Source organism: Microcoleus sp. FACHB-1515 (assembly GCF_014696105.1).
Taxonomy (GTDB): Bacteria; Cyanobacteriota; Cyanobacteriia; order Elainellales; family Elainellaceae; genus JAAUTJ01.
Genome location: NZ_JACJPO010000052.1, coordinates 113,917 through 170,636, shown reverse-complemented (window position 1 = coordinate 170,636; position 56,720 = coordinate 113,917). Strand labels below are relative to the sequence as shown.

Annotated in this window: 52 protein-coding genes; 21 read left to right on the top strand and 31 right to left on the bottom strand. The window is 53.7% G+C overall.

Going from position 1 to position 56,720, the window contains the following annotated elements; translation table 11 throughout:
- Window positions 1-495 precede the first annotated feature (495 nt).
- From H6F67_RS17960 to H6F67_RS27820, 10 genes are all read left to right on the top strand, one after another.
- The gene (locus H6F67_RS17960; RefSeq protein ID WP_190767983.1) at window positions 496-1,479 is read left to right on the top strand and encodes a glycosyltransferase family 9 protein; all 984 of its coding nucleotides are present in this window, start codon (window positions 496-498) and stop codon (window positions 1,477-1,479) included.
- A complete protein-coding gene (locus tag H6F67_RS17955; RefSeq protein ID WP_190767982.1) occupies window positions 1,472-1,834 on the top strand; it encodes a hypothetical protein in 363 nt (120 codons plus the stop codon). Before H6F67_RS17960 ends, H6F67_RS17955 begins: the two co-directional genes overlap by 8 nt.
- A 3-nt stretch (window positions 1,835-1,837) precedes the next feature.
- Complete coding sequence (locus H6F67_RS17950; protein ID WP_190767981.1) at window positions 1,838-2,800, top strand: glycosyltransferase family 4 protein; 963 nt, start codon at window positions 1,838-1,840, stop codon at window positions 2,798-2,800.
- A gap of 20 nt (window positions 2,801-2,820) precedes the next feature.
- Complete coding sequence (locus tag H6F67_RS17945; protein ID WP_190767980.1) at window positions 2,821-4,776, top strand: glycosyltransferase; 1,956 nt, start codon at window positions 2,821-2,823, stop codon at window positions 4,774-4,776.
- 16 nt (window positions 4,777-4,792) lie between these two features.
- Window positions 4,793-5,515: an SDR family oxidoreductase gene (locus H6F67_RS17940; protein ID WP_190767979.1), complete on the top strand. Its 723-nt coding sequence runs from the start codon at window positions 4,793-4,795 to the stop codon at window positions 5,513-5,515.
- A 7-nt stretch (window positions 5,516-5,522) separates the two neighbouring features.
- On the top strand, window positions 5,523-6,095 hold the full coding sequence (locus tag H6F67_RS17935) for an HAD-IIIA family hydrolase (RefSeq protein WP_190767978.1): 573 nt from the start codon (window positions 5,523-5,525) through the stop codon (window positions 6,093-6,095).
- Window positions 6,096-6,100: 5 nt separating this feature from the next.
- Entirely contained in the window at window positions 6,101-7,558 is a 1,458-nt protein-coding gene (locus H6F67_RS17930; RefSeq protein WP_190767977.1) for a PfkB family carbohydrate kinase, read from the top strand.
- Window positions 7,559-7,812: 254 nt separating this feature from the next.
- Window positions 7,813-8,904, top strand: coding sequence for a lipopolysaccharide heptosyltransferase II (gene waaF / locus H6F67_RS17925; protein ID WP_190767976.1), 1,092 nt, complete (start codon window positions 7,813-7,815; stop codon window positions 8,902-8,904).
- A gap of 3 nt (window positions 8,905-8,907) precedes the next feature.
- On the top strand, window positions 8,908-9,711 hold the full coding sequence (locus tag H6F67_RS17920) for a glycosyltransferase family 2 protein (RefSeq protein WP_190767975.1): 804 nt from the start codon (window positions 8,908-8,910) through the stop codon (window positions 9,709-9,711).
- A gap of 88 nt (window positions 9,712-9,799) precedes the next feature.
- Entirely contained in the window at window positions 9,800-11,854 is a 2,055-nt protein-coding gene (locus H6F67_RS27820; protein WP_190767974.1) for a glycosyltransferase family 9 protein, read from the top strand.
- A gap of 46 nt (window positions 11,855-11,900) precedes the next feature.
- Here H6F67_RS27820 and H6F67_RS17910 read toward each other — a convergent pair whose 3' ends face one another.
- The 8 genes from H6F67_RS17910 to purC all read right to left on the bottom strand — a co-directional run bounded on the left by H6F67_RS17910 (window position 11,901) and on the right by purC (window position 20,807).
- The gene (locus H6F67_RS17910) at window positions 11,901-13,121 is read right to left on the bottom strand and encodes a glycoside hydrolase family 10 protein (RefSeq protein WP_199304489.1); all 1,221 of its coding nucleotides are present in this window, start codon (window positions 13,119-13,121) and stop codon (window positions 11,901-11,903) included.
- A gap of 154 nt (window positions 13,122-13,275) precedes the next feature.
- The gene (locus tag H6F67_RS17905; RefSeq protein WP_190767973.1) at window positions 13,276-14,154 is read right to left on the bottom strand and encodes a DUF3445 domain-containing protein; all 879 of its coding nucleotides are present in this window, start codon (window positions 14,152-14,154) and stop codon (window positions 13,276-13,278) included.
- A 59-nt stretch (window positions 14,155-14,213) separates the two neighbouring features.
- Entirely contained in the window at window positions 14,214-15,386 is a 1,173-nt protein-coding gene (gene lpxB, locus H6F67_RS17900) for a lipid-A-disaccharide synthase (protein WP_190767972.1), read from the bottom strand.
- Window positions 15,376-16,185, bottom strand: coding sequence for an acyl-ACP--UDP-N-acetylglucosamine O-acyltransferase (lpxA, locus tag H6F67_RS17895; protein WP_190768002.1), 810 nt, complete (start codon window positions 16,183-16,185; stop codon window positions 15,376-15,378). The genes lpxB and lpxA overlap by 11 nt, the downstream gene beginning before the upstream one ends.
- A gap of 59 nt (window positions 16,186-16,244) precedes the next feature.
- Window positions 16,245-16,685 carry a 3-hydroxyacyl-ACP dehydratase FabZ gene (fabZ, locus tag H6F67_RS17890; RefSeq protein WP_396798336.1) on the bottom strand — a complete coding sequence of 147 codons (441 nt, stop codon included), beginning with the start codon at window positions 16,683-16,685 and terminating at the stop codon, window positions 16,245-16,247.
- Window positions 16,686-16,793: 108 nt separating this feature from the next.
- The gene (lpxC, locus tag H6F67_RS17885; RefSeq protein ID WP_190767970.1) at window positions 16,794-17,669 is read right to left on the bottom strand and encodes a UDP-3-O-acyl-N-acetylglucosamine deacetylase; all 876 of its coding nucleotides are present in this window, start codon (window positions 17,667-17,669) and stop codon (window positions 16,794-16,796) included.
- Window positions 17,669-19,930, bottom strand: a complete 2,262-nt coding sequence (locus H6F67_RS17880; protein ID WP_190767969.1) for a BamA/TamA family outer membrane protein — start codon at window positions 19,928-19,930, stop codon at window positions 17,669-17,671. The genes lpxC and H6F67_RS17880 overlap by 1 nt, the downstream gene beginning before the upstream one ends.
- A 142-nt stretch (window positions 19,931-20,072) precedes the next feature.
- Window positions 20,073-20,807 (bottom strand): phosphoribosylaminoimidazolesuccinocarboxamide synthase, encoded by a 735-nt coding sequence (purC, locus tag H6F67_RS17875; RefSeq protein ID WP_190768001.1) that lies wholly within the window; start codon window positions 20,805-20,807, stop codon window positions 20,073-20,075.
- A gap of 206 nt (window positions 20,808-21,013) precedes the next feature.
- Here purC and H6F67_RS17870 point away from each other — a divergent pair, with 206 nt between their 5' ends.
- Complete coding sequence (locus H6F67_RS17870) at window positions 21,014-21,238, top strand: hypothetical protein (RefSeq protein ID WP_190767968.1); 225 nt, start codon at window positions 21,014-21,016, stop codon at window positions 21,236-21,238.
- A 77-nt stretch (window positions 21,239-21,315) separates the two neighbouring features.
- Here the strand turns inward: H6F67_RS17870 and H6F67_RS17865 are convergent, their stop codons facing one another.
- Window positions 21,316-22,239 carry a glycosyltransferase gene (locus tag H6F67_RS17865; RefSeq protein WP_190767967.1) on the bottom strand — a complete coding sequence of 308 codons (924 nt, stop codon included), beginning with the start codon at window positions 22,237-22,239 and terminating at the stop codon, window positions 21,316-21,318.
- 183 nt (window positions 22,240-22,422) lie between these two features.
- Between H6F67_RS17865 and H6F67_RS17860 the strand changes: the two genes are divergently transcribed.
- A complete protein-coding gene (locus H6F67_RS17860; protein ID WP_190767966.1) occupies window positions 22,423-24,138 on the top strand; it encodes a DUF3352 domain-containing protein in 1,716 nt (571 codons plus the stop codon).
- Window positions 24,139-24,159: 21 nt separating this feature from the next.
- Complete coding sequence (gene pabB / locus H6F67_RS17855; protein WP_242020692.1) at window positions 24,160-25,935, top strand: aminodeoxychorismate synthase component I; 1,776 nt, start codon at window positions 24,160-24,162, stop codon at window positions 25,933-25,935.
- Window positions 25,936-25,938: 3 nt separating this feature from the next.
- Here the strand turns inward: pabB and H6F67_RS27380 are convergent, their stop codons facing one another.
- The 4 genes from H6F67_RS27380 to H6F67_RS17840 form a co-directional block, all read right to left on the bottom strand.
- Window positions 25,939-26,184, bottom strand: a complete 246-nt coding sequence (locus tag H6F67_RS27380; protein WP_199304487.1) for a helix-turn-helix transcriptional regulator — start codon at window positions 26,182-26,184, stop codon at window positions 25,939-25,941.
- 23 nt (window positions 26,185-26,207) lie between these two features.
- Window positions 26,208-26,780, bottom strand: a complete 573-nt coding sequence (locus H6F67_RS17850) for a hypothetical protein (protein ID WP_199304486.1) — start codon at window positions 26,778-26,780, stop codon at window positions 26,208-26,210.
- 456 nt (window positions 26,781-27,236) lie between these two features.
- A complete protein-coding gene (locus H6F67_RS17845) occupies window positions 27,237-27,935 on the bottom strand; it encodes a PHP domain-containing protein (RefSeq protein ID WP_190767965.1) in 699 nt (232 codons plus the stop codon).
- Between the two features lie 246 nt (window positions 27,936-28,181).
- On the bottom strand, window positions 28,182-29,426 hold the full coding sequence (locus H6F67_RS17840) for an aspartate aminotransferase family protein (protein ID WP_396798320.1): 1,245 nt from the start codon (window positions 29,424-29,426) through the stop codon (window positions 28,182-28,184).
- Window positions 29,427-29,760: 334 nt separating this feature from the next.
- Here H6F67_RS17840 and ebsA point away from each other — a divergent pair, with 334 nt between their 5' ends.
- The gene (ebsA, locus tag H6F67_RS17835) at window positions 29,761-30,135 is read left to right on the top strand and encodes a type IV pilus biogenesis protein EbsA (protein WP_190767964.1); all 375 of its coding nucleotides are present in this window, start codon (window positions 29,761-29,763) and stop codon (window positions 30,133-30,135) included.
- Here ebsA and H6F67_RS17830 read toward each other — a convergent pair.
- Window positions 30,132-30,656, bottom strand: a complete 525-nt coding sequence (locus tag H6F67_RS17830; RefSeq protein WP_190767963.1) for a phosphoribosyltransferase — start codon at window positions 30,654-30,656, stop codon at window positions 30,132-30,134. The genes ebsA and H6F67_RS17830 overlap by 4 nt on opposite strands.
- Before the next feature lie 65 nt (window positions 30,657-30,721).
- Between H6F67_RS17830 and H6F67_RS17825 the strand changes: the two genes are divergently transcribed.
- Complete coding sequence (locus H6F67_RS17825) at window positions 30,722-32,131, top strand: MFS transporter (protein ID WP_190767962.1); 1,410 nt, start codon at window positions 30,722-30,724, stop codon at window positions 32,129-32,131.
- A 92-nt stretch (window positions 32,132-32,223) separates the two neighbouring features.
- Window positions 32,224-32,628: a photosystem II protein Psb27 gene (gene psb27, locus H6F67_RS17820; protein WP_190767961.1), complete on the top strand. Its 405-nt coding sequence runs from the start codon at window positions 32,224-32,226 to the stop codon at window positions 32,626-32,628.
- 225 nt (window positions 32,629-32,853) lie between these two features.
- On the opposite strand, the gene H6F67_RS17815 is transcribed toward psb27, so the two are convergent.
- Window positions 32,854-33,882, bottom strand: coding sequence for an adenosine deaminase (locus H6F67_RS17815; RefSeq protein ID WP_190767960.1), 1,029 nt, complete (start codon window positions 33,880-33,882; stop codon window positions 32,854-32,856).
- 255 nt (window positions 33,883-34,137) lie between these two features.
- On the bottom strand, window positions 34,138-34,656 hold the full coding sequence (gene purE, locus H6F67_RS17810) for a 5-(carboxyamino)imidazole ribonucleotide mutase (protein WP_190767959.1): 519 nt from the start codon (window positions 34,654-34,656) through the stop codon (window positions 34,138-34,140).
- 326 nt (window positions 34,657-34,982) lie between these two features.
- Between purE and H6F67_RS17805 the strand changes: the two genes are divergently transcribed.
- Window positions 34,983-36,731 carry an ABC transporter ATP-binding protein gene (locus H6F67_RS17805; RefSeq protein WP_190767958.1) on the top strand — a complete coding sequence of 583 codons (1,749 nt, stop codon included), beginning with the start codon at window positions 34,983-34,985 and terminating at the stop codon, window positions 36,729-36,731.
- 158 nt (window positions 36,732-36,889) lie between these two features.
- On the opposite strand, the gene H6F67_RS17800 is transcribed toward H6F67_RS17805, so the two are convergent.
- The 6 genes from H6F67_RS17800 to H6F67_RS17775 form a co-directional block, all read right to left on the bottom strand.
- Window positions 36,890-37,654: a pentapeptide repeat-containing protein gene (locus H6F67_RS17800; RefSeq protein ID WP_190767957.1), complete on the bottom strand. Its 765-nt coding sequence runs from the start codon at window positions 37,652-37,654 to the stop codon at window positions 36,890-36,892.
- Window positions 37,655-37,755: 101 nt separating this feature from the next.
- The gene (locus H6F67_RS17795; RefSeq protein WP_190767956.1) at window positions 37,756-38,286 is read right to left on the bottom strand and encodes a pentapeptide repeat-containing protein; all 531 of its coding nucleotides are present in this window, start codon (window positions 38,284-38,286) and stop codon (window positions 37,756-37,758) included.
- Between the two features lie 70 nt (window positions 38,287-38,356).
- Window positions 38,357-38,842 carry a hypothetical protein gene (locus H6F67_RS17790; RefSeq protein ID WP_190767955.1) on the bottom strand — a complete coding sequence of 162 codons (486 nt, stop codon included), beginning with the start codon at window positions 38,840-38,842 and terminating at the stop codon, window positions 38,357-38,359.
- 191 nt (window positions 38,843-39,033) lie between these two features.
- Window positions 39,034-39,627 carry a DUF3611 family protein gene (locus tag H6F67_RS17785; protein ID WP_190767954.1) on the bottom strand — a complete coding sequence of 198 codons (594 nt, stop codon included), beginning with the start codon at window positions 39,625-39,627 and terminating at the stop codon, window positions 39,034-39,036.
- A 98-nt stretch (window positions 39,628-39,725) separates the two neighbouring features.
- Complete coding sequence (locus tag H6F67_RS17780; protein ID WP_190767953.1) at window positions 39,726-40,553, bottom strand: Npun_R2821/Npun_R2822 family protein; 828 nt, start codon at window positions 40,551-40,553, stop codon at window positions 39,726-39,728.
- A gap of 3 nt (window positions 40,554-40,556) precedes the next feature.
- A complete protein-coding gene (locus H6F67_RS17775) occupies window positions 40,557-41,555 on the bottom strand; it encodes an Npun_R2821/Npun_R2822 family protein (RefSeq protein WP_190767952.1) in 999 nt (332 codons plus the stop codon).
- A 98-nt stretch (window positions 41,556-41,653) separates the two neighbouring features.
- On the opposite strand from H6F67_RS17775, the gene ispE reads away from it, so the two are divergent.
- Entirely contained in the window at window positions 41,654-42,577 is a 924-nt protein-coding gene (ispE, locus tag H6F67_RS17770; RefSeq protein WP_190767951.1) for a 4-(cytidine 5'-diphospho)-2-C-methyl-D-erythritol kinase, read from the top strand.
- A gap of 92 nt (window positions 42,578-42,669) precedes the next feature.
- Window positions 42,670-42,993: a DUF3082 domain-containing protein gene (locus tag H6F67_RS17765; RefSeq protein ID WP_190767950.1), complete on the top strand. Its 324-nt coding sequence runs from the start codon at window positions 42,670-42,672 to the stop codon at window positions 42,991-42,993.
- On the opposite strand, the gene H6F67_RS17760 is transcribed toward H6F67_RS17765, so the two are convergent.
- From H6F67_RS17760 to H6F67_RS17750, 3 genes are all read right to left on the bottom strand, one after another.
- Window positions 42,990-43,193 carry a hypothetical protein gene (locus H6F67_RS17760; RefSeq protein WP_190767949.1) on the bottom strand — a complete coding sequence of 68 codons (204 nt, stop codon included), beginning with the start codon at window positions 43,191-43,193 and terminating at the stop codon, window positions 42,990-42,992. The two genes, H6F67_RS17765 and H6F67_RS17760, sit on opposite strands and share 4 nt — an antisense overlap.
- A gap of 101 nt (window positions 43,194-43,294) precedes the next feature.
- A complete protein-coding gene (locus H6F67_RS17755) occupies window positions 43,295-44,719 on the bottom strand; it encodes a HAMP domain-containing sensor histidine kinase (protein WP_242020691.1) in 1,425 nt (474 codons plus the stop codon).
- A 448-nt stretch (window positions 44,720-45,167) separates the two neighbouring features.
- On the bottom strand, window positions 45,168-46,415 hold the full coding sequence (locus tag H6F67_RS17750; protein WP_190767948.1) for a Zn-dependent hydrolase: 1,248 nt from the start codon (window positions 46,413-46,415) through the stop codon (window positions 45,168-45,170).
- A gap of 590 nt (window positions 46,416-47,005) precedes the next feature.
- On the opposite strand from H6F67_RS17750, the gene H6F67_RS17745 reads away from it, so the two are divergent.
- Entirely contained in the window at window positions 47,006-49,207 is a 2,202-nt protein-coding gene (locus H6F67_RS17745) for an ATP-binding protein (protein ID WP_190767947.1), read from the top strand.
- A gap of 8 nt (window positions 49,208-49,215) precedes the next feature.
- Here H6F67_RS17745 and H6F67_RS17740 read toward each other — a convergent pair whose 3' ends face one another.
- From H6F67_RS17740 to H6F67_RS17720, 5 genes are all read right to left on the bottom strand, one after another.
- Window positions 49,216-50,004, bottom strand: a complete 789-nt coding sequence (locus H6F67_RS17740; protein ID WP_190767946.1) for an ABC-2 family transporter protein — start codon at window positions 50,002-50,004, stop codon at window positions 49,216-49,218.
- Window positions 50,001-50,984, bottom strand: a complete 984-nt coding sequence (locus H6F67_RS17735; protein WP_190767945.1) for an ATP-binding cassette domain-containing protein — start codon at window positions 50,982-50,984, stop codon at window positions 50,001-50,003. Before H6F67_RS17735 ends, H6F67_RS17740 begins: the two co-directional genes overlap by 4 nt.
- Before the next feature lie 48 nt (window positions 50,985-51,032).
- Complete coding sequence (locus H6F67_RS17730; RefSeq protein WP_242020690.1) at window positions 51,033-51,719, bottom strand: AAA family ATPase; 687 nt, start codon at window positions 51,717-51,719, stop codon at window positions 51,033-51,035.
- Window positions 51,720-51,880: 161 nt separating this feature from the next.
- Window positions 51,881-52,723 carry a M56 family metallopeptidase gene (locus H6F67_RS17725; protein WP_190767944.1) on the bottom strand — a complete coding sequence of 281 codons (843 nt, stop codon included), beginning with the start codon at window positions 52,721-52,723 and terminating at the stop codon, window positions 51,881-51,883.
- A complete protein-coding gene (locus tag H6F67_RS17720; protein WP_190767943.1) occupies window positions 52,723-53,142 on the bottom strand; it encodes a BlaI/MecI/CopY family transcriptional regulator in 420 nt (139 codons plus the stop codon). Before H6F67_RS17720 ends, H6F67_RS17725 begins: the two co-directional genes overlap by 1 nt.
- Before the next feature lie 145 nt (window positions 53,143-53,287).
- Here H6F67_RS17720 and H6F67_RS17715 point away from each other — a divergent pair, with 145 nt between their 5' ends.
- Complete coding sequence (locus H6F67_RS17715; protein WP_190767942.1) at window positions 53,288-53,800, top strand: hypothetical protein; 513 nt, start codon at window positions 53,288-53,290, stop codon at window positions 53,798-53,800.
- On the opposite strand, the gene alaS is transcribed toward H6F67_RS17715, so the two are convergent.
- A complete protein-coding gene (alaS, locus tag H6F67_RS17710) occupies window positions 53,792-56,419 on the bottom strand; it encodes an alanine--tRNA ligase (RefSeq protein ID WP_190767941.1) in 2,628 nt (875 codons plus the stop codon). The two genes, H6F67_RS17715 and alaS, sit on opposite strands and share 9 nt — an antisense overlap.
- Between the last annotated feature and the right edge of the window lie 301 nt (window positions 56,420-56,720).

Below are 56,720 nucleotides of genomic sequence, written 5' to 3'. Positions count from 1 at the left end.
CGTATGTCATTGTCTAGGTTCAGGCTTGGCCTTCAAAGACTGCCGCACCGCTTCGCTTTCGCTCGGCTCGCTTGGCTCTCCTCTCGACCGCTTGACCAATATAACGAGAAAAGTCAAAAGGTGTCAACCCCTATCTCGAAAATATCTCCAAACACTTCCCCAAGTTGCACATCTCACCCCATCCACCCCCCCTCACCCCACTCCTAGTTCGTTCAGGCTGCTGAGTGAAATTTGATGCTCAGTCATTCACGAATTGGAAGCTTTACTCAGTTGTCGGGTTGCTCGATCAGCCGTTGCAGCGGTTAACTTGAGCAACCCGATCTTCAAACCGCTTTCTGTTGTTGTTTGTCTGCCACTTCCATTGCTTGGTATCCGATCGCCTTTTGTGCATTTGCCCAAATTGGCGTGAAGAGTTCATTTGTTCGTTAGGCATCTGCCCAATGAATTCATCAAATTACGTTTTGTAGGATCGCGCTCAAGCACCAACCTTCTCCTATGCGCGATCGATTGAATCCACAGTCAATTGTTGTTGTGCGGGCACTTCCTGGCCTGGGCGATTTGCTTTGCCTCGTTCCAGCTTTGCGGGCACTGCGGCGGGCATTTCCACACGCAAGAATTGCACTGTTAGGATTAGCAGCGGCGCGGGGAGTTGCCGATCGCTTCGCTGAATATGTGGATGAGTGGATTGAGTTTCCAGGTTTTCCAGGAATTCCAGAAGTGGCGATCGATCCTGTTCGTATCAGCCATTTCTTGAGTCAAATGGAATCGTTTGACTTGGCGTTGCAGCTTCACGGCAACGGCAGCCTCATGAATATTTTTGTGGCACTGCTGGCGGCGAAACAGTCGGCAGGATTTTATTTGCCCGATCGCTTCTGCCCCGATCCGCAATTCTATTTGCCCTATCCCGATGATTTACCGGAAGTGCGGCGATCGCTCCACCTCCTAAAATTCTTGGGAATTTCCCTACAGGGCGAACAGCTTGAATTTCCTCTAACGACTCAAGAGCAGACAATCAAGTGGCCGTTCGATCGCTACGCTTGCCTGCATCCCGGTGCAAGTGTGGCGTCTCGTCGCTGGCCGATCGATCAGTTTGCCGCGCTGGGCGATCGACTGGCGACAGCAGGATTTGAAGTAGTGCTGACGGGAACGGCGATCGAAGCAGATTTGACCGAGGCGATTGCTACTCGAATGCAACATCGAGCGATTAATTTGGCGGGAAAAACAGATTTGGGTTCGCTGGCGGTTTTGCTGCAATCGGCGCGACTGCTGGTTTGCAATGATACCGGAGTTTCACATCTGGCCGCAGCGATGCAAACGCCCAGCGTCGTGTTGTTTTCGGATTCGGACTTGGAGCGCTGGAGGCCGATCGATCATCAGTTGCATCGCGCCATTGATGCGCGGCTGTATGCTGATCTCGGATTGAGTCGGGCGATCGAGCAGGCGTTTGAGTTGCTGCAATCGGAGTATGCCCATGCTTAACGAAGTGAAGCGGCTTTTGGTAGTAGCGGATGAATTGCCCGACGGGATTCTTGAGACTTTGCAACAGGTGCTTCCTCATGCAGAAATTGTCTGCCTGTCGTTTGCTCAAGTGCAGCTTCCCGGTGGATTTGATGCAGCGATCGTCCTCACCGCTCCAAAGCAGTCGCCTTACCCAACTGCGTATCGCTGCTATCTGGCAGGCATTCCAATTCGCGTGGGACAGTCGATCGAGTTTGGCGGCGGCGTATTGTCGCACTGCATTCAGCCGATCGAAACCGACGATGTAACAGCGCATCACCTGCATTTGCTGCGATCGATCAAGCTGGTTGAAAACTTTCTCACCCTGACAAATTAAGCAATGTCGAAACTTCGGATTCTCACCTGGCACATTCACGGCAGCTACCTTTACTACCTGACGCAGGCTCCGCACGAATTTTATTTGCCTGTGAAGCCTGGAAAACCTGAAGGCTATGGCGGGCGGCTAGGACATTTCGCCTGGAGTGACAATGTGCACGACATTTCGGCTGAAGACGTGCGGAATCAGGAATTTGACTGCATCTTATTTCAGTCGCGCCGCAACTACGAGCACGACCAATTTGAGATTTTGTCGGAGAAGCAGCGATCGCTCCCTCGCCTTTACCTTGAACATGACCCACCCCGCGAACATCCGACTGATACTAAACATCCGGTCGATGATCCGGACGTGCTGCTGGTTCACGTCACGCACTTTAACGATTTGATGTGGGACAGTGGCCGGACGCCGACTTGCGTTGTGGAACATGGCGTCATGATCCCCGACGAAGTGCGCTACAGTGGCGAACTCGATCGCGGCATCGTTGTTGCCAACGGGCTACGCAAGCGCGGGCGCAGGTTGGGAGCGGATTTGTTCGATCGCGCCCGTCAAAAAGTGGCGATCGATCTGGTTGGCATGGATGCAGAATCGCTGGGCGGCTTGGGCGAAGTGCCGCACAGTCAACTTCCTGCCTTTCAAGCCCGCTATCGATTCTTTTTTCATCCGGTTCGCTACACGAGCTTGGGACTGGCCGTCTGCGAAGCAATGCTGACCGGATTGCCGATCGTCGGCCTTGCCACAACGGAACTTGCCACCGTTGTCGAAAACGATCGCACAGGTTTCATCAGCACAGATCTTGCAGAACTGATCGATCGGATGCAGCAGCTCATCGCCGATCCTCAACTGGCGCACCGTTTGAGCCGGGAAGCTCGTGATTACGCTCAGGCTCGCTTTGGCATCGATCGCTTTGTCCGCGATTGGAATCAAGCGTTCGATCGCGCTCTCAGTCAACGCTTCGTTCGCTCCTAAAAATTTCACCCCTCACTGCCATGAAACGCATTGCCTTAATTAGTGAACATGCTTCGCCGCTCGGCTGTTTTGGCGGCGTGGATAGCGGCGGTCAGAACGTTTATGTAGGACAGTTGGCGAAACATCTAGCGGCGATCGGCTACAGCGTGGATGTGTTCACCAGGCGCGATCGCGCCGATCTTCCCCCGATCGTCACTTGGCAGCATGGCGTGCGTGTCGTTCACGTTCCGGCTGGGGCAGCAGTTCCGTTACCCAAAGAAGCGCTGCTGCCGTACATGGCAGAGTTCACCAAATTTGTGATCGAGTGGTGTCAGCGCGATACCGTTTCGGAAGCGCCAAGCAATCACTACAATTTGATTCACGCGAATTTTTGGATGTCGGGCTTAGTGGCAGCGGAAGTGAAGCGATCGCTGCAAATTCCGTTTGGCATCACCTTTCATGCTTTAGGTCGAGTTCGCAGACTGCATCAGGGCACGGCAGATCAATTTCCTGACGAGCGGATGGCGATCGAAGACCGGATCGTGCGCGAAGCCGACTTCATCATCGCCGAGTGCACTCAAGATCGAGAGGATTTGCTCAATCTTTATGCTGCCGATCCCAGCCGGATTAAGATTGTGCCCTGCGGCTTTGACAGCAGTGAATTTTGGCCGATCCCGCAGTCGCTAGCGCGATCGACTCTCGGTTTGCCAACCAGCGATCGCCTGATTCTTCAGCTTGGCCGCATGGTTCCGCGCAAAGGCGTGGAAACGGTGATTCGCAGCTTGAGGACGCTGCGCGATCGACACGATCGAACGGCGCATCTGCTGATCGTGGGTGGGGAGTCCGAATCACCTGACCCAATTTTGACGCCGGAAATTGGGCGGCTTCAAACGGTGGCGAAAGCGATCGGCGTTTCCGAGCAGGTTACGTTCGTCGGGCAGCGGCAGCGCGAAGCCCTGAAGTATTACTACAGTGCTGCTGATGTATTTGTGACGACGCCCTGGTACGAGCCGTTTGGGATCACGCCGCTCGAAGCGATGGCTTGCGGCACTCCCGTCATCGGGTCGGCAGTGGGCGGCGTCAAATTTACCGTCAAAGATGGCGAAACTGGATTTCTGATTCCGCCACGCCAGCCGGATTTGCTGGCGGAAAAGCTGGCTTTGCTGTTTGACCAGCCGCACTTGCAGCAGGTAATGGGACAGCAGGCACGTCGGCGCGTTCAAACGCATTTCACCTGGGAGCAAGTGACAAGCGCGATCGCTCAAGTCTATGAAGCCACCTTGTCTCGCTCGGCTGTACGGCTGAGTCAGCTTGCCGCAACCGATCGGATCGATCGCCAGTTTGACGCCGCCATTCTTGCCATACAGCAGGCTCGCCGCAGTTTGCCTGGAGCGATCGCACAAGCCGCCGATCGCATTCACACCTGTTTCGCGCAGGGCGGCAAGCTGCTGATCTGCGGCAATGGCGGCAGTGCGGCGGATGCTCAACATTTCGCCGCTGAACTGGTCGGACGCTTCAGCCGCCTCAATCGTGCCGGACTGCCTGCGATCGCCCTGACTGCCGATTCCGCCTTTCTCACCGCTTGGTCGAACGACATCGGCTTTGAAGACGTATTTGCGCGGCAGGTCGAAACTTTTGCCCAGCCGCAGGATTTGCTGATCGGCATCAGTACGAGCGGGCGATCGCCTAATCTCATCCAGGCATTTGCCGCTGCTCAACGGCTGAATGTTGATTCGATCGCGCTGCTGGGCGGCGATGGCGGCGATGTGCTGCCCTTTGCGACCGAGGCGATCGTTGTTCCTGCTGCCGACACGCCGCGCATTCAGGAAGTGCAGATTTTGGTGATTCATCTGCTGTGTGACCTGATTGAAACCAAGCTGGCAAGTCCACCGCCTGCCTGGGAGGTGTATGAAGAACTGGCACAGCGCGAAGCAATTCACCCGCTGCCGATCGCCCATTGCCCGGAAACTGCGAGTTCCGTTCCGCTTTTACCTTGATTTAGGAGAAATTTCAATGGATTTACAAAGAAAAATTGCGATCGTCACTGGAGGCGGCCAAGGACTAGGAGCCGCGATCTGCCAGTCGATCGCGCAGGCCGGAGCAACCGTGATCGTCGGCGACATTCAGCTTGCAGCAGCGGAGAAAATTGCTCAGCAAATTCGCGACAGCGGTGGAGAAGCCATCGCCCTGCCGCTTGATGTGGCAAATGCCGAACAGGTCAGCGATGCGGTACAAAAAGTGCTAGATCAGTACGGCGCGATCGACATCTTAATCAACAATGCTGGAACCGATAAAACGGTTTCGATCGAAGAACTGGAAATCTCCGACTGGGATCGCGTTCTGTCCGTGAATCTGCGCGGTGCATTTCTTCTATCCAAAGCGGTCTTTCCAGTGATGAAGCAGCAGGGACGCGGCCATATCGTCAACGTCGCTTCGACTGCCGCCAAACGCGCTTGGCCGAACGCAACGGCTTATCACGCTAGCAAATGGGGCTTGCTCGGCTTCAGTCACGCTTTACACACCGAGGCGCGTCCGCATGGCGTCAAAGTGACGGCGATCGTAGCAGGTGGAATGCAAACGCCGTTCATTCTCGATCGCTTCCCTGACACGCCGCTGGACGTGCTGCAACCGCCGCAAAACGTCGCTGAGACGATTCGCTATGTGCTGATGCAGCCTGAAGAAACGGTGATCCCCGAAGTCACCGTCCTGCCAATGCGTGAAACTTCTTGGCCGTAGGCGCGGTATGAATCGAGCCATTTTTCTCGATAAAGATGGAACGCTGATCGAAGACGTGCCGTATAACGTTGATCCCGATCGCATTCGGCTTTGCCAAGGAGCGATCGAAGGATTGCGATCGCTCCACGCCGTCGGATACAAGCTAATCGTGATCAGCAATCAGTCGGGCATTGCACGTGGCTACTTTCCCGCAAGGGCATTGATGAACGTCGAGCAGCGATTGCAAAAACTTCTGGATGTGTCGCTCAGCGGGTTTTACTACTGTCCGCATCATCCAGGTGGAACGGTGGATGAATTTGCGATCGAGTGTGACTGCCGCAAACCAAAGCCTGGAATGCTGCTGCAAGCTGCCAAAGATCACGACATTGATTTGGCGCGATCGTGGTTCATCGGCGACATTCTCAACGATGTTGAGGCAGGGCGGACAGCGGGCTGTCGAACAATTTTGATTGACAACGGCAACGAGACCGAATGGATTTTGAAGCGATCGCGCCTGCCCAATCACATTGTTGCAAACTTGACCGAGGCGGCGCGAATTGTGACGGCGATCGATCAACCCACTCAAGCACAAATGGCCTGAACACGATGAAAGCAGATTTTGTCAGCGCGATCGACAACTGGAGCGGGCAAAACATTCTGGTGATTGGAGATGCGATGCTCGACTGCTATTTGCACGGCAGCGCCGAGCGACTGTGCCCCGAAGCACCCGTTCCCGTTGTGGCAGTGGGCGATCGCCACGACTTCCCCGGTGGTGCAGCAAATACGGCGGCCAACGTGCAGAGCTTGGGCGGACAGGCGTATCTGTTGGGCGTGACGGGCGAAGATGTGGAAGGCAATCGACTGCGGCAGGTATTGCGCGATCGCGGCGTCAACATCAATTCGCTGGTGAGCGATCCCCAGCGCGTGACGATCGCCAAACAGCGGGTTTTAGCAGCGGGTCATTTGCTCTTGCGCGTGGATCAGGGCGATACAGGTGTAGTGAGGCGATCGATCGAACAGCAACTGATCGATTCCCTCATCCAGCACTTCCCCTGCTGTGACGGCGTGATTGTTTCCGATTACGGCTACGGCGTTCTCACGCCCAGAATCATCGAAACCCTAACACTGCTGCAAGCGCAAACTCCCCGCCCGATCGTGGTGGACTCGAAGCGGCTGAGTTTGTATCGATCGATCGGCGTCACTGCCGTCAAGCCCAACTATGCCGAAACCGTACAGCTTTTGGGACTTAACAAGCTCACTAGTGGGCGCGTCGAGCAGATCATGGCCTGCGGCGATCGTCTCCTGACTTTGACAGGCGCAAAAATCGTTGCAGCAACGCTCGATCAAGACGGTGCGATCGTCTTTGAGGCAGGCAAATCCCCCTACCGCACTTATGCCCAGCCTGTTCCCTGTCCGCAAGCTAGCGGTGCAGGCGATACGTTTGTCAGCACCCTTGCCCTCGCCCTCGTCGCCAACGCCGCCACTGCCACTGCCGCCTCGCTCGCCGCCACTGCCACCGCGATCGTCGTCTCCCAACCGGAAACCACATCCTGCCAAAGCTGGGAACTGCGGCAGTTTTTGCTCAGCGATCGCAAGCGCGTCTCCACCCTCACCGAACTGGTTGCCCGCATTCAGCGCCAGCGGACACAAGGCAAACGCATCGTCCTCACCAACGGCTGCTTCGACCTCCTCCACCAAGGCCACATTGCCCACCTCCAGCAGGCCAAAGCCCTCGGCGACATTTTGATCGTTGGCGTCAACACCGACGAAACCGTGCGCCAACTCAAAGGCAGCGATCGCCCCGTCAACAGCTTGAGCGATCGCCTCACCATCCTTGCCGCCCTTGACTGCGTGGATTACGTCATCCCCTTTGCCGAATCCACGCCGTGCGACCTTATCCGCGCCATCCGCCCCGACCTCTTCACCAAAGGCAGCAACTACGCGATCGAACAATTACCCGAAGCCCCCTTGCTTGAAGAATTGGGCGGCGCGATCGTCATCCTCCCCTTCCAAGGCGGCTCAACCGCAAGCTTAATCGCAAGAATTCGGCAGGCAGCAGGGTGAGGGGGTGAGGCGATGTCGAGTGTCGGCGAAAGGCAGAAGGAAGCGGTTCGGAAACGAGGGACGCGGCGGGAAAGCCAATGCGTAGCGCTCATTGACGCTCACCGATCGCCCCTTGCGTAGGGTGCAGGGAAAGGCACTCTCCCTGCTGGGGTTGGAGGTTTGGAGGAGGGGCAACGCCCCTAGCCTCCAAGGGTTCGGATCAACAAGTTAGCCAACAGAAAAACAATCCCTTCGCTAAAAACAATCCCAAAACCATGCCCGACTGGAAAACCGCCCAAAACCTCCTTTGCATTCGCCTCGACACGATCGGCGACGTGATCATGACGACGCCCGCGATTCGATCGCTCAAACAATCCGTCCCCAATCGCCGTGTCACCCTCATGACCTCCTCAGCCGGAGCCGCGATCGCACCGCAAATCCCGGAACTCGACGACCTCATCATCTACGATTCCCCCTGGCTCAAAGCCACCGCACCCAGAGCAAACAGCCAGCCCGAATTCGAGATGATCGATCGCCTCCGCCAGTCCAACTTCGACGCCGCCATCATCTTCACCGTCTACAGCCAAAACCCGCTTCCCTCCGCCTTCTTATGCTATATGGCAAACATTCCCCTCCGGCTTGCCCACTGCCACGAAAACCCCTACCAGCTTCTCACCGACTGGATTAAAGACCCTGAACCCGAACAGTTTACTCGCCACGAAGTTCAGCGACAGCTTGATCTCGTCGCCTCGATTGGCGCAGAAGCGATCGATCCACAAATGCGCCTGACCGTTCCGCCACCTGCCAAACAGCAAGTCCTCGAACTGCTCGATCGCGAAATCCAGATCGATCGCCCTTGGCTTGTCATTCATCCGGGCGCAACGGCTCCTTCCCGCCGCTATCCGCCCGAATATTTTGCGACAGTGGCTCGGATGCTCGTTCAGCAAGGCATTCAGGTCATCTTTACGGGAACCGGAAGCGAAAAGGAACTGGTGGAATTCATTCAGGCAGAAATGAAAGTGAATTCGGTGTCGCTGGTCGATCGCCTCAACCTCGCGCAACTAAGCGCCCTACTTCAGCTTGCGCCCCTGCTGATTTCCAACAACACTGGTCCCGTCCACATCGCCGCCGCCGTTGAAACTCCAGTTGTAGACCTGTATGCGCTCACCAATCCGCAACACACGCCTTGGGGCGTTCCCAATCGCGTTTTGTTTCACGATGTTCCCTGCCGCATCTGCTACAAAAGCATTTGCCCCGAAGGACACCACCACTGCCTGCGGCTCGTCACGCCCGAATCCGTTGTGGAAGCGGCGATCGATCTGCTCAACGAAACCCAACCCGCAATTTCCCTAGTCGCTCACTCTTAAATCATGGCTTCGATCGATATCCTCATTCCCACCTACTCTCGTCCTGCCGCGCTTGCCGTCACGCTGATGGCGTTGTGCGCTCAAACTCGGCGCGATTTCAACGTGATTATCTCGGATCAAACAGAAGAGCATGACGCGATCGCAGTTGGAGAAGTCCAAGCAGTCTTGCGCGTTTTGCGGCTGCACGGGCATCAGGTGACGACACATCGCCATTTGCCTCGGCGCGGTTTGGCCGAACATCGCCAGTTTTTGCTCGATCAATCAACGGCTCCGTATGTGCTGTTTATGGATGACGATTGGATTTTGGAAGCAGATGTGGTCGATCGCCTGTGGAACGCAATGCAGCAAGAGCAGTGTGGGTTTGTCGGCTGTGCCAATATTGGACTGAGTTTTGCCAACGATGTGCGTCCGCATCAGCAGGCGATCGAGTTTTGGGAAACGCCTGTTCAGCCGGAAATAGTGCGATCGGGTACGCCCGCTTGGGAGCGCTATAAGCTGCACAATGCCGCAAATGTTTTGCATGTTCAGCAAAATCTTGGGTTGGCAGCAGGTGAAATTCGCAAGTATAAAGTCGCTTGGGTGGCGGGGGCAATTTTGTTTGATGCAGCAAAGCTGCGGGATGTAGGCGGATTTGGCTTTTGGGAGGCGCTGCCAATGAATCACTGTGGAGAAGATGTGCTGGCGCAGTTGCGGGTGATGGCGAAATATGGCGGGTGTGGAGTTTTGCCGTCTGGCGTGTATCACCAGGAGTTGCCGACGACGGTGATCGATCGCCGTTTGGATGCGCCGCAGTTGTTGCCGCTGTAGTTTGATTTGTGGCTGAGGTGCACCACATTGACTTTCCCGCCGAGTCCCTCGTGTGACTTGCTCCCCTTAACCCCCTTACTTTTCGCGGATGAAATCAATTCTGTTTGTTGAACTTCTGGGTGGTTTGGGTGATGTGCTGATTGCGCTTGGGGCGATCCAGGCACTGGCGCGATCGCGAAGCGCTGCCGGAACGGACTCGCGAAGCGCTGCCGGAACGGACTCGCACTCCGCCGCAAAATTGTGTGTTCTCACGTTTGCCCCTGGAGCAGAACTGCTGGAGCATGATCCGGCGATCGCAGAAGTCCTAGTTGCACCTCCAGGTCAAGCACGGCAGGCGGTTGAAACGCTGCTGCGCGATCGCCATTTCGATCTGATTGTGTCCGACACAAACTATGACGGCATTGAGGAAGTCATTCGGGCGAGCAGTGCGGCTCGAACGGTGACGAATTTGTGGCGATCGCCGCCAGACGATGAGTTTGTGGGCGATCGCTTCTGCCAAATTTTGCAAAAGGAAGGATTGATTACGAAGGAATCGATCCTTCCTGCGCGTCTGTATCTGACTGAGGCCGAACAACGCGCGGCGCAAATCGAATTTGCAGCGCTGCCACGTCCGATCGCGTTTCTGATTCCCGATGCGGGCATGGCAATTAAGCGCTGGCCGACCGATTCTTTCATCACCGTTGGGAACGCGCTGCGGCAAGATGGCGTGAGTGTCGTTGTGCCGATCGGGTCGGATGCGAATTTGTCGAAACAAATTGCTGCCGCGATCGATGGAACCGTTTTGCCCAAGCGATCGCTGCGGCAGCTAGCAGCTAGTTTGTCTCAAGGTGATTTGTGCATTGCGGCGGATACTGGCCCCGCCCGAATTGCCGCTGCCCTTGACGTTCCAACCATCACGCTGTTTGGTCCTTCCTGGCACGATCGCTATGGTCAGCCTGCGCCACACATCAATTTGCAGGGTGCGCCCGACTGCCCCGATCGCCAGCCGCAAAACTTTACTGCTCAAGCCTGCTGGTACAGCGCTCAGTGTTCAATTGCCGACTGGCAAACTTGTCTCGCCGATATTTCACCAGAAACCGTGTTGCAAGCCGCTCGATCGCTTCTAGCTCCCAAGCCTCAAACCCTAATTTCTCAATGGTCTTCTGTTCGCAATCTGCTCGTGCTGCGGATGGACAACATTGGCGATGTGATCATGACCAGTCCTGCTCTGCGATCGCTCAAAGAAAACTTACCGCAGGCGAAAATCACGCTGATGGCAAGTCCGGGTGGCGCACTGGCGGCGGAACTGCTGCCCTGGGTCGATCAGGTGCTGCCTGTGCGATCGCTCTGGCAAAATTTAGGCCGTCTCGACTTTGATCCGTCTCGCGAATGGCAGCTCATTGAAGAATTGCGATCGCACGCCTTCGATGCGGCCATCATCTTCACCAGCTTCAGCCAAAGCCCGCACCCGCCCGCTTTAGTTTGCCAGCTTGCTGGAATTCCTCTACGGTTAGGCGAATCGAAAGAAACGGGCGGAACCGTTCTCACAACTGAAGTTGCCGCCGCGCCCGACGAAATTCACCAGGTCGATCGCAACCTCCGTCTGCTCGAATCGGTCGGATTCACCATTCGCGATCGCTCCCTCTCCCTGCAAATTCCGAATTCCAAATTTCCAATTCCAAATTCTTACCTCGTCCTTAACCCTTGGACAAGCTGCCAGTCGCGCAACTACGACGGCGATCGATTCGCCCAAGCTGCCCGCCAGCTTGCCGACCGGACTGGATTCGACATAATCGTGACGGGCGTTGAGAAAGACCGCGATCGCAGCCGCAGCGTCCTCAAAATTTTGGGCGATCGCGCTGTTGATGCGATCGGCAAAACCAGCTTGGGCGAACTGACTGCCCTAATTGCTCAAGCTCGCCTGCTGCTGACCAACAACACCTCCACCATGCACATTGCCGACGCCACGCGCACGCCCACCGTTGTCATGTTTGCCGGAACCGAACTCGAATGCCAGTGGCAGCCGCGATCGACTCGTGCCAAGCTGCTGCGCCGTCCCACATCCTGTAGCCCCTGCTATGCGTTCACCTGTCCCTACAACCTGGAATGCCTCGACATTTCAGTTGAGGAAGTCGTCAAAGCAGGCTTGGAACTACTTCGCTGACGCGATACCGTTCCCTCTGCGCTATCGCGATACCGTACCGGGAGCGCTAACGCGGTCGACTTGCCTGTGGAAACAAGCGACTATAGACGCGATTGTTCTCCTCGGTCGGGCTGCGGAACCACCAAAACGTCGTTTCCCAGCAGAAAAACGAGACGCCCGCAAATTGCGTTTGCCGAATGCGATCGATCTGCTGCCGTATCTGTTCGATCGATTTGGGCGCGAAAAATGGCCCAGTATAAATTCCGATCGCGACTGGAACTTGCGATCGCAGTTGTCGTAATCGCGCATTCGACAGTTCAGCCGCAAAAGCAGACGGCTGCGATCGATACACCTGCACAACCACTTCATCAAGCAAACCCAAATCCACCCAGCGCGTCCAGTCCTGCAAATAATTTCGATAGGCAAAATCCGGCAGATTTGGCGAGAGCGACACGATCGCCTCTGGGCGTGCTGCTTGAACTCCCTGCACAATCTTCGTCATCAACTGAGTGATGTGGCTCGATCGCCATGCCATCCAGTCTGGATCGGTCGGGTCGGCAGGCGGCGCTTGGCCGGAATGCTCTGCCCGATAGCGCTTCACCGTGTAGGCATCATAGCCAAACGCGATCGGCAACCCAAAGTGATCGTCAAGCTGAACGCCATCGATCGGATAGCGCTTCGCTACATCCACAATCAAATCAGTGAGAAACTTCTGCACTTCTGGATGAGCCGGATTCAGCCAGGCCTGCTGGTTCGTTTCATCTTGCTGCTGTCCGTCGCGAGTCGCGCTGAGCCAGTCGGGATGCTGCAAGGCGATCGCTGACTGTGGCGGAATCATCAGCCCATACTCAAACCAGGGAATCAGCCGCAAATGCTGCCGATGCGCTTGCTTCAACAGTCCCGACAGGGGATCAGGCCGAGGCAGCCTGTACCAAAGCGGATGCAAACTGCCGATCGCGAAGCGCTCCCGGAACGGTATCGCCCGCTGAGCAATTGGACTTGGATACAGCGTTCGCCCTCCGTTCCAAACCGAAGCATAGAGCGTGTTGAGCCGCAGCTTGGCGAGATGGGCGATCGCTTCATCCAGTCGCGTCGTGTAGTACATCAACGCCGCACCAACATCGGTCATCCAAACGCCGCGCAGTTCAGTTGAGGTGACAGCTCCACGTGGCACAGTTGGCGCTTGCCACAGCACCCACACCAAGCCGAGCGAACAGATGCACAGAACCAGAGAAGATCCGAACCGCCGCCGCGATCGACGCACAGACTTTAGCAAATCAACAGGCATTGCGATCGTGAACGAAACTATCGATCGCTTCAACTCCAGCAATCGTCAATCCAGACATTCTAGGCCGTGTTTCCAAAGGCATTGATCCTCCCCAATCCTCCTTGCTAAGGAGGGAGCCGAACCACCACTCCTGCTAGCGCTTTGCAACCACGCCCTAGCCGCGCAAATACGCCAGCAACACAGACTGGATCGGCAGCAAACTTTTGTAGGCGCGGCCTTCGACAGGCATCTGTTCAAGCGCATCCGCTAACTGAAGAGCCATCGATCGATCGGCCTTCACCTGCCACAGCGGCGCGATCGAGGTGCGAATGCCAAACAAAATGCCGTTCGTTTGCGGGAGTCGCCGCAGCGTTTGCCGTTCCACGCGCAGCCAAAGCTTGTCACCTGCATTTTCAAGGGCAATCGTCGGATCAACTCCGGCCTCGCCGTGCGCTGTCATCAAACATAAATCCGGCGTATCCACAATGCTCCAGTTAAAGCGAATGCTTGGATGGTTGGCGCGGAGGCGATCGAAAACGGTATCAACCGGACGCGCCAGCTTTTCGGCATAGCCCGGAACAGGTGCATGAACGCCCAAGAGCGATCGCCCCAATTTATCTTGCAGCCGCCAGCGAGACGGAAAACATACTGACCCCGCCACCAACACATGCTCACCCGCTTGCGGCAGCAGCACGCACCAATCTTCCTGCACCAATCGCCCTGCCAAATCCAGCGGTTTTTCAGCGAAATCAGCCAGATGCCAAACTTCTCCGGTCGCGCAGTTGAGCAAATGGCCGGATTGTCGCTGGTAGTGCTGTGGATAGTAGTTCAGCAAATGATCGATCAGCAAATCGAGGACTTCTTGCTGAGCGGCGATCGATCCGGGCAAAGCAGCAAACATTTCGTCATGGCGATCGCGCAGCAGTTCCGCCTTCAACTGCAACTGAGAAGCAAAATTCTCGTCAATCTCGATCCACTCGCTCAGCGCTAACGGCTTGAGCCTCAGCGTCAGCCACCAGCCAGGTTTTCGGGAAAACGGAATCGATCGCAGCATAGAAAGACGGCCAAAAGAAGAATCAAACCTTCATCTCTTCTTTTACCGAACGATTCCGACTATTTCACCAGCTTCAAGATTTCTTGGGCGGCTCGATCGCACACGCCCACTTCCCCTGCTGCTTTTTGCATCCGGGCGTAATCCGCGAGCATTTGCTGACGGCGATCAAGATTTTGCAAAAGTTCGATCGCGCAATTTGTCAAATGTTCTGCGGTCGCGTCTTCTTGCAAAAATTCGGGGACGATCGCTTCCATCAGCAGCAAATTTGGCGGCGAAGCAAACGGAATCGAAAATTTGAGAATCTTCCGAGCGATCCAAGCTGTAACAGAATTGACGCGATAGAGAACAATCTGCGGCACATTCATCAGCGCAATTTCCAAATTGGCCGTTCCCGACTTGGCGATCGCAAAATCCGCTGCCGCAATGACCGATCGCGAATCGGCCACGATCGTCGCCTGCAAGCCAAATTCACGGATTGCTTGTTCAATGGGCGATCGCAACGCTTCTAGTGAAAGCGGAATCCAAAAATGAATCTGCGGAATTTTGGCCTGAAGCCGCTTGGCCGTTTCAAAAATCACGGGCAGCAGATACTTTAATTCTTGCCGTCGCGAAGCTGGAAGAAGAGCAATGGCCGTTTGCTCTGGCGGAATGTTCAGTTGCGATCGAGCTTGTTTCCGCGTCGGAGCCGTTTGCACCCAATCGACCAGCGGATGCCCAACCCAGGTGACGGATGCGCCGCACTTTTGGTAATAGCTCGCCTCACCGGGGAAAATCGCAAGCAGACGATCGCTCAACTCGATAATTCGCTGCGTGTTGCGCGGATTCACCGACCAAACCCATTCTTGCGGCGTGATGTAGTAAACCGTCGGCACAGTCGGCAACTGCTGGCGGACAAACTGCCCGATCCCCAAATTTGGTCCCAAATAATCAATAAACACAACTAAATCCGGCGGATGCTGCTGCAATTCTCGCCGTACACGCTGCTGCAACCGCAACGTCGGCACCAGAAACGGCAGCGACTCCACCAGCCCGATCGAACCAATTCCGCTTGTGTTGCCCAGCAGCGTCGCGCCCGCAGCGGCCATTCGCTCGCCGCCCAATGCCACAATTTCTAAGTCGAGATCGATCGAGTTTGCCTGTCGATGCAGCGCTTCCACCAGCATCGCGCCCTGCAAATCGCCGGACACTTCCCCGGTGCTGATAAAAATCCGCCGACGCCCTTCACTCTTCACTCTTCACCTTCGATCGCTTCCCTGGAATCACGCCGCGCCGTTCAGGTTGCTGCGTTTCAATCAAAAAATTTCGCAGATGGCGCAGCGGTTCGGTGTCGGGCAGCAAATCAAATTGGGCAATCGCTTCGTTCAAAGTTAAGCCCGATCGATACAGTAGCCGAAACGCCTTTTTTAGGGCGGTCAGATCCTCCACGCCAGCCCGCTTGAGGCCAACCAAATTCAGCGATCGCACCCTTGAAGGATTGCCTTCCACCAGCATGTAGGGCGGCACATCGCGCTCGATCCGGCTCATGCCGCCCACCATTGCCATTCGGCCAACCCGGACAAACTGATGCACGCCAATTAGTCCGCTAAATCTCGCGCCCGACTCAACATAGACATGTCCCGCCAGCGAAACGGAATTGGCGATGATCACACGGTCTTCGATCGTGCAGTTGTGGGCGACATGCACATAGGCCATCAGCATGTTGTCGTTGCCGACAGAGGTAATTTCGTTCGATCGCGTCGGGCGGTTGATGGTGACGTATTCGCGAATCAGGTTGCGATCGCCAATTTTGACCAGACTCAGCGACCCGTCATATTTGAGGTCTTGCGGTTCCAGGCCGATCGCCGCACCCGGAAAAATCTGGTTGCCAACGCCGATCTCCGTTCGCCCGTCAAGGACAACATGCGCCCCGACGATTGTGCCCGCCCCAACTTTCACTCTTTCACCAATTACGGCATACGCGCCAACCTGCACGGTGGGATGCAGTTCTGCTCCAGGATGAATAACGGCAGTGGGGTGAATGAGGGTAGTCAAGTTTGACACAGCGGGGGCAGGGAACTGGGTGGAGTTGCGATCGTCGATCGAGCAGAAGCTTAGTCAACCAGAGAAAACATCAGTTCGCCCTCGGCAGCAAGCTGACCGTCTACCTCGGCTCTGCCCTGCATCTTACCGAAACGACGCCGCTTAATGGTCAGCAGTTCCACTGTCATTACAAGCTGATCGCCGGGAACAACCGGACGACGAAATCGGACTTTATCAATCCCGGCAAACATAAACAGCCCAACAGGAATGTCGGGTAGCTGCGTCAGCACCACGCCGCCAACTTGCGCCATCGCCTCGACAATCAGCACACCAGGCATAATCGGGCGTCCGGGAAAATGCCCCTGAAAGTGCGGCTCGTTGAACGTGACGTTCTTGATGCCGACCGCTCTTGCGCCCGGAGTAAAGTCGATGATGCGATCGACCAGCGAAAACGGATAGCGATGCGGCAGCAGATTGTGAATTTCTTCGAGGCTAAAGGTCGTTTTGGGCATGGGCGATCGATCGAGCAATTCCTGCTCAGGCTCGGCAGCGGGAACAGCATGAACGTCAGTCAAAATGGACATGAGCAAGTACAGGTAGGGCTGTTGACAGTGAAGCTTTTAGACAGTATGGGAAAAATCTGCTAGCAAGCGCGTTAGCTGGGTATGAAGCTGATGGCTCGCTTTGTAGGCCAGCACATGAGCAACCGGAAACACGCCGAGCAAACTTAAATCCCCTACTAAGTCTAAAAGTTTATGACGGACTGGCTCATTTGAAAATCTCAACGGCGGATTCAACCATCCTTCCGTTCCGCAAACCAGCGCATTTTCAAGACTTCCGCCCTTAATTAATCCGGCTTGGCGCAACTGTTCAATTTGGTGCGCCAGCCCAAAAGTTCTTGCAGGCGCGATCGCCTCCAAAAACGATTCGCGATTTGGCGACCAGCTAAACCACTGATTGCCGATCGCACTCAACTCAAAATCAATCCCGTAGCTCCAGCGCAGTTCCGGTGCCGGAATCGCCGCCACAAACGCATCGCCATGATGCACCCAGAGCGGTTCTTCTAATCGAAAAATCGAACGGTTAGTGGATTGGGCAGCAATGCCAGCTTGAGCGATCGCTTCGGCCCACTCTCGTGCCGATCCATCAAGCAAAGGAACTTCTGCCCCGTCAATCTCGATGCGGGCGTTGTCAATTCCCAGTGCTGCCAGTGCCGCCAGCAAATGCTCGACCGTGCGGACATGAGCAGAACCGACAGCCAGTTCGGTTGAAAGCGTCGTTTGAGAAACCGAGCCGATCGCAGCGGGGATCACCGGAGCATCCGCTAAATCCACGCGGACGAAATAGCGACCGCTTTCGGGCGGCGCAGGCAGAACGCGCACCGAAGCAGTTTCGCCGGAGTGCAGGCCAACGCCCGATCGCACAAATTCACCTGCGAGGGTTTGCTGTTGCTGTCGATCGAGGGCGCGATCGACAGCAGCGGGTTTGGCTTGCATTAGAAGCGCTCCCCGATGCCGAAGTGAATGCGGTTGTCACCATCGTCATTGACGGCAAAATCAACGCGAATTTGGCCGAGCGGCGAATTCACGCGGATGCCTGCACCCACACCAAAGCCGCTTCCCGGCTTGTCTCGTGCGCCAGCCGGATCGCCCAGAACGGTATCGCCGCTGCCCAAGTCCGTTCCAGCATCGACAAACAGAGCGCCACCGACGATCGCAAAAATCGGAAAGCGATATTCAACCGTGCCCTGAACAAAGCTGCGACCGCTGCCCAAGTCGCCCGAACCATAGCCGCGAATTGAATCGGTTCCACCCAGTGAAAACGCTTCGTATGGAGGCAAATCGCCCAGAACGGTTCCTGCTTGGAGATTGAAGAACAGCGTTTCAGGACCATCGGTGAAGTTGGTGAAATTCACCGGAATATATTGGCTGTAGCTGCCACGCAAGCGGTTGAACAAGATGTTGCCTGACCCGATCGGAATTGACTGCTCGGTGCTGAGGCGAAACAGCGATCCGCTCGTCGCCTGATTGTCCGTGAAGCCGCGCTGATCGCTTACAGCCGAAAGCTGAAGCGTCGTAATGTCATCCACGCCTTCGCCGCTGAAGCTCAAGGGATTGCCTTCTTCGTCTTCAGTGACGCGATCGCCATCGCCATCAGTGATCGTGACGTGCTGATACTGCAAGCCCAGCGAGGCTCGCCAGCCTTCTAAGCCCAACCACTCTTCTAGCGGGCGGCTAAAGCTGATGCCGCCGCCCAATCGGTTGACGCGGGGGCGATCGCCATTTTCCAGCTCCACCTCGTCCGGGCCACCATCAAAAATTAGCGAAATCGACTGACGGCGGAAGGCGTTGATGCTGTAGGACGTGCGATACGGATCGCCTGCAATCCAAGGATCGGTGAAGCCCAAGTTAAACAGCAAATCGCCCTGGGTGCCTGCCTGCACTTCTGCACTGAGGCGCTGGTTGTTGCCCCCCAAGTTTTGCTCGGTGTAGCTCAGCGAACCAAACAGACCGCTGGCCGAACTAAAGCCTGCTGCCGCTGCAATGTTGCCTGTGTTGCGCTCGATTACGTTGACCGTCACATCCACCTGACGCGGATCTTGACCGGGATTGAGCGAGACGCGCACATCGTCAAAGATGCCCAGCCCGAAGACGCGCTGCAAATCGGCCTGGATCTGCTGCTGATTAAACACATCGCCCGACTGCGATTCAAATTCGCGGGTGATGATGAACTCGCGGGTGTTGCCCTCGATCGGATTGCCCTCTTCATCGGTCGCATTGCCCTCATCGTCCAAAAAGCGCACCTGAATATCTTCGATCACGCCTTCCGCCACTTGCAGCGTGACAACGCCTTCGGAAGAAACCTGCGGTGCACCGATCACCTGGGCGAGGACATAGCCATTGCTGCGATACCACTCGTTCAGGTCTTCAATGCCCGCTTGAAAATCGTTCAGGTTGAGAATGCGGCCATACTGCGGCTGAAAAATTTCATCAATCACCGCAGGTGGCAAAACTTGAGTGCCTTGAATTTGCACCTGCTGCAAGACGGGATTCGGCTGCACTTCAAACGTGACGCGCACGCCCAGCGGCGTATCGGTCGGCACGGCGCGGACATTCGAGAAGAACCCTGTTGCAAAAACGGCGTTGATGTCGGCTTGCAGTTGCGATCGCGTCGTCGTCCGTCCCGGTCGCGTTTCGATCACTTGATAAACTTCATCCTCTAGCTCGCCTGTCGCTCCGCTGACGACAACTTCCGCCACCAAAACACGCGGTTCTTGCTCGGCGCTGGGGGTCGGCGTCGGCGTCGGGGTGGGTGCAGGCGTCGGCGTGACGGGAGGAGCCGCTGGAGTCGGTGAAGCGTCGGGCGTCGGCGTAATCTCGATCGTGGGCGGATCGTCTAGCTCAATCTGGATGCGATCGGTATCCGACTGCGATGGCGTTTGCGTTCCCGGTGGCGGATTTCCCGGCAGATTTTCGCCAGAGTCGTCGGCATCTGGCGCGGCTTCTTGCGAGGCAGGAGACGGCGCGGATTCGGTTGGAGCCTGTGCCACTTCGGGAGCAGCGGGTAAAACGGCAGCGGGACGATCGCGTAGCGCAGAGGGAACGGTAGCGGTTGTGCCAGTCGCGATCGTCCCTGTGGCTGCAATCCCAACTTCAGGAGCGGATGCAGAAATCGCTTCAGCCGCACGGGTCGGACTGGACAAGCCAACAGTGGCCGAGGCAGATAGAACTGCCAGAAGAATCGGAGAAAAACGCATAATATTCAACGGTTTTTGCACTTCCACACACCACGACTCACGAAAAGCCAATTAAGTCACAAACAGCCAATCAAACGGCATCACTCAAGCTTGCCAGCCCTGCTTTAACGACAGGTAAACTCAGCAGATTTTACAGCATTGTTCACCTTGGCGCTTGGGTTGGCTGTGCCAGAACGCGATCGAGCACTTGCCGATAGGCATCTTCGACGTTGCCCAAATCGTGTCGAAAGCGGTCTTTGTCCAAAACGCGCCGCTGGGGATCAGATTCAGCCTGATTCCACAGGCGGCAGGTATCCGGGCTAATTTCATCGGCCAGCAGCAGAGTTTGCGATCGATCCAGCCCAAACTCCAACTTGAAATCCACCAGCGTAATGCCGCAGTTTTGAAAAAATTCGATCAGCACCTGATTGATTTGATTTGCCATTGTCTGAAGCTGATCAACTTGCTGGGGGGTCGCCAAGTTCAGCAGATGCAGCCGATCGATCGTGAGCAGCGGATCGCCCAAAGCATCATTCTTGTAATAGAACTCCACCAAGGGCGGATTGAGAATCGTTCCGACTGCCAATCCAGTCTGTTGACACAAACTACCCGCCGCAATGTTCCTGACAACGACTTCCAGGGGAATAATTTGCACGGCGCGGACGCGCATTTCATTGGCGGAGGGGCGATCGATGAAATGCGTCGGAATGCCTTTGGCCTCCAGCAGTGGAAACAAATGGCTGGAGATGGCGCAGTTAATTTCGCCTTTGCCGCGAATGCTGCCGCGCTTTTGAGCGTTAAATGCCGTCGCATCGTCCTTAAAAACCGTCAGCAAAATATCGGGATCGTCAGTAGGATAGAGAATCTTGGCTTTTCCTTCGTACAGCTTCTCAGGCATGGCAGTTGGCAGGGTAAGCGGCTCAATTATTCTACCGAGCAACTGTTCGAGGACGGCGATCGCCACGCGACTGTCAAGCTGAATACATTCCAAAGCGATGCATTAATCTTCCGTAACGTGGATGGGAGTTGAAAGGTGGCTAGGTTAAGATGAGGTTAACTAGCGATTAAGACTAGAGGTTTTTATGTAGGCTGGAGGCCGCAATCATGTCAGACCGCGATCGATTTTTGTTTCCCCAAGTTCGCTATCGGGGCGAAGTGAAGCCCGAAAATTTAGTGTTCGACGCCAACTTGCAGGAATTTTCTCAGCGTGTGAGTTTCATCAGCGGTCTAGAGAGCAACGGCAAACTGTCTCCAGCCGAAGCCTACGAGCAGATCGAATCGCTCTGGCATCAGTTGAAGCGATCGAAAAACCAGTTGAACATTCGCTAAAAGTTCGATCGATTCGCCTCCTGAATTTGAATTTGGGAGGCATCCAATTTTTTGAAGCAGGAGCGATCGACCCTCAGCTAGCTCATCTTGAATTCGCGCTGAGCCGCATACACGCCTTGGACGTTGTACCAGTTGAGGAAAATCCGAGCGATCTCCAGCGCTAGTTGCGGCCTGCCTGACTCGATTAGCCATTGCAGGAAGGGAGCCATTGTGCGCTCGTTCAGCCGTCCGCCCAGCGACAGCAAGCCCCACAACACGCGATGAATCCAGGTCATCTGAATCATCATGCGGACTTGCCACGTGGGATGCTTCTGGTAAAACAACACGCCCATACGTCCACGCTGAATTTCGCGATCGATCATCCGGGGAATCTGTTCCAATGCAAACGGCGGATGCCAGTGATAGCCCACCGCCGCCGGACACTTGATCAGCTTCAAATCAAGCTGCTTCAGCCGAACGCCCAGTTCCAAATCTTCCCAGCCATAAAGCTGAAAGCGCGTGTCAAATCGTCCGGCCTGATCGAGCCATTTGCGAGCGATCGCCACGTTTCCGGTTGCGAAATAGGCGGCGGAAAAATCCGTGATTTTGTAAGGCTCCGCAGTTGGATTGTCAAAATTCGCGGTATTGATCACCCAGCCATAGGTGAACAGGCGATCGCTTCCCAGTTTCCGCTCACCGTCGCGCAATGCCTCAAAGTGAGCTTGCAAAAAGCGATCGGTCACAACCAGATCGCTGTCAATGAAAATAATCGTGTCACCGATCGATCGCTCAATTCCAAGATTGCGAGCCGCCGCTGGCCCCTGATGATCTTGGCAAAACAGGCGCGTATGCGGAAACTCGGCCTGATGCGCTTTGAACCAATCGATCGTGCCGTCAGTGGAACCGTCATCCACCAGAACGACTTCATACGGCAAATCAAACTGCTGATGCTCGATCGCCCGCAGGCACTTTTCCAGAATCGGTTTGCGGTTGTAAGTCGGAATAATGACGCTAAAAAACACAGTTCGTCTTGCCTCACGCCGCTTCTAGCCTATCAAGTCGCGATCGATCGGCGCGATCGACTTGTGACAGCCGCCCCTCATCCCCCAACCCCTTCTCCCTAGGGGAGAAGGGGAACAGCCGGATCGAAGTTCCTCTCCGCCATCTGGCAGAATGTTGGTATTCCAACCGATCGCGCTGTACTTATGGTTTCCACTCCGGCTCCGTTGCGCTCCAACACGCCGCCTCGACTGCGGGCGTTTTTTTATTTGCTAATTGCGATCGTGGCGACGCTGCTGCTGGCGGGACTGGGCGGTTTGGTGTGGCTGGCGTCGGGGAATCCGTTCACCGTGTTGAACAGCGGCGATCGCGCTCCGGCAGCAATTGTGTTTGTGCCCCGTCAGGCTCCGGCGGTTGTGTCGCTTTTGGTAAATCCCGATCGGCTGGAAGCATTTCGGCTGGCTTCCGTGCGTCCGGCTGAGCGGCATCGCGCCCGCCAGCAGTTCGATCGCCTCAAGCAAAATTTGTTGCAGCGCACCGGGCTAAATTACGAGCAAGACATTCGGCCTTGGATTGGCAATGAAGTGACGTTTGCCGTAACTGCGCCGGATTTCGATCGCGACTCCACAAACGGCGCACAAGCCGGATATTTGCTGGCGATCGACAGTCGTGATTCGCGGCAGGCGCGAGAATTTTTGCAGCTATTTTGGCAGAAGCAGGCGATCGCAGGTGCAAACCTGACGTTTGAGCAGTTCGCCGGAGTCAAGATTATTTACAGCGAGGGCAATTCGACTGGAACGCAGCTGCCCGCAATGGCGCTGGTCGGCAGTCGCTTTGTCCTGTTTGCCAATCACCCGAAAGTGCTGCGCGAAGCGATCAACAACGTGCAGGCTCCGGAGTTGGGCTTGAGCAATACGGCGGCTTATCAGCGGGCGATCGAGCAGTTTCCCAAGCGGCAAATGGGCGTCGCTTTCGTGAATTTTGCCGCGCTTTCCGGCCTCTTGGACAAAACGCAGGTCGCAGATTTAAGCCAGCGCTACGAAAGTTTGGCGGCGGCACTGAAGTTCGATCGCCAAGGTCTGCTGGCTGATACGGTTTTGCTGGCGGCATCCGGTCAAACGCTGCCTACTGCCAAACCGCCGATCGATCGATCGGTTGGAGCGCTCAAGTTCATTCCCGCTAAAAGTCCGCTGGCGGCGGGTGGCGAAGATTTGCGGCAGTTCCGAACTGAAATCGCGCAGGGCATTTCTCCGTACAAGCCGCTGGCCGAGTTTGTCGATCGCCTCCAAACCGACCTCGAAGCTCGCTGGAGCTTGCAGCCCGAAGATTTGTTCGACTGGGTGACGGGCGAATTTGCGCTGGGCATGGTCGCACCGATCGAGCGCAAAGCTGCACCCGACTGGATTTTCGTCACCGAGCGCACATCCGAAACCAGCGAGCAGATTGCGCGATTTGACGAAATTGCGGGCGATCGCGGCCTCAGCATCGTTGCCCTGACGCTCGATGATCAGGCTGTGACCACCTGGACAAAACTTTCCACCGAGGCCAACAGCCGCAGCAGCGCAGGCGTTGACCTGAAAGCGGAAGTGCAAGGCGTCCGCGCCAGCGTCGGCAAGTACGAAATTCTCGCCACCTCAGTCGAAGCGATGCGACAAGCGCTGAACGCCCGCAGCGAACCGATTACCGAAAGCGAAAACTTTGAGCAGGCGATCGCTGCCCTCGATCGACCCAATGACGGCTATTTGTATCTCGACTGGCCGACGATCGAGCGCATTTCTGGCGATCGCATTCCACTCGCAAGACTCGCTAGAATTGCCGCCAAACCTGTGTTAGAAAATGTGCGATCGCTCACCGTTACGAGCTACGGCAGCGAGCCAACCTTGCAGCGCGGCGCAGTTTATTTTCGCCTCAAAGATACTTAAATTGCGTGAGGAAAATTGCGATTGTCAGCAGAATTCATTGCGACTTCAATTAATAGCGTCATTTTGCAAGATGCCGATCGAAAGCAGTGGCTTTATTTCCAAAATCCGATCGAGATTCTAACCGCAACTCAAGTTACAGAAGTTGTGCCGATTTTGGAGAAAGTTCAGGAATTTCTCGATCGCGGCTACTACGTCGCTGGATTCTTGAGCTATGAAGCTGCACCCGCATTTGATCATAGTTTCAGGGTGAATGCTTGCGAAGATTTTCCCTTAATCTGGTTTGGAGTCTATGCAGATTACAAAGCAATTTCTCTATCGAACGACAAGCGATCGTTCATTTCACTCAATTGGAAGCGCTCAATTTCTCAGGAAGAATATGGAGAAGCGATCGCCACAATCAAATCCTACATTGCCCAAGGTTTAACCTATCAAGTCAATTTCTCATTTCGCCTGCAAGCTGAATTTTCAGCCGATCCTTGGCACTATTTTCTTCAGCTTATCCAAGCGCAAAATTGTCAATATGGCGCTTTCGTCAACTTAGAAAACTGGGCAATTTGTAGCGCTTCACCAGAACTGTTTTTTCAGCAGACTCAATCGAACTCTCAAACAAAAATCACCTGCCGCCCGATGAAAGGAACGCTGGCGCGGGGCTTGGTGGAGAACGATCGCCATCTCGCCGCCACTTTGCGAAATTCAGAAAAAAATCAAGCTGAAAACTTGATGATTGTCGATATGATTCGCAACGATCTCGGACGAATTGCTGAAATCGGAAGCGTAAAAGTGCCGGAACTGTTCAATGTTGAGCAATATCCGACGCTGTGGCAAATGACTTCTTCTGTGCAGTGTTTGACAGATGCAAATGTTGTTGAAGTGCTGCGATCGCTCTTTCCCTGTGCTTCCATTACAGGCGCACCCAAATCCAGCACCATGCAAATTATCGCTGAATTAGAAGACAGTCCCCGACGAATTTACACAGGTGCGATCGGATATTTTACGCCCGAAAAAACCGCACAGTTTAATGTGGCAATTCGGACTGTGCTGATCGATCGCACTCACCAAACCGCAGAATATGGCGTCGGTGGCGGCATCGTTTGGGACTCGATCGAAGCTGACGAATACGAAGAATGCTGCACGAAAGCAAAAGTTTTGGCTCAGCCACAGTTTGAACTTTTGGAAACGCTGCTGTGGACATCGAGCGAGTATTTTCTGCTTGACTTTCATCTTCAGCGCTTACAAACTTCTGCTAATTATTTTGGGTTTGAAGTGGATGTCGATCGAGTCTGCGATCGTCTCTTGACCGCTGCTCAAACGCTACCACTGCTACCGCATAAAGTTCGACTTTGTGTTTCAAAATGCGGTGAGTTGCGGTTAGAAACAGCAGCAGTAGACGATGAGCGATTGGGGCGATCGCTTCAAGTTACCCTTGCGAAATCGCCTGTCAACTCTGCTGATATATTTCTCTATCACAAAACAACCAATCGCTTAATTTATGAACAGGCGAAACAGCAGTTTCCTGAATTAGATGAAGTGCTGTTGTGGAATGAAAAGGGAGAACTCACTGAGTTTTGCACCGGAAACTTAGTTGTCGAATTGAATAGTAAATGGTACACGCCACCGATCGCTTCTGGACTATTAGCTGGAACTTACCGACGCTATTTGTTGCAGCAGAAAAAAGTTCAAGAACGCATCATCTACCGAGAAGAATTGCAACACTGTTCGCGTATCTTTTTAATCAATTCAGTCCGGCAGATGTGTGAAGCGGTCGTTCAAGAACAGTCGATCGCGAACCATTTCTAATCTTCAAATTCGTTCGCGATATTGTTTCGGCGTTGCCCCCACCAGCTTGCGAAACTGGGCGGTGAAATGGCTTTGATTGGAAAAGCCGACTTGAAAAGTAACTTCTGTGATCGAAAGCTGGGTTGCTGATAGTAAAAGCTTGGCGCGATCGATCCGCTGCTGCGTAATATATTGATGTGGCGGCATTCCGATCGCGCTCTTAAATGCTCGCGCAAAGTGAAACGAACTGATCGGAATTAAAGCAGCCAAATCTGCGATCGCGATCGGTTCTGTTAAATTTTCGTCAATGTAATCTTTGATTTGTTTGAGCTTAAATGTATCGAACGATCGCAATTCGATCGCGGGTGCAGCCGCAACGCTGCTGTAGTTTCGCAACAAATGCACGGCCAGCAGATTTCGCAGCGATTAACGTACAAATCTCCAGCAATGCCGCTCATGACAACTTCAGATCTAAGAAGCTGAGCGACGTGTAAAATCGTGGGATCGGAAAAGATAATGCGATGTTCCAGCGCGATCGGTGCAGGCAAATTGTTTTCTGCCGCAACGCGATCGAGCAACTGCGGCTCCAGCGTCAAATGCACATATTCGCTCAGCTTTTCGCGATGATGCCAAACAAACTGTCGATTGGCATACAAAAATACGCTGCCTGCGGGAAGTGCAGTCGTTTGAACGCGATCGCCATCCACTGACCAACTAACGCGATCGTGCGGCACAAAAGCCACGCTGATTCCCTGTTTGGGCATTGCCAAATCAAACTCACCAACTGCTTCTAGGCGACCATACTCAACCGTAGATTCGTGCCATTCACTTTTCAGCAAAATTGGCGATCGAGAAGACTGCTGCATCGCAAGCTAGATTTGTTTAATACTTGTGATTGTAACGAAGAATTGCGAAATTTTGGCGACTCGATTTTCTAAAATTCTTGATAGCAACAAGGGCGATCGCTGGATTGGTGGCTTAGGGCTTTCAGCGGTTTGACCTGAGCGATCGCTGCTTAGATAATAAAGTAAAGTAAAGTTTCTTATAAAAACTGTTATTTTTGGTTTCGCTCTGCAAAGGGCTGATATTGTCTAAGAACTTCAGATTTTCATTCAGGAAATTATCATGCAAGCTAAAAAGCACCTCGGACAGTCGATTTCGCTCGCCGTTCTGCTAACTGCTGTCAGCGCAGGCGTGATCAGCCTAATCAATGCTTTGCCCTAATCGCCAACTCATTTTCTCAAAAACTTAATAAACCTTGATCAAAAAGCCTCTGCTGAAGTTCAGCAGAGGCTTCATTTTTAGGATCTTGAAGAAGCGATCTAGAGCCGCTGAAGCAGGCTGCGGCCATGCGTGTCAGTTCCACAGGTGTTGAGCAGGTGATAGTTAGCGCTGAGCGATCGCACTTCATGGGTTTGTTGAGGGCTGGGCTTCCAAGGGGTGGGATTGCTGTAGGCATAAAAGGCTTCAACGCCGTCAATGCCTGCTTTTGCAGCGGCAGGAATCAGATCGTGATGCGATTTGCGGTAGCGAGCCGGATGCGCCAAAACCGCCAAGCCGCCCGCCTGATGAATCGCCGCAATGACGCGATCGGCCTGATAGTCGTTGCCGCTCAGGGTGCGTCTGCCCAAATAGCGCTGAATGGCGCCGTGATGCGGGTCAAAGGCATAGGCGAGAATGTGAACTTCCGTATTCAGCAAGCTCGCATTGATTTCGGTTCCCGTCCACAGATGCGGCACAGGCTGACCCGGATGGTTCCACTGCCAATCTTCCAGCCAGCGCTGTGCAGCGCGATAGCCTTCGATCGTGTGGTGATCGGTGATCGCCATGCCTTTCAGCCCGATCGCGATCGCCTGCGTCATCAGTTCGGCAGGCTGAAGTTTGCCGTCTGAGCAGACGGTGTGCATGTGAAAGTTGTAGGTGTGCGGACAGCTTTCCACAGAAAGATTCTCAAAAACCCGTCTCAGCGTGGAAGCGTCCAGCGTTCCTGCTTGAGCAGTTCGCAGACGATCGACGGTCATAGTTGTTGCAAGATCCTAAAGAATTAATTTCATTTTCTAGTCTATCGAAGTCAACCCTAAACTTTCCGTAATCTTAATATCCAAGTCTTGATGCGATCGACTTGCAATTTGGGGGTTGAGACGCGAGATCTCGCGTCTGTACTTGGGGGTTCGAGATCTTGCGTCTGTGCGATCGGGAGAATAAAAAGAGGCTCATCGGGTGGACGAGCCTCGATCGATTCACTTCAACAATCGATCGCCGCGCCGCTACAGTTCAGCCAGGACGCGATCGATCACGGCAAGGGCACGATCGATTTCTGCCTCGGTCACAATCAGCGGCGGCACAAACCGCACCACTTTCAAACCAGCCGGAACGAGAAGTAGACCTTCGGCCATTGCTGCTTTGACGATCGCCGCCGAATTGACTTCATTTTCCGCATTCAAGACCAGACCGTTGATTAAGCCCCAGCCGCGCACCTGACTGATTAGATTCGGGTACTTGGGGGCGATCGCTTCCAGTCCTTGCCGTAGCTGTTCGCCTCTGGCCTGCACATTTTGCAGCAGGCGGTTTTGCTCCAGCGTTTGGCAGACCGCAAGCGCGACGGCACAGGCGAACGGGTTACCGCCGAACGTGCTGGCGTGATCTCCGGGTGCGAAGACATCACAGGAGGATTTGCACAGCATCGCGCCGATCGGAATGCCGCCGCCCAAGCCTTTTGCCGATGTGAAGATGTCCGGCTCGATCCCCAAGGCTTCATAGCCCCACAGGTGGCCTGTCCGACCCATGCCGACCTGCACTTCATCCATGATTAGCAAAATACCTTTGGCGTCGCAAATCTCGCGGATGCGCTGGAAGTAGGCGCGATCGCCCGGAGACACGCCGCCTTCACCCTGCAAGGCTTCCATCATGATCGCCGCGACCTGCGGTTTCTCGTAGTCGAGATAGGAAATTGCCAGTTCGATCGCGGCGATGTCGTTGTAAGGAACGTAGTAGAATCCCGGCATCAGCGGGCTGAAGTTCTTTTGGTACTTCGGCTGTCCGGTTGCGGTAATTGTGGCGAGTGTCCGACCGTGAAAACTGGCTTTGGCCGTGATGACGATCGGATTGTCAATCCCGCGAACCGTGTGCGCGTATTTGCGGGCGAGCTTGATTGCGCCTTCGTTTGCTTCTGCGCCGGAATTGCAGAAGAAAGCGCGATCGCCTGTCGAATGCTGCACGAGCCACTGTGCCAGTTTGCCCTGCGCTTCGTTGTAGTAGAGGTTGGAGATGTGGTGCAGCTTTTGAATTTGTTCGGTGACGGCATCGATCAGCACCGGATGCGCGTGGCCCAATGTGCAGGTGGCAATTCCGGCGACAAAATCGAGATACTCGCGTCCGTCTGTGTCCCAAACGCGGCAGCCTTCACCTCGATCGAGCGTCAGCGGAAAGCGAGCGTATGTGTGCATCACATACTCGTCAAACTCTGCCGGACTGAAGGCAGCAGGCATTTTCAGCAGCGTTTCTGGACTCACGGCGTTTCTAGGTTGGAAAAAAGGACAAGGGAAGCGGTTTGCTTCATAAGTTTCGATCTTAGGTCACAATCTATCAATCCGAAGCCGAGAAACAAGTGAAAATCGCGGCAAACTGGCACATAAATATCATCATCTGCTGACATGAAGTGCTAAGCTCCACAAACCGCAGAAAAAGCTGAATTTTCCTGGAGATTTCGGCTTTGCCTGCAATCAACTCTTGGTAGAGTGGGAACACTCAACTACGGGCGAAATGCTACACCGTATAGCAAGGTCACGGGAAATTCCGCTGGCCTGACATCGCCAAATCCGCGCCATGAAAAGGAAGATTTGAGTTATGTCGATCGAGCAACTTCAGCCTGCCAATCCGCGAGATGTCAACGTTTACACGCCCTACTACAGCGGCAACAAGCGCGGCGCATTGCCCTACGCGATCAGCCTTTATCAGCGCGGCAGCTTAGAAGGCGTCCGCAAAATCGAAGGCGGCGAGGCGATTCCGTTTGTCGCCAGTTGGAATGTTTCGACTCTGCCTGCTGACTTGGTGCGCTGCCGAATGCAGTTCGACGGCAACGCCGAACTCAGCTACGAGTTGACGCTGGCAAACTTTGAGTTTGTTGATTTTCTGATCGAAGTCATCATCAACTTCAAGCGGGCACATCTGGCCGACTTTTCGCAGGCGTTCTATCGAAAGCTGCTGCGGCTGGATGACTAGCTGGCGCTGACTGATTTTGACTGGGCGGCAAGTTCGGCCACGCTCATCTGTTCATAATGCTCAAACGGCTGATGAATCCAGGGATTATCCGTCAGGTAGTCAACGTAGTAGTCCGGGGCGATGATCGATCGCTCCTTGTACCAAATCACCGCCGTCCGCACTTCTTCAATATAGAAACCGTATTTGCGATCGAGCCAGGGCAGCGTCCGCTTCAGCGTCACACCCGAATCGACCAGATCATCGACGAGCAGAATGTGACTGCCTAAATTTGCCGTCGTTTTCGTCAAATCGTGCGAGAAAGTGATCGAGCCGCGCACCTGATTGTTTTTGCCGCCATACGATGACGTAGACAAAATCGCGAGTGGCTGATCGAACAGGCGCGACAGCACATCCCCGACGCGCAAACCGCCTTTAGCAAGACACACGATCTGATTGAAATTCCAGCCGGATTCGTAAACCTGAATTGCCAATTGTTCAATTTTTTGGTGGTAATCAGTCCAAGACACGTATAAATCTGGCATGACGGCGATCGCAAATACTGGAATGATGAGAATCATACAACTGTTAATCGGGTTCGAGCCGCGCCATGACCAATTCATCTGCCGCACCAGAATCAGAAAAACTGAGCCTCAGTACTAAGCTGGCTTATGGTGCAGGCGATGCCGGAGCCGGAATCACCGTCACGATTTTGACCTTTTCACTGATGGTGTTCTTCACCAACGTCGCCGGACTTGATCCCCGCACGGCAGGCAGCATTTTGGCGATCGGCAAAGTGTTTGACGCCATCAACGATCCGATCGTCGGCTTCTTGAGCGATCGCACCAAATCCCGCTGGGGTCGCCGCCACTCCTGGATGATTTTGGGCGCAATTCCCTTCGGCATTTTCTTTTTCTTGCAGTGGATCGTGCCGCGCTTTAGCGACAATCCCGCCACGAATCAAACCGCGCTGTTTTGGTACTACGTCGCCATCTCGATTTTATTTAACACGGCATTTACCGCTGTGAATTTGCCCTACACTGCGCTGACGCCAGAACTGACGCAGGACTATCACGAACGGACGAGCCTGAACAGCTTTCGATTCGCGTTTTCGATCGGCGGCAGCATTCTCGCCTTAATTCTTGGCCTCGTAATTTCCCTCGTCGTCCCCGATTCCGCACAGCAGTATCTCGCGCTAGGAGCAGTTTGCGCGGTCTTGTCGGTCTTTCCGATCTACTGGTGCGTTTTGGGCACAAAAGAACGCTACAGCAGCGATTCCGAAATTAGCATTCCGTTCTTTGAGCAGCTAAAAATCGTCTTCAGCAATCGTCCGTTTCTGTATGTGATTGGCATTTACCTCTGCTCGTGGCTGGCGTTTCAGCTTACCGCAACGGTTTTGCCGTATTTCACGGTCAACTGGATGGGGCTGGAGTCATATTTTGCCGTTGCGCTGATTGTGCAGGCAGTGGCAATCGTCATGCTGTTCGTCTGGAGTGCGGTCAGCAAGCAGCGCGGCAAGCGGGTTGTCTACTTTCTAGGCATGGCCTTGTGGATCATCGCGCAGGCTGGACTGTTCTTGCTGCGACCGGGACAAACGGCACTGCTGTTTCTGCTGGCGGGTTTGGCAGGCGTTGGCGTGGCGACGGCTTACCTTGTGCCTTGGTCGATGCTGCCGGACGTGATCGAACTCGATGAACTGCAAACCGGACAGCGACGCGAAGGGATTTTTTACGCTTTCATGGTGCTGCTGCAAAAAATTGGGCTAGCACTCGCGCTGTTTCTGGTCGGGCAGGCACTCGGCGCTGCCGGATTCATCGAAGCAACACCGGGACAACCGTTACCGACGCAGCCGGATTCTGCGCTGCTGGCAATTCGACTGGTGATCGCACCATTGCCGACACTCACCCTGATTGCTGGACTCGTTCTCGCCTACTTCTACCCAATTACTCGTGAAGTTCACGCCGAAATTTTGCTGAAGCTGCGCGAACGTCGTCAAGCCGATCGAAATTCTATCGATTGAAGGAATCGATCGCCCGTCCGAATCAAGATAAGATGAGCATTAATGCTTGATCCCCGTGTTGACGGCGCATGTTGTTTACCATTCGAGGTTTTATGAAACGATTCTTGTCGCGGTTTGTGGCGCTGGCACTAGCGCTGGTTTTGTCGATCGGCGTGATGGGCTGCTCCAACGCTCCGGCTGGCCTCAGCGGAAACTACAGCCAAGACACGCTCGCCCTGATTACAACACTGCGAGCCGCGATCGATTTGCCCAACGACGCGCCCAACAAAGCCCAAGCCCAAACTGACGCGCGTGAACTGATCAACAATTTTGCCTCTCGCTATCAGCGCGATGCCTCGGTGACAAAGCTGTCTTCGTTCACGACGATGCGAACCGCACTCAATTCGCTGGCCGGACACTATAGCTCCTACCCGAATCGTCCCGTGCCGCAAAAGCTGAAAACTCGTCTGGAGCAAGAATTCAGTCAGGTTGAATCTGCCCTGCGTCGCGGTTCGTAGGCTAAACGAAATTGGTAAAAAAGCGATCGCCCGAAAGAGCGATCGCTTTTTCGTCGGTCATGTTCTGTTCGACTTCGCTATAGTCTTGCCCTCATCCCCTAGCCCCTTCTCCCTTGAGGAGAAGGGGAATCGGAACGATCGGAAGTCCCTGTCCCAGTGGGAGAGAGATTTAGGGCGAGGGCAAAAATCTCAATCACAGTGCACATTAGTGGAATTCGATCGAACTCAGGCAACCGAATTGGTCGATCGCAGCATCGAACTGAGCATCGACTCTGGCCGCTGTTGGTGCTTCCAGGCAAACGCATGGCGGAAGGCGGCATCCTGAGAGGCTTGCAGTTCCTCAAAGCCGATCACGTCATGCGTCAGCAGGCTTTCGTACTCAAACGGCAAGCGGACGTTGTGCAGTCCGGCGTTATCGGTACAGATGGCGATATCCACTCCGGCATCAAAGCAGCGATCGAACACGACTTTAAGCTGCTGAATGCTCTCTAACGTTCCCGTCTTCAGATACGTGGTCGGGCAAACTTCCAGACATTGATTAGCGGCGGCAAGCTGCGGCAGCAGTTCCGGATGAAGCAGCGGAATCTGGATGCCGTGCCCAATTCGCATCAGATAGGGCAGCAGTTCAGGGTAGCAGCCCTCGGTTGTTTCATACAGATGTCCGGTCGTGTTCAGACCCAGCGATCGCGCATAGTCATACAGGCCGATGAATTCGTCGAGTCGATCGGCATAATGAGCATCGCCTCCGGCCAAATCAATTCCGCAAACGTACTGAGGCATCGCAGCCGCGAGATCGACGATCGCTCGATTCACTTCATACGGCAGGCGCGAGTGCATACACAAAATTTGGCTGGTCGTAATCGGATACTCGCTAAGCCGGCTGGCGCGACCGACGATCTCGACAATTTCGGCCATTGCGTCGATGCGATCGGACTGGCCGAGATGTTCAGGCGTCCGCAAAAACGGCGTAAATCGCAATTCCAAATACGCCAAATTCTCAAAAATATATGCGCCGCGCATCAGCCGCGAAACGAAATACGGCAACGCTTCCGCCGTCTGCACCGACTCCACCAGCGTATGCAGTTCCAGATATTCGTCGAGCGTGTTGCGCGGACGAGTGTAAAAGTCTTCAAACGCTTCGTAGTTGGCAAAGCGCGAATTGACTTCGGACTGGGCGCGATCGAAATAGCGCCACAAAATTCGGGGAACAACGGAACCGCCCAAATGACGGTGTAGCTCTGCATATAACGTCACAAAAACCTCTTCTAGGAAAAATAGGTTGTACGAATTCCACACCCCATTTGAGGCGCGGGAGAAAGTTTCAAGAATGATCAACGATGTTTGGCTTGCGCGATCGATCGCATCTTTGGCGTTTCGATCGGCGGGTTGAAGATACTTTCTTCACTATACTTAACGAATTCCAAATCGTTTGGTCATCTGGCAAACCAAATCCGCAGAAACTCGCAAAAGTTTTTCTTGCTTGGTAGAAATACTTACAGGCAATCGCCGTCAGATCGATCGATTCTGCAAATACTGCTGATAGCCCACTTCATCGAGCTTTTGCTGCTTGCTCATCACCATTTCCGTCAAGCTCTGGCGATAGTCCTGCACCCGCATCAGCAAATCGGGCTGATAGCTGGCGAGCATTTGAATGGCGAGTAAGCCTGCATTCGTGGCATTGCCGATCGCCACCGTCGCAACCGGAATTCCGGCTGGCATCTGCACGATCGAATAGAGCGAATCCAACCCTTGAAGGTGACGGCTCGGCACAGGCACACCAATGACGGGAAGCGGCGTCAGCGCAGCCACCATTCCCGGCAGATGGGCGGCTCCTCCGGCTCCAGCGATGATCACTTTGAGGCCGCGATCGTGGGCAGTTTTGGCATATTCGACCATGCGATCGGGTGTGCGGTGGGCAGACACGATCGCCACTTCGCAAGCCACACCAAAATGTTCGCAAATTGCGATCGCGCCCTGCATCGTTGGCAAGTCAGAATCGCTGCCCATGATGATGCCAACTTCTGCCATTGCTTTCACCACTCGCGACAACTGAAAATTTTAGCCTTCAGCCAGCAGTCGGAGCCGTTCAGCTATCGCCACATTCTACTTGCAAAGACGCATCTTTACATCGCACTCAGAACTCCCAGGAAATCAATTTCCTGGCTGAAAGCCCAAACCCATTGAAATGGGTTAAAACGCTTCACGAGACTGTGTGCTAGTCCGTTTAAACGGACTTCAGCTTTTAGCCCGAATTTTAATTCTGGGCGCTTCTTCCCCCTTGTTGCAGATTGCGATCGACCCCATTTCTCGGTACGCTGTCGGATCTGCGACTGAAACTGCATCGGTTTTCTCGAATGGCTCGATCGCAACTGCAAAAACTGGGTGGCTACCTGCGTCCGCACTGGCGCGAGGCCGTGTTGGGCATTGTGGCGCTGCTGATTGTGAATGCTTTGGGCGTCTACATTCCGCTGCTAATTCGCGACAGCATTGACGACTTGCAGGCCAGCTTCAGCTTCGATCGCGTCACGGGGATCGTCGCCCTGGTGCTGATTTTGGCTTCTGCGATGTGGGTAGTGCGGATGGCGTCGCGCGTTTGGCTGTTTGGCGTCGGGCGACAGGTGGAGTTTGACCTGAAACAGCGAATTTTCAGCCATCTGCTGACGATGGAGCCTGCTTATTTTGCTCGCAATACCGCAGGTGATCTGATCAGTCGAGCCACCAGCGATGTCGATAATATCCGGCGTCTTTTAGGCTTTGCCGTCTTGAGCTTGGCAAATACGCTGTTTGCTTATGCGCTGACGCTGCCTGTGATGCTGCTGATCGATGTGCGGCTGACTTTGATTGCGATCGCTGTCTATCCCGTCATGCTGATGCTGGTGCAGCTATTTAGCAATCGACTCCGCAACGAACAGTTGGCCGTGCAGGAAGAAACTTCGCACCTGAGCGAACTGATTCAAGAAGACATGAGCGGCATTTCGCTAATCAAAATCTATGCCCAAGAAGAAAACGAACGCCGCGCCTTCAACGGCTACAATCAGCGACTTCTCCGTGCCAATTTGAAGCTAGCTCGCACCCGCACCACGCTTTTCCCGTTGCTCAGCGGTCTTGCCAGCGTCAGCCTGCTCGTAATTCTGTGGCAGGGATCAGATGCGATCGCCAGCGGAGCCATCAGCGTTGGGGACTTCATCGCCCTGCTGCTCTACGTCGAACGATTGGTCTTTCCCACCGCGCTGCTCGGCTTCACGATCACGGCTTATCAGCGCGGCGAAGTCAGCATCGATCGCGTCGAACATATCCTTGCCGCTCAGCCACAAATTCAAGATGATCGATCCGCGATCGTCTTGCCCAGAGAGGAAGTGCAGGGACGGCTGGAAGCCAAAAATCTCAGCTTCACCTATCCGGGAGCAAAAGCACCCTCGCTCGATCGCGTCAGCTTCCGAATTGCACCGGGAGAGACGGTTGCGGTTGTGGGATCGATCGGGTCGGGTAAATCGACGCTGGCGAACGCCCTGCCGCGCCTGTTGGACATCGCACCGGGACAACTGTTTCTTGACGGGCATGATATTACCGACATTCGACTGGCAGATTTGCGAGCAGCGATCGCCTATGTGCCGCAGGACAGCTTTTTGTTCAGTACCGTCATTCGCAACAATATTCGCTATGGCGATCCGTATGCCGAGCAGCCAGAAGTCGAATATGCGGCCAAAAACGCGCAAATGCACGGCGAAATTCTCAATTTTCCGCAACAGTACGACACGATCGTCGGAGAACGCGGCATTACGCTCTCGGGCGGCCAGCGGCAGCGAACCGCACTGGCAAGAGCGCTCTTAGTCGATGCGCCGATTTTGATTCTCGATGATTCACTGTCGAGCGTGGACAACCAAACCGCGACGGCAATTCTGAAAAATCTCTCCGAAGGGACGCAGCGCAAAACCGTGATTTTCATTTCGCATCAGCTTTCCGCTGCCGCCACCGCCGATCGCATCCTCGTCATGGATCGCGGCTCGATCGTGCAGTCAGGAACGCACACCGACCTGCTGAACCAGCCTGGACTCTACCAATCCTTGTGGGAGCAGCATCAATTGACGGAAGTGCTGCTGTGAGCGGGCAACTTCGCGCAGCTTGAAAGACAAAATCATCGTTAGGGTGCGTTTTCAAATCGCATGATCCTCCCCAACCCTCCTTAGCAAGGAGGGAGCCGAACCACTCCTCAAAGTCCCCCTTTTGAAGGGAGATTCAGGGGGATCGATCGCATCCATCGCTACTCGTGAATCGTGCCGTCGGGCATAATCGTTCCGGCCAATTTTGCTCCGGTCAGCTTCACCATGACGCGATCGCTGACGCCAATTTTTGCGCCGCGTAAATCCGCTCCTCGCAAATCCGCGCCGCTCAAATCCGACCCGATCAAATTGGAATCTTGCAGGTTGGCGTTGCTCAAGTCGGCTTCGAGCAAATTCGCCCGAAACAAATTTGCGCCGTGCAAATTCGCGCCGCTGAAGTTGACGCGATGCAAAAACGCATCGCTGAGATTGGCATTGCTGAGATTGGCGTTGCTCAAGTTGCGTCCGGCCAAATCTTTCTCGGTCAAGTTTGCGCCGCTCAAATCGGCTCCGCTGAGATCAGGTGGCGATCGACGTGGCTGTGGCGGTGGAGCAGGTGGAGGAGGCGCAACCGGAGCAGGCTGCGGCGGCTGATAGGACGGACGCGGCGGCGGCTGATAGTAGCGATAGCGCGGTGGCGGAGCGGGCGCAGGGGCAGGCGCGGGCGCAGGGCGAGCAGTAGCATGTGCCCTGGCTCTGGCAGCAGCCAAGCGCGTTTTGCCGTCCTGATGCGATCGCAACTGCTCTCTCGCCTGATTCAGCAGCTTGAGCTTTTCTTGCGCTTTTTGCTGAAGGCGCGGATTGTCTTCAGGGATGCGATCGGGATGCCAAATAAACACCAAGTCTTTATAAGCCTGGTTGATTTCCTCCAAGGAGGCTCCAGGCTCAAGCTCCAGCACTCGGTAGTATTGGTCTAAATTTCTCATCTAGATCAACATAGCATCATTGCAGCATTTGAACTTTGGGCGGCTGTCCACTCTGGCGCGATCGCCCAAAACACAATTTCTATTTTAGGTGCGCTGGCAGATCAGCGACAGCCCAAACTATCGCGGGTTGCAACTTGCGTCGTGGGATTGACGCCCGCCGCTCGATCGCATAGCTGAGCAATCTCGAAGCGATCGAGGATCGCATCGGTGAAATCCGCTCCCGTGATTGTCACATCTTGAAAGCTGGTGCGCGTTGCGGTTGCTTCTTGCAGCACAGCATTCGTCAAGTCGGCTCCGAGCAGAAAGACGCGATCGAACAGCGCTCCAGTCAAATCCACGCCGCGCAAATTCGCATCCAGCAAGACGCCTTTGGTAAAAATTGCATTCGCCAAATTCGACCCTTCAAAATTAATGCCGCGCATTTCCGCGCCGACAAACGCTTTGCCGCTGAGGTTTTGATGCGAAAAATCTTGGTTTTGCAAGTTGGCGTTGTTGTAGTTGACCGTATCGGGTGAAGTTTGAGCAACTAAAACTTCAGCGATCGCCGGACGCGCCATCAGCAGCATCGCCAACACTGCCAGCCCCAGCAGCAGCAAAAAACCTTGAATCCATCGCCGCAATTTTCTCCTCATACCCTCATCCGCGCCAAAACAATTCAATCGAACGGTGCTTGCATTGTATCGAGTTTCAGGGCGTAGCCTATTAAAATATTTGCCTAATCTGGTTTTCCAGACTAGAAATCAAGTTCCAAAGTGGCGTTAAAAAGTTTGTTGAATCGATCGGTTCATTCACAATCCGAATTTGCGGATCGTTCAATCTGAAATACAACAGACTGATGGACGGCACTACATTACCGTTGGGATCGAGACGTGTTGGAATACTCAGTAAAAAACTCAAGTTTTGATTTTGTAATTCTTGATCAGAAACCGTGAAGGCGCAGTGCATTCGTGCAGCTTCGGTTATACAGTTAACATCACGATGGCCGTAACTTGAGAAACCATTTGGCTTGACCTCAAAAGTGCTAAGAAAAGTGTATCCCACCTCAGGAAATGAAGAATCTTTGGTAACAACATCGATCGTAAATTCTGACTGATCTAAATTGCGATCAATCCGACGCTCGACATTAAATTCCAGCCCGTTTTCCATCATTTGGTTTGGCACTACCTGCATTGCGGTACTCGCTGCCATTGCGTTTGAACTCGTAGCCAGGAGAAACAGTGTTGATAGCGTCGTGAGTTTTCGCATTGGCTGGCAGCAAAATTGGATGTCGCGATCGTAACTCACGAATCGAGCGATCGTTGTTAGTTACAACTTTTGCAACCCAAAAGCGAGCAAAACAAAAGTCGTCTTGTCAGGCTCGCTTTGGAAGAGTTGAGCGACTAGCGATGCAACCAGTTAAACAAGCTTAAAGAGGCACTGGTGTTGATGAAATGGCCTGCAATTCCGACCATATTTGCTAAGGCAACGAAGACATCGATCGGTCGAATTATTCGCGTTGGGTCATAAACCGCGACGCCAACTTGCGGCAGCGAAATTGATTTTGCAAGGAGAACGCTGAGCGCAATACTGCCACCCACAATCGTCAAAAGCATTCCAATCAAACCCAAAATAATACCCGATCGCAGCACGGCAACAACTTCTGACCGAGGCGGATGAGCGGCAGTATTTGGATTACTTAATCGCTTGGCAAAGCGAGTTTGACGAAACGCTAAAAACGCACCGATCAGCAGCGCAATCACGCCCAAGCTGGCAAACAGCGTGCTAATTCCCAGTCCTGGCGTTCCAGTTGACACAGTATCCGGCGCGATCGCCTGACTAAAGGTTCGTCCCGTCAGGGCAAACAGCACCATCAGTCCAGCCGCCGCAGCAAACGCAAGCTGAATAACAATTCCCAACCAGCCAACCGATCGCAGCACGGAGGAAACGCGATCGAGATTAAAATGAGTCTTCTCGGTTTGTACAGGAGCTTGCATGACAATTTGTTAAGAACATTTGATGGTTTATACTTCTAGATTAGAGAAGTTTGAATTTGCTGTTCACTCCCCAAAGAGAGAAGCAAGTGCAGTTTCAATCAGTCTTGAGATAAATTGCGATAGTGCTGCCAAATCTGCCAATACGGGCATTCCGGTTCAATCCGAATTCCTGCCCAGTGAAGGTACTGCAACGGCTGCTGCGATCGCGGATCAAATAACACAGAACCCTGTTGAATAAAATGCGGACTGCCCGCCCAATTTCCAGGCTGAAGCGATCGGTGCACAAGATTAATTCGCTTCGCAATCCGCTTCAAGATTAGATAGTTGATAATCGGCTGGTCGGAGACTTTTTGCGAAAAGTCAAAGTACTCTGGATGTGCAGCACATTCTGCAAACGTCTCTAGTAAATCTGTTTTTGAAATTAATCCTTTTTTTGATCCCCAAAATCCACAGTTGAAAATTTGTTGCGAAATATCAACTGGAAAAACTTGGTCTTCGATGATCTTTTGGTCGAAAACATTTGTCAAACCGCCGCGATGCTGATAGTCAGCGCAAACAAAATCATATTGATCGAGATAGTTGAGTGTCTGGATGATGCGATCGAACACCAGAATATCAGTATCAATATACAGAAATCGATCGAACTCACCAAACCAGCAAGCCTGCTTCCGAAATTGATTCGGTCGGGCAAAAAAGCGCTTGCCGAAAATTCTTTGAACCGCGATCGATAATTCTTCGACTAAATCTAAGTTTGCATAGATGGAAACGTCGTATTTCTGTAAGTATGTAGCAGTTTCTTTATAAACGTTATCGTAAGGAATCAAAATAATTGGAACAACAGGATCGTAGTGACGAATGCTGTTGACTAAGGCGGTCGACTGGTCGAGGACGCGATCGTTTGCCGTAATATAAATCCCCTGATACATTGTTTATCTCACACCGATTTTTCTTAAAACTCGCTGCGGCAAACTTGGCAGTGCGTTGTGAGGGCGCAAGGGCTGGCGAAACCTTGGGCGCAAATTCGGCTGATGGAAATAGCGGTAGTCGAGAAATAAGTTGCGGTAGGGAAAATCCAGATTCTCACCTCGACAAACTGCTTGAAAAATCAATGGAGACAAGCCAATATAGTGTAGATAAGTGAGGCGGCGATCGCGATCGAACAACTGCATTCCTCGCTGCTCAAAATGCGTTGATGTTACCGCGTTTCCTGTCCGAATGGATTCTGGCAGATGCAAGGCGAGATTATGAATCGACAGGCTCGAGCGCAACGCCATGTAGTTCAAAACCGATTGATTCGGAGCCGATAGATACAGCACTTCAGATTCACCAGCAGCAAGCTGCTGAATCAGGCGATCGCGCTGCTGTTCAGAAAATAATCCGCGCCTCGCGGCGAAACAGCCAGAGCAAAAAATCTGCTTTAGCTGTTCTGCGCTGAAGCACTGACCAAGTTTTTCGGAGTATAAATTGAAAATATGTGATGGATCTTTGAACTGAAAGTCATAGGTAACAAAATCATGACAATCGAGATTTTCAAAAAATAGTTTTGGTGAGTTCAACAAAAGCGTATCAGCGTCAAGATACAGAAATCGATCGAACGGCGCATCGAGATCAAATGCAGCATAGCGGTGATTGCAGTTGAGTCGATAAACGCTAGGAATTCCTTTTGACTGCCACTGCTGCAAAGCCGTTGAATGGGTTTGCCAAACTTGAAGTGAAAAATTTCGCCAGCGCTGCAGAATTGCTGGATCTTCTAGTAAAGTTACCTGCGATCGATTAGAAATTTCAGCTCGAATTTTGTCAAGTCGATTGTCATAGGCAATCACGCAAATCGGAAAATCGCGGCCAGCATTTGCCTCGATACTGTTAAGCAAAGCAACAAGCTGGTCATAAACGGCATCATTTGCCAAAGTATAAATACCGTCGCGCATTCCTTTACCGCATCGCTGTTCTGTTCTCGTTCTGTTCTAAAAGTACGCGATCGCTCCCGCGATCGGCTAGGATGACAAACGCCTGTATCGTAATTCCCATGCGTTCCTATTCGCTGCTGGCTCCCGCCAAAATCAATCTTTACCTGGAAATTATTGGCAGTCGCGCAGACGGCTATCACGAACTGGCAATGATTATGCAGAGCGTGGACTTGAGCGATCGAATCGACCTGAGAGCAAACGGCACGGACGAGTTTCGCGTCTACTGCGATCACCCGCTTGTGCCCAGCGATCGATCGAATCTGGCTCATCGTGCCGCTGTTTTGATCGCTGAATCCTTTCCAGAAGCGTTCAGCAAATTTGGCGCTGTCGATATCGCGGTGGAAAAGCGAATTCCGGTTGGGGCAGGGCTGGCAGGCGGCTCGACGAATGCGGCGGCGGTGCTGGTCGGCCTCGATTTGATGTGGAATTTGGGCTTAACGCAGGCGGAACTGCAAGATTTGGGCGCAAAACTCGGCTCGGATGTGCCGTTCTGCATCTCCGGCGGCACAGCGATCGCTACAGGTCGAGGCGAAAAACTTGCGCCGCTGCCGGATTTAGACCACCTGGTTGCTCTGTTGGGAAAGCACCGCACCCTTTCGGTTTCCACGCCTTGGGCATACCAAACCTATCGCCAGCAGTTCGGACACACCTACGCCGACTTGACTCAAGATTCGCCGCATCCCCACTCCGGCGCGATCGTCGCGGCGATCGTTCACAAAGACAGTCAAGCGATCGCCCAGCATCTCAACAACGACCTTGAAAAAGTAGTCCTGCCTGCACATCCGCCTGTCGCTGATTTGCGAAACCGAATGCAAGTTGACGCGATCGGGGCGATGATGTCAGGGTCGGGACCAACCGTTTTTAGCCTAACAGAGTCGCGGGCAGCGGCGGAAGAAATGCGATCGCGCCTTGCTGCCGAGTTTACGGACGTTGATTTTTGGGTTGCACCCTTCAGGCCAACGGGCGTTCGAGTCCGAACCTGATTTGACGCTGGCGATGCGTTAATTTTGGTTGTTCGATCGCTCGGACTTGGGCGCGATCGTCTACCGTGAAAGATGCCGCTTGTGGTTGAACAATGACTTCTCCTAGCCCTGAGTCCACCCCTGTCAAATCCGTATCGCCAACACCTTTGCGCTGCATGACTGGAGCTTTGATTGCAGGCAGTTTAGCGCTGGTCATGTATCGGCTGACGATGGCGATCGTTTCCACCTATGACAAGCCGATCGCCTTCAACAATCCGCTGGCCGCACGACTGGCCGGATTGGTGCGTACCATGATCGTGGGCGTGAGTACCTTGGGCACGATGGTATTTGGCATTGTGGCCTTGGGGCTGGTTGCACTGGCGCTGCAACTGCTGATTCAGCGCTTCACCAAGCCGCAGGATGCCACGCCCGACTAATCAACTACTTTCACCAAGCCGCTACGCAACGCTTCAAACACGCGATCGATCAGCACTCGCTCGGCCTGACTTAATTGGCCTTGAGAGAGTGCCGTCTGCATAAAGTGCTGCTGGACGCGGCGGGTAATGCGGCGGGTTGCCAAAATTTGAGTCACAATCTGCTCGATCGAAGCGGACGGCAGATGCAAATGGGCAGTCATAGCAAGTAACAGGAACAGAATGTTTACAGTATCAAAGACAGTTGAAAAGAACTCAGTGATATTTGGCGAGATTGTATGTGATTTTTATCACAGTTAGGATTTCAGGCTTCTTCAAGCATTTCGATCGCCTCCGGTAAACTAACAACATAGCGATAGCCTTCTTCTGCTGAACCTTGCAGCATTAGCTGTCCACCATGCAGTTCGGCAAGCTGTGCGCTCAGTTGCAAGCTGAGTTGCTGCCGCGTGATGCGATCGCTTTGCAACTGCGGCACAACATTGACATCAAACTCGGTCGGGTCGTCCGTCATTTCGCCTGCGTTGGTAAACGCACCTGCGGTCAGCATCAGGGCAGGTAATCCTTCTCCCAGCCAAGGATGCGAAGTCCAAACGATGAACTGTAACTGCTGATGCTTGCGCGAGATATGCAGGCGAATCGTGCTGCCCTCGGTTGCCGCTTGCAGAACGCTAAAGATTAACTGATAGATCATCTGCCGCACTTTGACTTTATCAAGCAGCCAAATTCGCGATCCTGGCTCGATCGTTAGCCGCACCTGCTGAGCGCTGCACTGAGCGGTCTGCTCGATCGCAATCAGCGCTTGCTGACACAGCATCTCCACATCAACCGGATTGAGATCCAAACGACGATCGCGCTGGTCGATCGCACCGAGATTCGTAATTTCATTCACCAGTGAGAGCAGCGTTTGCCCGCTTTGGTGAACGATATCCATATATTTCTTTTGCTTGTCCGTGAGTGGTCCGTAAATTTCACGATGGAGAATGCTGGTCATGCCCAAAATTGAAGTCAGCGGAGTACGCAGTTCTTGCGTCATGTGATGGAGCAGATTCGCCTTCACCGCACTCACGCTTGAAAAAGTCGCGTCGACTGGTTCGATCGCTGGAACGGCATCCAGAGGCTTCGGCGCATTCAACAACTGATAGGCTCCACAGCGCCAAAGAAAATCACGCTCAAACTCGCTGATGCTCCAGTGAGCAACCAGTTCCAATAGCTCGATGTCACGCGAGGTGAATTCACGTGGCGACAAAGTGAATACAGCCAATGTGCCCAAGCAGCTATTGTCTGCGGCAATGAGCGGTACACCAAGATAAGCTCGAATGCCATATCGCTGGGTCAACACTCGATCAGCAAAAACGGCATGTTGCCGAGTGTCTGCGATCGCCAGCACCTGCTTTGTTTCAATCACATGGGCACAGAATGAATCTTGCCGAGGCAACTGGCGTGACAAAGCAAGTTCGTTTTTGAGGCCGATGCGTGATAGGCCAACCGCAGATTTAAACCACTGGCGATCGCGATCGATCAAGCTAAAGATACAGATCGGCGCATCAAGCAGACGAGCCGCCGTTTGGGTTGCTTCCTCAAAGATGGGTACGCTCTCGGATTCGAGCAGGCCAAGTGCAGTCAACGTTGCAAGTCGCTGCTGCTCTGCATCCTTCAAATGCTCTGAGAGCGACACGGAATCTTCAGAGCCTGTCATATCAACCTGCCGGACGGGGACAAAATGAACCATGTGAACTGAGATAGAGTGATTCACTACGTTCAGAGTTCCCGATAACTTCTTCAGATGAACGCGAGCTGAAGATGAATTGCAATTCCAGGCAAAACCTTGTTGATTCACAAAGTTCTTCCGAGAATTTGCCCACTAGTCTGACAATTTCTGGACTGTTTTGTTCGTACCAATGCGGACGAATTGTGGAGCGATCGCGCCTCTCTTTGGTGTAATTGAAAGGGGTAGTCGGGCTAGGGAGATTGAGCCTGTAAGAGCTGAGATGTAAAGCGAATTAAGCTACTCAGTAGGAAGCCAAGATGAGTTGTCAGAAGCGAAATCGCCCTCATCCCTTACCCAACTCCTTGGAGGAGAACAGGAACCAGAAGCGCTGTTGCCCTCCTCTCCCTGAGGGTGAGGGGTGAGGGGAACGAAGGCATCTTAAATTGAATGGTGTTCCGCTACTGAGAACCTAGCAAGAATAATGCTGATCGAGCTTCAGCAGCGTTTGCAGCAGCGTATCTGCACCCTGTGTACAGTGTTCTGGTGAGGTATATTCCGCCTCCGCATGGCTCAAGCCTTCCTGACTGGGAACAAAAATCATCCCCATGTCAGTAAATCGCGCCATTTCTTGAGCATCGTGGCTGGCACGACTCGGCAGATGCGTGTAGCTCAAGCCGAATTCTTGGCAGACCTGCACGATCGCCTGCTGAATATGCAGCTTTGCAGGAGCAGGTTCGTTGTGCAAACGGGGTGACATTTGAATGGTGCATTGTGTTTCAAACGCGATCGCATCGATTCGCATCCGCAACTGTTCCAGCAGGCGATCGAGATGCAAATTTGACATATCGCGAATGTCCAAACTCATCTCAACTTTGCCTGGAACAACGTTCGCAGCGTTCGGAGTCACCTGCATCTGTCCGACCGTTGCCACCTGCTGCCCTGGAGTCAAGGCCAATCGGTTAATTGCCAGCACGATTTGCGACGCAGCCACAAGCGCATCTTGCCGCATCGACATTGGCGTTGTGCCTGCGTGATTGGCTCGTCCTTCGACCGTAATGGTGAAGCGTCGCTGGCCGACAATGCCTTCCACAACGCCGATCGCTTTGCCCATCGATTCCAAAATTGGCCCTTGCTCGACATGCAGTTCGACAAACGCCGCAATGTCCTGACTGGTGCGACGCGCTTGGGCGATCGTGTCCCAGTTGCCACCGACGCGATCGAGACACGCTTGAATCGACGTGCCGTCGGGACGGCGATAGTAGTCGGGGTCGGGATTGACATGACCCGCCATTGCCTTGCTGCCGATCATGCTGCCTTCTTCGTCAGTGAAGACGATAACTTCGATCGGATGGTCAAGCTGCGATCTGCTTTCGTTCAGCGTCCGCACCACTTCTAATCCGGCCAAAACGCCGAAAGCGCCGTCATATCGTCCGCCCATTGGCACAGTGTCGATGTGCGATCCGGTTGCCAAAGCAGGCGCGTCGGCGATTCGTCCCGGATAGCGCCCGATGATGTTGCCTGCCGAATCGAGCCGCACGCTCATTCCGGTTGCCTGCATCCAGTCTTGCACCAAGCGTCGCGCCTGCACATCTTTGGAATTGTAGGCAATTCGCCGGACGCCGCCATTGGGAAGTGCGCCGATCGCCGCAAGCTGGACAATGCTTTGCGCGAGGCGATCGCGATTAATTGACAGCGTGGGGCGGTAGCTTGTGACCATGTTGGACAAACCTCCAAAAAGCGGCAGATATTGAGATGCTGCTTGTATCGTAGCGCTAGTGCATACTGTATACAAGCTGAGATAATTTGCAGTAGCTAAGGATACGAATTACCACTGATATCAAGCTTTTTGCAGCCGCTTGGCTGGATGAATCGATCGCGCTGTATTGCAAGCTTGATTTGAATCAGGATTCTTTCTACCAGCCAGCAGAACTAGGGCGTGCCTTAAAACCCGCTTGATCCTCCCCAGCCCATAACAAGGAGGGAGCCGAACCACCCCTCAAAGTCCGGGTTCTCAAGGGGGATTTAGGGGGATCTCCATCAGGCAATCTAACCATCAAAAGATTCTTTAAACGCACCCCAGAACAGAAACAGGGCAGCTTCAACCGCAGCGTACTGAGGCTTTTTTGCGAAATGCAACACTGCGAGTAATAATGTTCGCAAGAGGACATTGGGGAACATTTGCTTGAGCTGCAAGTATTTTCGGCATCGTTTCAGAGTAGTTAGGGAGTACTAGAAAAGCGATCGATTTTCTGTTTCAGCCTATCTCAGCTAGTTTTGAAGTTGTTTGCAGCGATCGCTGTTGTTCTTATGAAACCTGTTTCTCTTCGATTGGTGCTGGTGGTTCCATTTGTGCTGCAAATCTTTACGGCTGTGGGACTAACCGGATATTTCTCGCTCCGAAACGGGCAAAAAGCCGTTGAATCGCTGGCAAGCCAACTGCGTAGCGAGATGAGCAACCGCATCGATCAGCATCTTGACAGCTATCTGGAAACGCCCAGACAAATTAATCAGATGACGATCGACGCAATCGATCAAGGCTTGCTCAGGCCGAATGACTATGCATCAATTGGTCGCTATTTCTGGCGGCAGGCCAAGCTATTTAATGCTGGCTATATTAACTATGGAAAAGTAACAGGCGAGTTTGCTGGAGCAGGTCAAGTCACAAACAATCCGGCGGACGGCATGGCAATCAGCCAAATCTCCGCCGCAACCAATCAGGTGATGAGCTACAGCATCGTGAACGACCGAGGCGATCGCGTGGAGAGCGGAACCGATCCCACCTACGATTACCGTCGAGAAGCATGGTACGTGGATGCGCTGGCTGCTGGCAAACCCACCTGGAGCAAAATTTATATCTGGGATGGGGACGCACCTCCGATCAATATTTCGATCGCTTTTAGTCAGCCGATTTATGATGCTCAAGATCAAATCGTTGGGGTGATTGGCGTTGATCTACTGCTGTCGAAGATTAGTGATTTTCTCCGACAGCTTCAAGTCAGCCCGAATGGAAAAGCCTTCATCATCGAGCGCAACAGCCTACTGGTCGCCAGTTCCAGTGCTGAGCAGCCGTTTGTGGAGCGGGATGGAGAAGTGGCAAAACGGTTGCAGGCGATCGACAGCCGCGATCCGCTGATTCGATCGACCAGCCGCTTTCTGCTGGAACAGGGCAATCTTCCTGGCATCCAAACCAGCCAGCAGCTTGATTTTAATTTCGAGGGCGAACATCAGTATGTGCAGGTGACGCCTTGGCGCGATGCGTTCGGTTTGGATTGGCTTGTTGTGATCACCGTGCCCGAATCTGACTTCATGGCGCAAATTCACGCTAATCGGCGCACCACGATTTTGCTGTGCCTGCTGGCTTTGCTGGTCTCGACGCTGCTCGGTTTGCTGACAGCCCGCTGGATTGCCCAACCTGTGCGGCGGCTAAGCGCGGCATCCGCAGCGATGGCAAACGGCCAGCTTGATCAGCAAGTCGCGCGATCGCCCATTCGCGAACTGGACGTGCTGGCGCGATCGTTCAACCGCATGAGCGAGCAGCTTCGCAATTCGTTTGTGTCACTCGAAACCAGCAACGAAGATTTGGAAACCAAAGTGCGCGATCGCACCGAGGAACTATCGCAGGCGCTGCAAACGCTCAAGCAGGCGCAGGCGCAACTGGTGCAGCAAGAAAAAATGTCGTCTCTGGGGCAAATGGTGGCGGGAATTGCCCATGAAATCAACAATCCGGTCAGCTTTATTCACGGCAATCTTGCCCCCTTGAGCCGCTACGTTGACGATCTGGTGCAGGCGATCGAACTGTATCAGCAGCACTATCCGCAGCCTTGTAGCCCAATTCAAGTTCATGCCCAAGCCGTCGATTTGCCGTTTGTGCTGCAAGATCTGCCCCACCTAATCGATTCCATGCGAACCGGAACCGATCGCATCTGTGAAATTGTTTTGAGTTTGCGTAACTTCTCGCGGCTTGATGAAGCGCAGCAAAAACTCGTGAATTTGCATGACGGCATCGACAGCACATTGCTGTTACTTCAGCATCGCTTCAAAGCGCTGCCCAATCGCTCTGCAATCGTCCTGACCAAGCAGTACGCGCCGCTGCCGCCGATCGAATGCTTTGCGGGTCAACTCAATCAAGTAGTGATGAACCTGATTGACAACGCGATCGACGCGATTGACGCGAAGTTTTGCAATCGCTCGCTGGATGAAGTTCCCAGGATTACGATCGCAACGGCCACCCGCGCAACAGGAGTTGCAATTCACATTTCAGACAATGGCTGCGGCATGCCGGAAGCAGTGCGATCGCGCATGTTTGATCCGTTTTTCACCACAAAACCTGTGGGCGACGGAACCGGATTGGGCTTAGCCATCAGCTATCAAATCATTGTCGAGCAGCATCAAGGTCAACTGCACTGCATCTCTACAGTGAATGAGGGAACGCAGTTCTCGATCGAACTGCCGCTGAAGCTGCAAAATCCGCCTAGTCAGGTCGAAGATTCCCAAGCAGCAACCATCTAGCTTCGGTCTTATGCGCCCATGCCAGAATATTGCCGCAGGCCACGCCGCCACAGCCAGCGATTTAGCCCAAAGAAAATCACGCCCCAGCCGATCATTGCGGCAAATCCAGCCGGAATATTTTGCGGCAAACCGACGAGGAGACTGGCGGGAAAAGCAATCAGGTAGGGAAACGGCGTCCACAAAGCGATCGCCCGCACGATCGGCGGAAAAGTTTCTAGCGGAGCAATCATGCCGGAAAGGAAGAGAAAAAACAGGAACGAAAAGTTTTCGATCGCGCTCGCTCTTTCTGTCCAAAAGGCCAACATTGCCATCGTGTACTGCATGATAAATCGCAGCAAAAAGGCGAACGTGACGCTGATCAAAAAGAGAAGAAGCTGGGCGAGCGAGGGAATCCAAGCGGCTTGCGGATAGAGCCAGAAAAATAATCCAATCAGCAGAAATGCAAACGGCAAACGGGCAAATTTTTCAGCAAAATGTGATGCGAGATGATGCCAACCAGGATCGATCGGCTGTAGCAGTCGCATCGATAAGCGACCCTCAACAATTTCGCGCTCAAACTCCCAAATTACCCAGACAACCGTGAACTGTCGCACTAGAAAAACGGCCAAAAAATAGCGAACAAACTGTTCAGGAGATAAAGCAAAATCTCCAGTCTGTGATGCTTCAACCCAAACGCCCATCAAAATCAGCGGCAGCGTTCCAGACAGCACCCATAAAATCAGTTCTGCTCGATATTCAAGCATGTAGGCATAGTAGACAGTTAGGATTGTTCTTGCTTTGCGCCAAATCCAATTCATGCAACGGCTCCTGCGGCAAAAACACGCCCGATCACTTCTTCAACAGGCGGATCAGTAACGGTCATATCTAATACTTTTAGGTCGGCAAGAATGCGAGAAATCGTATTTGTTAAATCTTCCCGACGAACGATGAAGCTGACCACGCAACCTTCGATCGATCCTATCTCACCATAACTTTTCAACTGCTCAGTCGCGCAACCTTCCGCGAGTTCCACTTTGACTTCACGATATGGAGCGAACCGTTCTAGCAGCGAATCGAGGCTACCGTCGTAGATCAATTTGCCGCTGTAGATCAGCAGGACGCGATCGCAAAGTGCCGTGATATCGGCCATATAGTGACTGGTGAGCAATACGGTCGCCTGATAGCGTTCGTTATATTCCCGCAAGAAATCGCGGACATTAACTTGTGCATTTACGTCAAGGCCCAAGGTCGGTTCATCGAGAAATAGAACTTTCGGTCGGTGAATCAGTGCAGCCATTAATTCGGCTTTCATGCGTTCACCGAGCGAGAGTTTGCGGACAGGTTGAGTCAGCTTGGTTTGCAGGGAAAGCATTTCCGTTAGTTCTTCAACGCGCCCCGCAAATTCACGATCGCCAATGCCATAAACGGCGGCATTAATGCGAAGTGAATCGAGCGCAGGCAGATCCCAAATAAGCTGCTGCTTTTGCCCCATAACGAGCGTAATTTTTTGCAGAAAATCGCGATCGCGCCGAAAGGGAATTTGTCCCGCCACGCTCACCTGACCAGAAGACGGACGAATCAATCCGGTAAGCATTTTCAGCGTCGTGGTTTTTCCGGCTCCGTTTGGTCCCAAAAAGCCAACGACTTCTCCGGGTTCGATCGCAAACGAAACATCTTGAACGGCGTGGATGCTGCGGTAGGTGCGGCGAAAGAAATGCTCGATCGTGCCTTTGAATCCCGGCTGTTTGACGGCAACGGGATAGGTTTTGTTGAGCGCTTCGACCGAGATGATGGGCATGATGACGACCTGAAGGATGCATTTTCTATTGTCAGACGTGACGCTGAATTATGACGGTGCGATCGCTCTATCGCAAGGCAGAGCTTCGATCGTAGGGTAGCGAATCAAACAGTCCAATCCTTCAGCTAGCGAGGGCGGCGCTCCCATCAGGCGGCGATGCATCCGTAAAATCACAGGTTCAGGAACTTGGCGCGATCGCTGCTGATTGCGCTGCAAACACAAGTCGAGTGGCGTATCGATCCACAAGCCCGTCAGGTGATTGAAGCCGATCGATCGCGCCTGCTGTAAAAATCGCCGTCGATCGCGCCTGACGGCATTCGTGGCATCGTAGAGAACGGCGATCGCCTGCTGCTGCTGAATTTGCCGAATCGCCTGCTGCATTTTCTGGTGAAGCGATCGCTCGATCAGCGGCCAAGCTCCTTGGATGGCTTCGTCGCCAAACAGTTCGGCACGGATGCGATCGGTTGAGATCACTAGGTAGCCGCTGTTGAGGGTTTGGATGTGTTGCGCGATCGTGGTTTTGCCGCTGCCAGGAAGTCCGATCAAAAGGATGAGCGGCAAGGTGGGGCAATACCGTTCACTCTGCGCTGCGCGATACGGTTCCCGGAGCGCTGCGCGATCGCTGAAGTTGGAATTCTGCATGAGGTGCGATCGCCTAGAACGTGAAGCAGTCGAATGAGTCAGGACAGCGGCAGAGGCCGTGAGATCAATTTCCGGCTGAAAGCTTAAACTCATTCAAATGGACTGATCTTCGCAATTGCTATCCGACAACTCGCGCCGCTCATTTTCCTTCTGTCAACGAATTCGCCCTGCTCTTAACAAGGTGGAGAGTGCGGGGTTTAGCTCCCTCCTTGCTAAGGAGGGTCGGGGAGGATCATGCGGTTTGAAACCACGCGCTAACGATGCAACAACAAAGTCAACAGTGGCAAAATCGGCAGCAGCCACCGCCAAGATAAAGTAAGGCCTGCTTCGGCTATGGGTTCACTCAATAGGGCGTCGATGCGTTCTTCTAATCGAGTTGCGGGAGCAATTGCGCTAAACGCCGCACAATATTCTTCCTCCTGCAAAGGCGACTGCACCACCAACAGCAGCGATTCGGCTAGCAGCAGGGGATCAACCTGTTGGGAAGCCCATCGATCGGCTCTCAGTTCGCGCAGCAGCAGCAGTTCTTGCCACAGCGCTTCGGTGCGTGGAAGCCAAGCGGTCAACTGTCGCACCCAGCCCAGCCAGAAAAACCAGAAGGTATCGCGATACTGCTGGTGCGCTTGTTCATGTGTCAAAACGGCGGCAAGCTGATCGGGCGTCAGCAACTCGATCAGGCCGCGACTGATGACGAGGTCGGGTTGCCAAAAGCCAATCTGAGCCGCGATCGCACTTTCACTTTCAACTAAACGAACGGGCGTTTGAGCAACTTCCCCTGTGGAAATCGTCACGATGGGAATCGATCGCACCTGCGCGATCGAGTTTGCCGCCTGTCCTGCCAGCAGAACGCCGCGCAGCAGAGCGTATGCGATCGCGCCCCACGCCAAGCCGCAACCGAGCCAGCCCGCAGGCAAACCGAGCATCTGCCCTTGTGTGCCCATGCACAGGACGGCAACGATCGCCAGCAAAAACAGTAAGGGCGGCAGCAAAAATTGCTCTAGCGTTTGCTGCCAGCGATGCCCGTTCAGCGGACGAAATGCCCAGCGGCGAATGCTCCAGGCCAGCGCGATCGCAACCAAAATCAAGCTCAGGTGCATTATGCTTCCTCCCGCTTCTGTCGGGCGGCTTTGATCCGCTGGGCGATCGCTTCAAGCTGATTGAGGCTGGCGGCATCCAAACTGTCGGCAAAGGCGGCGACAACATCAGGATTGCCCACTGCCAAAAAGCGATGCAGGCGATCGTGTGCCTGATGAATTTGGGCTTCTTCCTGCGAGACGATCGCCCGCCACACAAATGCCCGATCCTGCTTGTCGCAGACCAGCCAGCCTTTTTCGGCCAGTCGGCGCAGAACGGTTGTGACGGACGTGTAGGCAAGCTCGCGATCGGGATCGGCCAGGATGCGATCGTGAATTTCCTTGACGGTGGCCGTACCAAGCGACCAGATGATTTCGAGAATTTCGGTTTCCAGTGGCCCCAGCGATAGCTGACGCGGACGCGGTTCAGGCAGCGGTGGCATGGCGAAACAAGGAGAGGTTCTTCGATTTAGTTTAGCGAGGAATGGAGACAGAAGCAGTTTGACAGGTTGTCTTTTGACTGCGGACTCGATCGATCGTCAATATCGATCGATGTAGAAGTTTTGATTTCGCAGTTTGTCTCTCACTATGAATCGATCGCTGTTGATTGCCGCTGGAATTTTCATGTTTTTCATGACGCCTGTTGTGGCTCACGAAGATGTGGCTCACGAAGAATCCGGCCATCCATCCGCTGAAACAATGCCCCGTCACGGTCATGGCGAAGATCATGCACACGGCGAAGACCATGCACACGGAACGCTGGAAATTCCCCCAGGTCAGCCTGTGCCAACGGTGAACCTTGTCGTTCACCCGGACGATCGACGCGGCTGGAATCTGGAAGTGCAACTGACGAATTTTGCGTTTGCGCCAGAGCGCGTCAACCAGACGAGCGTCCCGACCGAGGGACACGCGCATCTGTATGTGGGCGGCGAGAAAATTGTGCGGCTGTACGGCAACTGGTACTACCTGGAAAGTTTGCCTCCGGGCAGACACGAGATTACCGTCAGCCTCAACGCCAACGGACATGAAGCTTTGACGCACAACGGAGTGCCGATCGAATCCACCGTTTCGATCGACGTGCCGCAGTCGGCCTCACGTTAGGCTGGCTTCAATTTGCTGGCGGGCGGTGGCGATCGCGTCAGGTAGTTTGCTAGCATCGCGTCCGCCCGCCTGCGCGAAGTTGGGACGCCCGCCGCCGCCGCCGCCGCAGATTTTGGCAATTCCGCCGATGAACTTTCCGGCCTGCAAGCCTTTTTGGTTCACAGCCGAACTGAAAGCGGCAACCAAGCTGACCTTGTTAGGATCAACGGCGGAACCGAGGACGATCGCGCCCTCGCCTAGCTTTTGCAAGAGTCGTTCCGCTACAACCTTGAGCGCATCTGCATCGACGCCATCAAGCTGAGCAACGAGAACTTTCAGATCCCCGATCGATTGCGCTTCCGACAAAAGCGCGTCGGATTTGGCGATCGCCAGTTCTGCTTTCAGTTGCTCTAGCTGCTTTTGCGTGGATTTGAGTTCGGTTTGCAGTCCCGTAACGCGATCGAGAACTTCTTCGGGTTTGGCCTTGAAGCGATCGCTCAAGTCACGGACGACGCGATCGCGAACGTTGAGATATTCCAGAACCGAGGGGCCAGCGATCGCTTCAATCCGGCGAATTCCGGCTGCAACTCCGGTTTCGGAAACGATTTTGAACAAGCCAATTTCTGCCGTGTTGCTGACATGTGTGCCGCCACAAAGCTCCATCGACACGCCCGGAAAATCGATCACGCGCACTTCATCGCCGTATTTTTCGCCAAACATCGCGGTTGCGCCTTTGGCTTTCGCTTCGGTCAGCGGCATCAGCGACACATCGGCCTGATGCGCTTCGGCAATCCAAGTGTTGACCTGCGTTTCAATCTGCTGAAGTTCATCGGGCGTGACGGGACGCGGACAGTTGAAGTCGAAGCGGAGGCGATCGAACGCGACGAGCGATCCCGCTTGCGAAATCTTGTCATCGACAATTTGCTTCAGTGCCGCCTGCAAGAGGTGCGTAGCGGTGTGATTCGCTTGAGCGCGACGGCGACAGGCAATGTCAATTTGAGCCGTAACGCGATCGCCCAGCTTCAGCGACCCCCGCTCGATGCGGCCAAAGTGAACAAAAATCGCGCCGTCTTTTTTGACATCTTCGATTCGCACGAGCGTATCTGCCCCGGACAGGTAGCCGCGATCGCCAATTTGCCCGCCCGATTCGGCATAAAACGGCGTTTTGTCCAGCGCAATTTGGACTTGCGTTCCGGCTGAAGCCGATTCGACAGGCTGACCTGCGACAAGCAACAGCTTGACTTCTGCCGGAGTGGACGGCTGCGTGTAGCCCAAAAATTCGGTTTCGTGCAGATCGGCAGCCAGCGAGTCGATCGTGCCTTGGACGGTGAGATCGATCGTTTCGTGGGCGGCGCGAGAGCGATCGCGCTGCTTTTCCATCTCCAGTATGAATTCTGTGACATCAACAGTACGATTTTTCTCGGCTGCAATTTCCTCAGTTAATTCAAGTGGAAAACCATAAGTGTCATAGAGAACAAATGCGTCGTGGCCCGAAATTTGCCAACCCTGCGGAAGCTTTTCAATGATCTCATTTAGCAGCTTTTCGCCGCGCTCCAAGGTTTCCAAAAAGCGCGATTCTTCCAGTAGCAGTTCGGCTTTGATCGCGTCTTCACGGGCGCGAACTTCGGGGTAGGGCGACTCGGACAGGGCGATCGCCGTCTCCGCCACTTCCTGAATGAAGGGGCGATCGATCCCCACCAGTCGCCCGTGTCGCACCACGCGCCGAATCAGTCGGCGGAGAACGTAGCCGCGACCCAAGTTCGAGGCGGAGATACCGTCCGCGATCATGTGAACGACTGCCCGGACGTGATCCCCAATTACTTTGAGGGAAACTTTGGTGGATTCGTCGGCTTGGGTGTAGTCGATTTTGGCGATTTCAGCAGCGGTTTTGATGATCGGAAAGATTAAATCTGTCTCGTAGTTGTTCGGGACGCGCTGAAGAATTTGCGCCATCCGCTCCAGTCCCAGTCCTGTGTCGATGTTTTGCGCTTGCAGCGGCGTCAGATTGCCCTCGGCATCCTGGTTGTACTGCATGAACACGAGGTTATAGAACTCGATGAAGCGCGAATCGTCTTCGAGATCGATCGATTCATCTCCCAGTTCCGGATGAAAGTCGTAGTAAATCTCAGAGCAAGGCCCACAGGGACCAGTCGGTCCTGAATTCCAAAAGTTATCGGCTTCATCTAAGCGCTGAATGCGATGCGCGGGAATGCCAATCTGGTCGCGCCAAATTGCGAAGGCTTCGTCATCTTCGCGAAACACGCTGACGACCAGTCGATCGGCTGGCAGTCCAAACACCTGAGTCGAAAGTTCCCACGCCCACGCGATCGCCTGCTCTTTGAAGTAGTCGCCAAAGCTGAAGTTGCCCAGCATTTCAAAGAAAGTGTGGTGACGCGCCGTCCGCCCGACGTTCTCGATATCGTTGGTGCGGATGCACTTTTGCGACGTGGTGGCGCGATCGAACTCGGCCTGCCGCTGTCCCAGGAAAATCGGCTTAAACGGCAGCATTCCCGCGATCGTCAACAGCACAGTTGGATCTTCGGGAACCAGTGAGGCACTGGGCAAGGGCTGGTGGCCTCTGGCTGCATAGAAGTCAAGAAAGGTTTGCCGAATTTCGGAGCCGCTCAGCGTTGGGGACATGGTGGTGCAACTAGAGAAGGACGAACAAAAAATCAAAAAGATGGACCGGAACGCGATCGCTTGAATTCATTTTCAATCCCAGGGAGGGGGATGTGTTTGACTGAAGACAAAAGCGATCGAGCAGGCGCAGGCGTGATAGACTTCCATTTTCAATCATCACAGTTCGATTCGACAAATCTCTCAATGGCGCATCTCATCTTGCTTGCTGGCAATGGGCACTATGAGAGTAATTGTCAAAAGCAGCAGTCTAATCTTATGAGTTCGATTGAGTTTCGCTACTAGCAAATTTGTTTCCAAGAGT

Bases quoted from the DNA above. Each gene is read 5' to 3' on its own strand.
- H6F67_RS17750 (WP_190767948.1), bottom strand. From the start codon at position 46,415: ATGGTCACAAGCTACCGCCCCACGCTGTCAATTAATCGCGATCGCCTC.
- H6F67_RS17795 (WP_190767956.1), bottom strand. From the start codon at position 38,286: ATGAGGAGAAAATTGCGGCGATGGATTCAAGGTTTTTTGCTGCTGCTG.
- fabZ (WP_396798336.1), bottom strand. From the start codon at position 16,685: ATGCCCAAAACGACCTTTAGCCTCGAAGAAATTCACAATCTGCTGCCG.
- purC (WP_190768001.1), bottom strand. From the start codon at position 20,807: ATGCCTGAGAAGCTGTACGAAGGAAAAGCCAAGATTCTCTATCCTACT.
- H6F67_RS17920 (WP_190767975.1), top strand. From the start codon at position 8,908: ATGGCTTCGATCGATATCCTCATTCCCACCTACTCTCGTCCTGCCGCG.
- H6F67_RS17945 (WP_190767980.1), top strand. From the start codon at position 2,821: ATGAAACGCATTGCCTTAATTAGTGAACATGCTTCGCCGCTCGGCTGT.
- H6F67_RS27820 (WP_190767974.1), top strand. From the start codon at position 9,800: ATGAAATCAATTCTGTTTGTTGAACTTCTGGGTGGTTTGGGTGATGTG.
- H6F67_RS17720 (WP_190767943.1), bottom strand. From the start codon at position 53,142: ATGCCACCGCTGCCTGAACCGCGTCCGCGTCAGCTATCGCTGGGGCCA.
- H6F67_RS17805 (WP_190767958.1), top strand. From the start codon at position 34,983: ATGGCTCGATCGCAACTGCAAAAACTGGGTGGCTACCTGCGTCCGCAC.
- H6F67_RS17790 (WP_190767955.1), bottom strand. From the start codon at position 38,842: ATGGCAGCGAGTACCGCAATGCAGGTAGTGCCAAACCAAATGATGGAA.
- alaS (WP_190767941.1), bottom strand. From the start codon at position 56,419: ATGTCCCCAACGCTGAGCGGCTCCGAAATTCGGCAAACCTTTCTTGAC.
- H6F67_RS17715 (WP_190767942.1), top strand. From the start codon at position 53,288: ATGAATCGATCGCTGTTGATTGCCGCTGGAATTTTCATGTTTTTCATG.
- ebsA (WP_190767964.1), top strand. From the start codon at position 29,761: ATGTCGATCGAGCAACTTCAGCCTGCCAATCCGCGAGATGTCAACGTT.
- H6F67_RS17935 (WP_190767978.1), top strand. From the start codon at position 5,523: ATGAATCGAGCCATTTTTCTCGATAAAGATGGAACGCTGATCGAAGAC.
- H6F67_RS17860 (WP_190767966.1), top strand. From the start codon at position 22,423: ATGGTTTCCACTCCGGCTCCGTTGCGCTCCAACACGCCGCCTCGACTG.
- H6F67_RS17880 (WP_190767969.1), bottom strand. From the start codon at position 19,930: ATGCGTTTTTCTCCGATTCTTCTGGCAGTTCTATCTGCCTCGGCCACT.
- H6F67_RS17960 (WP_190767983.1), top strand. From the start codon at position 496: ATGCGCGATCGATTGAATCCACAGTCAATTGTTGTTGTGCGGGCACTT.
- H6F67_RS17730 (WP_242020690.1), bottom strand. From the start codon at position 51,719: ATGAGTTTAAGCTTTCAGCCGGAAATTGATCTCACGGCCTCTGCCGCT.
- H6F67_RS17765 (WP_190767950.1), top strand. From the start codon at position 42,670: ATGACTTCTCCTAGCCCTGAGTCCACCCCTGTCAAATCCGTATCGCCA.
- H6F67_RS17940 (WP_190767979.1), top strand. From the start codon at position 4,793: ATGGATTTACAAAGAAAAATTGCGATCGTCACTGGAGGCGGCCAAGGA.
- H6F67_RS17735 (WP_190767945.1), bottom strand. From the start codon at position 50,984: ATGCCCATCATCTCGGTCGAAGCGCTCAACAAAACCTATCCCGTTGCC.
- H6F67_RS17760 (WP_190767949.1), bottom strand. From the start codon at position 43,193: ATGACTGCCCATTTGCATCTGCCGTCCGCTTCGATCGAGCAGATTGTG.
- H6F67_RS17905 (WP_190767973.1), bottom strand. From the start codon at position 14,154: ATGCTGCGATCGATTCCGTTTTCCCGAAAACCTGGCTGGTGGCTGACG.
- H6F67_RS17740 (WP_190767946.1), bottom strand. From the start codon at position 50,004: ATGAATTGGATTTGGCGCAAAGCAAGAACAATCCTAACTGTCTACTAT.
- H6F67_RS17775 (WP_190767952.1), bottom strand. From the start codon at position 41,555: ATGCGCGACGGTATTTATACTTTGGCAAATGATGCCGTTTATGACCAG.
- lpxC (WP_190767970.1), bottom strand. From the start codon at position 17,669: ATGCAAGCCAAACCCGCTGCTGTCGATCGCGCCCTCGATCGACAGCAA.
- H6F67_RS17725 (WP_190767944.1), bottom strand. From the start codon at position 52,723: ATGCACCTGAGCTTGATTTTGGTTGCGATCGCGCTGGCCTGGAGCATT.
- H6F67_RS17955 (WP_190767982.1), top strand. From the start codon at position 1,472: ATGCTTAACGAAGTGAAGCGGCTTTTGGTAGTAGCGGATGAATTGCCC.
- H6F67_RS17910 (WP_199304489.1), bottom strand. From the start codon at position 13,121: ATGCCTGTTGATTTGCTAAAGTCTGTGCGTCGATCGCGGCGGCGGTTC.
- H6F67_RS17850 (WP_199304486.1), bottom strand. From the start codon at position 26,780: ATGCAGCAGTCTTCTCGATCGCCAATTTTGCTGAAAAGTGAATGGCAC.
- H6F67_RS17825 (WP_190767962.1), top strand. From the start codon at position 30,722: ATGACCAATTCATCTGCCGCACCAGAATCAGAAAAACTGAGCCTCAGT.
- ispE (WP_190767951.1), top strand. From the start codon at position 41,654: ATGCGTTCCTATTCGCTGCTGGCTCCCGCCAAAATCAATCTTTACCTG.
- H6F67_RS17950 (WP_190767981.1), top strand. From the start codon at position 1,838: ATGTCGAAACTTCGGATTCTCACCTGGCACATTCACGGCAGCTACCTT.
- psb27 (WP_190767961.1), top strand. From the start codon at position 32,224: ATGAAACGATTCTTGTCGCGGTTTGTGGCGCTGGCACTAGCGCTGGTT.
- H6F67_RS17800 (WP_190767957.1), bottom strand. From the start codon at position 37,654: ATGAGAAATTTAGACCAATACTACCGAGTGCTGGAGCTTGAGCCTGGA.
- H6F67_RS17930 (WP_190767977.1), top strand. From the start codon at position 6,101: ATGAAAGCAGATTTTGTCAGCGCGATCGACAACTGGAGCGGGCAAAAC.
- H6F67_RS17845 (WP_190767965.1), bottom strand. From the start codon at position 27,935: ATGACCGTCGATCGTCTGCGAACTGCTCAAGCAGGAACGCTGGACGCT.
- H6F67_RS17780 (WP_190767953.1), bottom strand. From the start codon at position 40,553: ATGTATCAGGGGATTTATATTACGGCAAACGATCGCGTCCTCGACCAG.
- waaF (WP_190767976.1), top strand. From the start codon at position 7,813: ATGCCCGACTGGAAAACCGCCCAAAACCTCCTTTGCATTCGCCTCGAC.
- H6F67_RS17745 (WP_190767947.1), top strand. From the start codon at position 47,006: ATGAAACCTGTTTCTCTTCGATTGGTGCTGGTGGTTCCATTTGTGCTG.
- H6F67_RS17830 (WP_190767963.1), bottom strand. From the start codon at position 30,656: ATGCCAGATTTATACGTGTCTTGGACTGATTACCACCAAAAAATTGAA.
- H6F67_RS17755 (WP_242020691.1), bottom strand. From the start codon at position 44,719: ATGGTTCATTTTGTCCCCGTCCGGCAGGTTGATATGACAGGCTCTGAA.
- H6F67_RS17785 (WP_190767954.1), bottom strand. From the start codon at position 39,627: ATGCAAGCTCCTGTACAAACCGAGAAGACTCATTTTAATCTCGATCGC.
- H6F67_RS17870 (WP_190767968.1), top strand. From the start codon at position 21,014: ATGTCAGACCGCGATCGATTTTTGTTTCCCCAAGTTCGCTATCGGGGC.
- purE (WP_190767959.1), bottom strand. From the start codon at position 34,656: ATGGCAGAAGTTGGCATCATCATGGGCAGCGATTCTGACTTGCCAACG.